Source organism: Peribacillus frigoritolerans (assembly GCF_001636405.1).
GTDB lineage: Bacteria > Bacillota > Bacilli > Bacillales > DSM-1321 > Peribacillus > Peribacillus frigoritolerans.
The window spans coordinates 4,753,251-4,810,921 of record NZ_KV440950.1 but is presented as its reverse complement, the minus strand read 5'-3'; the positions used below and the strand labels follow the sequence as shown (position 1 = coordinate 4,810,921).

The following is a 57,671-nucleotide window of genomic DNA, read 5'->3' as shown; positions in this document are numbered from 1 at the left end:
GCCGAGGTGCCACTTTCCACTAAGGAAGATGTGGATCGTGCGGTCCAAGTGGCGAATGAGGCATTTAAAAAATGGTCGCAGGTTGCTGTCCCGAAACGGGCTCGCATATTGTTCAAATATCAACAGCTTCTAGTGGAAAATTGGAAAGAACTTGCTAAACTGGTCACTATCGAAAATGGTAAAAGCTTAACGGAATCGATGGGTGAAGTACAGCGTGGCATTGAGTGCGTCGAGTTTGCGGCGGGTGCACCTACGCTGATGATGGGAAAACAGCTTCCGGATATCGCGACAAACATTGAATCGGGTATGTACCGTTACCCAATTGGTGTAATCGGCGGTATTACCCCTTTTAACTTTCCAATGATGGTTCCTTGCTGGATGTTCCCGCTTGCGATTGCATGTGGCAATACATTCGTGTTAAAGCCATCTGAACGTACACCTTTGCTTGCAGCACGCATTGTGGAACTGTTTGAGGAAGCAGGTCTTCCAAAAGGTGTACTGAACATCGTAAATGGAGCACATGACGTGGTTAATGGGCTTCTGGAGCATGAAGATGTGAAAGCTATCTCCTTCGTCGGTTCACAGCCAGTGGCAGAATATGTGTATAAAACTGGCACGGCTAACTTGAAGCGCGTCCAGGCTCTTGCGGGAGCGAAGAATCACTCGATTGTCTTGAAAGATGCCAATCTTGATATGACTGCCAAGGAAATAACAAGTGCGGCTTTTGGGTCGGCCGGTGAGCGTTGCATGGCCGCTGCGGTTGTTGTCGTAGAAGAAAGTGTAGCGGATGAGCTAGTTGAAAAATTGAAACAGGCAGCTGATGCCATTACGATCGGGAATGGTCTGGATGACGGCGTTTTTCTAGGACCTGTGATCCGGGAAGGAGCTAAGAAGAGGACTATTGATTACATCGAATCAGGTATAGCTCAGGGCGCGACCCTAGTAAGGGATGGCCGTAAAGACGAGGCAGCAAGCCGCAATGGATATTACCTCGGAGCTACGATTTTTGATCATGTGACACAGGAAATGAAAATCTGGCAAGATGAAATTTTTGCACCAGTGCTCTCCGTTGTCCGTGCTAAAGATTTAACGGAGGCCGTTGAGATTGCCAATGCTTCAGCACTGGCAAACGGGGCTTGCTTATATACGGACAGTGCTGCTGATGTACGCCAATTCCGTGAAACGATCCACGCCGGAATGCTGGGCATAAACGTGGGTGTTCCTGCACCGATGGCATTCTTCCCATTCTCTGGATATAAAGATTCATTTTATGGTGATCTTCATGCGAATGGAACCGACGGCGTTGAGTTCTATACACGTAAAAAAATGGTGACTGCACGCTACGTGAAATAAGTGAATGAAAAATACATTGCAAGATGGCCCGTTTGGATACGGGCCGGATTTTTTGAAAACTAAGGAGGTACATATGAGTAAACTGCTTCAAAAACCGGTAAAAAAAGAGGTCGCTGAAGGTGTTACAGTCGTTCAAGCAGTAACGAAAGGAAATTCTCCTTTAGAATTTGTTGAATTCAAAATAGTGGAGTTGGCTCCTTGTGCTGAGTATACGGAATTGTTGAATAAAACGGAATGCTGCATTGTCGCTCTTACGGGAAAAATCAATGTGGCTGTTGGCGAAAATGTATACCATGATTTAGGCACACGCGATAGTGTATTTGATAAAGTGCCGACTGATAGCATTTACGTGTCAAATGATAGAGGTTTCAAATTGGAAGCGATAACCAAGGCCAGAGTGGCGCTGTGTTATTCGCCTTCTGATAAGCAACTTCCGACTAAATGGATTAAAGCGGGGGATGTTGACGTGGAACATAGGGGCATTTTGAGCAATAAGCGGATGGTGCATAATATATTACCGGATTCAGCTCCGTATGCGAATAGCCTTCTGGTGGTTGAAGTATATACAGAAAGTGGAAACTGGTCGAGCTATCCTCCGCATAAACATGATCAGGATAACTTACCAAATGAGTCGTTATTGGAAGAGTCCTATTATCATGAAATGAACCCGCCTCAAGGATTCGTTTTTCAGCGAGTATATACAGATGACCGTTCGATTGATGAGACCATGTCGGTTGAAAACGGCGATGTCGTACTTGTACCGGCCGGTTATCATCCGGTAGGCGTACCTGACGGTTATGAATCCTATTATTTGAATGTTATGGCCGGTCCGACAAGGACATGGAAATTTTTCAATGATCCCGATCACGAGTGGATCCTGAATCGTTAAAGGAAAAGGAGCTGTTAACCGGATGAACTATACATTTAATATCGATAAGGAATTTGACTTGATTGCCATTGGCCGTGCCTGCATCGACTTGAATGCCAATGAATATAACCGTCCGATGGAAGAGACCATGACATTCACAAAATACGTGGGCGGTTCACCTGCCAATGTTGCCATCGGAAGTGCAAAATTAGGCTTGAAAGTCGGATTCATCGGTAAGCTTGCGGATGATCAGCACGGCCGTTTCATCGAGAGTTATATGCGTGGGGCAGGTGTTGATACATCGAATATGGTAATCGATCAAGAAGGGCATAAAACGGGACTGGCCTTCACGGAAATTAAAAGTCCTGAAGAATGCAGTATCCTGATGTATCGGGATGATGTAGCCGACCTTCATTTAGCACCTTCGGAAGTGCATGAAGAATATATCAAAAAATCAAAGATTCTATTGGTTTCAGGAACGGCTTTAGCAAAAAGTCCATCACGTGAGGCGGTTTTAAAAGCCGTCAGCCTTGCGAAAAGAAATGATGTAAAAGTCATATTTGAATTGGATTACCGTCCCTATACATGGAATTCCATTGAAGAAACCTCCGTTTACTATTCGTTAGTCGCAGAGCAATCAGACATTTTGATTGGCACACGTGATGAATATGATGTAATGGAAAATACGGAAAAAGGTACGAATGAAAGGACCGTCCGTTACTTGTTTGAACATTCCGCAGACCTGGTCGTCATCAAACACGGCGTCGAGGGTTCATATGCCTATGCCAAATCAGGAGATGTATTTAAAGCGAAGTCCTATAAGACGAAAGTATTGAAAACATTCGGCGCAGGGGATTCATATGCTTCCGCTTTCTTATATGCGTTAGTTCGCGGCAAAGGGATTGAAAGCGCTTTGAAGTTTGGCAGTGCTTCCGCTTCCATAGTTGTAAGCAAGCACAGTTCATCTGAGGCGATGCCTGTTGCAGAAGAAATAGAGGATTTGATTGCTGAACGCGTGTAAGGAATTTATCTACATAGAGGGGTGAACAGAAGATGGGAACAGTGAGGTTGACTACAGCCCAGGCTTTGATCAAGTTTTTAAATCAGCAGTACATTCATGTTGATGGTGAAGAGTCTCCGTTTGTAGAAGGGATATTTAATGTATTCGGCCATGGGAATGTAGTTGGTATCGGTCAGGCACTCGAACAGGACGCTGGCCACTTGAAAGTGATTCAAGGAAAGAATGAGCAAGGGATGGCACACGCTGCAATTGCCTACAGCCGGGAAATGCTAAGAAGGAAAATTTATGCCGTCACTACATCTGCCGGGCCAGGCTCGGCAAACTTGATAGCGGCAGCGGGGACGGCACTCGCCAACAATATTCCTGTCCTCTTACTTCCTGCTGATACATTTGCGACACGTCAGCCGGATCCGGTTCTTCAGCAACTTGAGCATGAGCATAGTACGGCGATCACAACTAATGACGCTTTTCTGGCAGTATCAAGATATTGGGATCGCGTCACTCGCCCTGAGCAGCTCATGTCCAGTCTGATCCGGGCCTTCGAGGTCATGACCGATCCCGGGAAAGCCGGGCCAGCGACGATATGCATCTCACAGGACGTAGAAGGGGAAGCATTCGATTTCGATGAACATTTTTTTGAAAAACGCGTCCATTATTTAGATCGGAAAGTTCCGGTAGAACGTGAACTGCAAGGAGCTGCCGAGAGAATTAGAGCAAGTAAGAAGCCGATCATCATCGTCGGTGGCGGAGCAAGATATTCCGGGGCTCGGGATATTTTGATGAAGCTGGCAGAAAAGCATAACATTCCTCTTGTGGAAACACAGGCAGGTAAATCGACGGTGGAATCATCTTTTCCTAAGAATTTGGGCGGTGTCGGCATTCTCGGTACGATGGCTGCCAATAAGGCTGCCCGCCAGGCAGATCTCGTAATTGGTGTCGGGACCCGCTATACGGACTTTACGACGTCTTCCAAAACTGCATTTGATTTTGAAAGGACAAAGTTCTTGAACATTAACGTCAGCCGCCTTCAAACCTATAAATTAGATGGATTTCAGGTCGTCGCTGATGCAAAAGTGGCGCTTGAGAACCTTGAAGCGTTACTAGTAGGCTATGAAACCGAATATGGGGAGATGCTTGGAGATTGGAAGGAGGAGTGGCTTTCCGAACGGACCCGTTTAAGTCAAGTCACTTTCAGCCGTGAAAATTTCATGCCTGAAATCAAAAGCCAGTTTTCACAGCAAGTCTTGAATGAATACTCGGATGCATTAAAAACTGAATTGGCACAATCCACTGCGATGATCGCAATAAACGATACGGTCGATCAGGAAAGTGTGGTGGTCGGTTCAGCCGGATCACTTCCGGGTGACTTGCAGCGCCTCTGGCATTCAAGCGTGCCAAACACGTACCATCTTGAATATGGATTCTCCTGCATGGGGTACGAAATTGCAGGAACTTTAGGAGCCAAGCTTGCCCATCCAGACCGGGAAGTCTATGCAATGGTAGGGGACGGCAGTTTTCTGATGCTCCATTCGGAATTGATTACAGCCATTCAATATAATCATAAAATCAACATTTTATTGTTTGATAATTCTGGATTTGGCTGCATCAATAATCTGCAAATGGAGAATGGCAGCGGAACATATTGCTGTGAGTTCAGAACACATGATAACCAAATCATGAATATTGATTACGCAAAAGTGGCCGAAGGGTATGGAGCCAAAACTTATCGGGCCAATACTGTCGATGAGCTGAAAGCTGCATTGGAGGATGCAAAGAAACAGTCGGCATCTACATTAATAGAAATGAAGGTTCTGCCGAAAACGATGACGGATGGGTATGACTCCTGGTGGAATGTTGGCGTGGCAGAGGTCTCTGAACGGAAAAGTATACAAAGGGCATATGAAGCGAGACAAGAAAAATTAAAAATGGCCAAACAATATTAAAAGGGGGAAGTCGGAAAATGCAGGAGATTTCGTGGGGGATTGCCCCAATTGGCTGGCGTAATGATGACATACCGGAAATCGGAGCTGAAAACACCTTATCCCACCTTTTAAGCGATATTGTCGTGGCGGGATTTCAGGGGACCGAAGTAGGAGGTTTCTTCCCGGAACCGGAGGTCCTGAATAAAGAGCTGAAGCTTCGGAACTTAAAAATAGCCGGTCAGTGGTTCAGCAGTTTCATCATCCGTGATGGCATCGACAAAGCAGAACAGGATTTCCATGAACACTGCAAATATTTACAGGCTGTCGATGGAGATGTAGCGGTAGTATCCGAACAGACTTACAGTATCCAAGGCGAAAGGTACGATGTATTTAAGGAAAAGCCCCGCTTTACTGATGAAGAATGGGGAATATTGTGTACGGGCCTGAATCGGTTAGGGGATATTGCAGGACTTTACAACTTAAAACTGGTGTATCACCACCACATGGGGACGGGCGTCCAGACACTGAGTGAAATTGACCGCCTTATGGAAAATACCGAAAAGAAAGTGCAACTGTTATATGATACTGGACATATTTATGTATCGGATAACGATTGCATGTCACTTCTGCAAAAGCATATCGACCGCATTGGGCACGTTCATTTCAAGGATGTGAGGCATAGCGTGCTGGAGCAGTGCAGAAAAGTTGGAAAATCATTTCAAGAATCTTTTTTAGCCGGCATGTTCACGGTGCCTGGTGACGGCTGCATTGACTTTGTAGAAGCTTACCATACATTACTGGAAAATCATTATAAAGGCTGGATTGTAGTAGAGGCGGAACAAGATCCTTCCGTTGCCCATCCATTGGAATACGCATTAATCGCTCGCAAGTATATAAATGAAAGGCTGCTCCTAGTTCAAGATTAAAAACGGGAAAGAAGTGATTAATTTGAATAATGATGGAAATCAAATGGCATTCTTACGCAAGATTATTATTATCTCGACGTTAGGCGGTCTTTTGTTCGGATATGATACAGGTGTCATTAATGGTGCCTTGCCGTTCATGTCCGAAGCGGATCAACTTAACCTCAATTCACTTACGCAAGGACTTGTTGCCAGTTCACTTCTTTTAGGCGCGGCACTTGGAGCGTTTCTGGGAGGAAGGCTTTCGGATTATGCGGGCCGCCGAAAAAACATTCTTTTTCTTTCGATACTTTTTTTCCTTTCCACCATTGGATGCACGTTTGCACCGAATGTTACGGTCATGATTATCTGCCGTTTTCTACTCGGGCTTGCGGTAGGCGGGGCATCAGTAACCGTTCCTACTTATTTGGCGGAAATGTCTCCTGCTGAACGACGAGGCCGGATCGTCACCCAAAATGAATTAATGATTGTTAGCGGACAGCTGCTTGCATTCATCTTCAACGCAATACTTGGGACAACGATGGGTGACAGTTCACATGTTTGGCGTTACATGCTGGCCATTGCATCACTTCCAGCCATACTTCTTTTCTTTGGCATGATCAGGTTGCCTGAAAGTCCAAGGTGGCTTGTGTCCAAGAACAAAAGTGAAGAGGCCCTGAAGGTTTTGAAAAGAATACGTAAAATGGATGAGGCTGAATCGGAATTTCAGGGAATCAAAGCGACATTCGATGAGGAGAACCATGTTAAAAAAGCGACATATAAAGATTTGACCGTCCCATGGATACGGAGAATCGTCTTTCTTGGAATCGGGATTGCCATCGTTCAGCAAATAACGGGCGTTAATTCTATCATGTACTATGGTACCCAAATTTTAAAAGATGCAGGGTTTGAGACAAAAGCTGCTTTGATCGGGAATATTGCAAACGGTATCATTTCCGTTTTGGCAACATTTTTAGGTATTTGGCTGCTTGGTAAAATCGGGCGCCGTCCAATGCTCTTAACCGGTTTGATAGGTACTACGACCACATTGCTATTGATTGGCGTCTTATCTTCCCTTCTTGAAGGGACGGCTGCCCTTCCCTATATCATTTTGTCCTTGACTGTCACTTTCCTTGCCTTTCAGCAGGGGGCCATTTCACCGGTTACCTGGTTGATGCTTTCAGAGATCTTCCCGCTTCAAGTACGTGGGCTCGGTATGGGTGTCACCGTATTTTTCCTTTGGATCGTGAACTTTCTTATCGGCTTAACATTCCCGATTTTACTAGATAAAGTCGGATTGTCTACCACATTCTATATCTTTTTCGCTCTAGGCATCATGGCTATCACCTTCGTGAAAAAATGTTTACCGGAAACGAGAGGACTTACACTTGAACAGCTTGAACAAAACTTCCGCAATCATGGAAAAGAACCTGCAAAGGAAATGACAAAAATAATTTAAGAGTTATAGAGTAATGAACCAGATATGCATAAAAGGAGGAAAATGATCATGACATTAAATTTTGGTGTAATAGGAACGGGTGCCATCGGCCGGGAGCATATTAAAAGAATTACAGACAAATTATCCGGAGGGAAAATTGTGGCTGTAACCGATGTGAATGAAGAGGCGGCAAAGCAGGTCGTGAAACAATATGGACTTGAGGCACTTGTATATCCGGATGACCAATCACTGGTAAACTCGGAAAATGTCGATGCTGTGCTTGTTACAAGTTGGGGCCCTGCACATGAGCAAAATGTATTGAATGCGATTGAAGCTGGCAAATATGTATTCTGTGAAAAGCCACTGGCAACAACGGCAGAAGGCTGCAGGAGAATTGCCGAGGCGGAAATGAAACACGGGAAGCGTTTGGTGCAAGTTGGCTTTATGCGACGTTATGATAGCGGTTACGTACAACTGAAACAAGCCATTGATAGAAATGAAATTGGCGAGCCGCTCATGGTCCGCTGTGTACACCGCAACCCAGAAGTGGATGGAACATATACGACGGAAATGGCGGTCGTTGATACATTGATTCATGAGATTGATGTATTGCATTGGTTAATCAGCGATGATTACAAATCAGTTCAAGTCATTTACCCGAAGAAAGCAAGCCGCGCGCATGCTAACTTAAAAGATCCCCAACTCATCATAATGGAAACGAAGAGTGGGATTGTCATTCAAGCTGAAGTATTCGTGAATTGTAAATATGGCTATGATATCCAATGTGAAGTCATTGGTGAGGATGGTGTTGCATATCTCCCTGAACCAGCGAGCATTGTGACAAGGAAAGGCGCTAAACGGAGCACGGATATCTTGGTAGATTGGAAAGACCGTTTTATGGATGCATATGACATAGAAATACAGGATTTCATAGATTCCATTATAAAGACAGGTCAGCCGAATGGTCCGACTTCATGGGATGGATACATTGCTGCTGTAACAGCTGATGCTTGTGTAAAAGCACAGGAGTCCGGACAGAAAGAATCCGTTGACCTTGAAGAGAAGCCCGTTTTTTATACCGGAAAAAGTACAGTGAACGTAATTATGCATTGAAACGAAAAAATAAATTATAGGGGGAAAGACCAATGAAACTAGCTTTGGATCCTACGATGTATGCCAATTTATCATTAAAAGAAATGGTCGATAAAACAGCTGAACTAGGCTATGAATATATCGAACTGTCACCGAGGGAAGATTTTTGTCCATTCTATAAATATCCTAAAGTGGATAAGGAACAGATTAAAAATTTGAAACGCTGGTGCAGCGACGCAGGTGTGAAGATATCCTCCTTGCTTCCGCTTTACTACTGGGCCGGTCCTGATGAGGAACGGCGCCAGGCCGCAGTCCGTAATTGGAAACGCGCCATTGAAGTGGCAGTGGAATTGGATGTTGACTTGATGAATAGTGAATTTAACGGATCTAAATTCAATGAAGTTATCTGTGAAGAAAAATTCATTAAATCAATGGATGAACTCCTTCCGGTATTTGAAAGGGAAGGCGTTAAACTTAATTTGCAGGCACACCCATTCGATTTCATCGAAACGCATGAGGGAGCTATGGATATGATCCGTGCCCTTGATCGCCCATGGATCAACCTTGTATATTCAACAGCACATACATTTTTCTATGATGATGGCAAAGGAGATATTGCCCCTATGTTCGATTCTGCCGGGGATCGCCTGCAACATGTCTTGTTTGCTGATACATTCAATCATAAAGCGTCCAACGGACTCCGTTATATCGTCAATCCTCCAGGTGTCGAGGCAACCGTCCATCAGCATTTGAACATCGGCGAAGCCGAAGTTGACTTTGATACGATCTTCAAAAAACTGAAAGAAATGAATTTTGACGGCATCGCGACAAATGCAGTATTTGCTTGGATCGACAAAGCAGACTGGTCAAGTAAGCTTATGCTTCAAAAAATGAGAGACGGATTGGGTTTAGCAGAAAGAATTGGAGGCTGACAGAATGAAACTTTGTTTCAACCAAGCGACCACACTTGAAAATTCCAACTTGGTCAAAGATCTCAAACACTGTGAAAAACACGGTTACGATTATATCGAAATCCGTACCATGGATAAATTGCCTGAGTATTTGGAAAAACACACAATTGAAGAACTGGCCGAATTTTTTAATGCAAATCATATTAAGCCACTGGCCTTCAACGCGCTCGTATTCTTTAATAATCGCGATGAAGACGGCCGTAAGGCGATAATAGCCGAATTTAAGAATATGATGAACATGGCGGAGAAATTGGGTGTGAAATATGTGGTGGCGGTTCCGCTTGTAACGGAAGCGAAAATATTGAAAGAAGATATTAAAAACAGCTGTGTGGAAGTATTGGCTGAACTTTCCGAGATCGCTGAACCGTTTGGCGTTAAAATTGCAGTGGAATTTGTCGGGCATCCGCAATGTACTGTGAATACATTCGGTCAGGCATACGATATCGTTGAAACAGTCAACCGTGATAATGTTGGTTTGGTACTGGACTGTTTTCACTTCCATGCCATGGGTTCCAGTTTGGAAGACTTGAAGAAAGCGGATGGGCAGAAAATCTTCATTTTACACATTGATGATACAGAGGATTTTCCGATTGGCTTTTTGACGGATGAAGACCGGGTATGGCCTGGACATGGTGCCATAGATTTAGATAGCATATTATCCATCTTGAAGGGAATTGGTTATTCTGACGTCGCCTCTGTGGAATTGTTCCGTCCAGAATATTATGAACTTGATGCTGAAGAAGCCATTAAGACTGCAAAAGAAACGACAATTCAAGTCATTTCGAAATACTTTGCACTACAGAATGTATGAGTGGATCTTAATAATCTCGGAAATAAGGGGGTGATGGAATAATGCCTTTAGTAGCAATGAGTGAGATGCTTTTAAAAGCAAAAGCAGAAAGGTATGCTGTGGGTCAATATAATATTAATGGTCTGGAATTCGTCCAGTCGTTTTTACAGGCTGCCACTGAGGAACGAGCGCCGATCATACTTGCGGCATCGGACAGGCTTGTTGATTATCTTGGCGGATTTAAAACGATTGTTGCTATGGTAAAAAGCCTTATGGAAGAAATGGACATTACGGTTCCGGTTGCCCTTCATCTTGATCATGGAATGGATGTGGAACGCTGCAAGAAAGCGATAGATGCGGGTTTTACATCAGTCATGATCGATGGCTCCCATCATCCAATAGATGTAAATATTGAAATTACCAAAATGGTTGTCGACTATGCCCAACACATTGGCGTTTCCGTTGAGGCGGAAGTGGGGACAGTCGGTGGGACGGAAGATGGCCTTGTCGGCGGTATTCAATATGCAGATCCCCATGATTGCGCGAGGATTGTAAAAGAAACGGGAATTGATGCACTAGCGGCTGCTTTGGGTTCCGTTCATGGGCCATATCAAGGAGAACCTAAACTCGGTTTTGAGGAAATGGAATTAATTTTGAACATGACGAATGTGCCTCTCGTCTTACATGGAGGCTCTGGTATACCGCTACACCAAATCAAAAAAGCAATTGAACTTGGACACGCTAAAATAAATGTCAATACCGAGAGCATACAAGTGTGGGCAAAAACCATTCGGGAAGTAATGGCCGTTGAAGGAAAATTATATGAGCCTCGCTCCATCATCACACCAGCGAGAGAAGCTATCATCACCGTCGTGAAGAGAAAAATGGCAGAGTTCAATACAAGTGGAAAGGCTTAAGAATGAAAAGGTGTTCCCAACTACGTTGCGGGCACCTTTTGTACATTCACTTTTTTTCATGAGATGCCATTGCTGAAAGATAGTTCGCTGGTTAGGGGAAGTGTTGAAATGACTTTTTTACATACCGCACGTAATAGATTTTTGTTTTTAGTGCTCTGCTTTATTTTTTGGTTTTCTAATTTCATTTATATTCCCATTTTGTCTCCTTACCTTGAGACGATTGGAGGGGATTATACATTTATCGGCATGGTATTAGGCAGTTATGGGCTAATGCAATTTCTCTTCAGGCTTCCGTTCGGAATCCTATCCGACCTAATAAAAGTAAGAAAACCTTTTATTATATTTGGAATGGTCGTAAGTACATTGAGCTGCGTGACATTTGCATGGGCCGATAGTTTAGGCTGTATCCTTTTGGCCCGCTCGTTAGCTGGAATTGCCGCCGCCACCTGGGTAGCCTTCACCATTTTATTTTCCGGCTATTTTTCAGAACGTGATCTTCACCGAGCGATGGGCAGTATCTCGTTAGCTGTGGTTCTGGCACAGCTGCTTGGAATGGTGGTCAGCGGATACATTGTCGATCTATGGGGATGGCACGCACCTTTTTGGATAGGCGGGATCATCGGTTTCGTTGGTATCGTCCTTTCGCTTTTTATTTACGAATCAAATGAGGATTTTCAAAAAGAGCCCATTCAATTGAAAGAACTGTTATCAGTCATGCTTGAACCGGCGCTTTTAAAAGTATCATTTCTATCCATTCTCGCACATGGCATCATCTTCTCGACAATGTTCGGCTTCACCCCGGCATTTGCCTTAAAACTTGGACTCCATACTGATGAGATCAGCATGGTCATCTTTTCATTCATGATTCCTCATGCTATTGCCACCATGCTTAGCGGGAAAATATTCGTACCATTATTCGGACAATGGAAGTTACTGAAACTAGCTTTTGCTCTAACGGCCATTTTTACAGCATGTACGCCATTAATAGAAACAAAAGGGCTGCTTTTTCTGATTCAAGGATTGAATGGATTCTCATTAGGCATTCTTTTTCCCTTGTTTTTAGGAATGGCGGTAGAGACGATTTGCATTGAAAAAAGGGCAACGGCCATGGGGGCGTATCAAGCAATCTACGCGATTGGTATGTTCGCTGGACCTTTCATTGCAGGAATATTGATTTCTCATTTAGGTATTTCTTCAGGATTTTTTTTCGCGGGGTCATTAGGTTTAACCGCTGTATTCTTTATGATTGTATGGAGTCACCTTGAAAGGAAAGCAATAAAACATAATTTGAAATTGAACTAAGCGATGTGAAAGGGATGCTAGTTTAATAGAGGAGGAGCACTTATGAAGGTTGGTTTAGTTACAGATATTTTAGGTTACATGCCATTTGAAGAGATGCTGGATACGTGTGTGAATCAGGGTATAGAGACTCTGGAGCTAGGATGCGGCAATTGGTCGAAGGCTCCACATCTCGATCTCGATGGACTTCTTGGCAATGCAGCAAAACGAAAGCAATTTTTAAATGAATTAAATGTAAGGGGGATTAGCATTGCAGCGTTGAATTGTTCTGGCAATCAGCTTGATCCATCAGATGAAGGAACCATGCATAAAGCCGTTGTTAATAAGACCTTTCAGCTAGCTGGGCTTTTAGGTGTTGAAACGGTTGTCATGATGTCGGGGTGTCCCGGCGGCGGACCAAGCGACAGGACGCCAAATTGGCTGACACATCCCATTTTGCCCTCACACTTTGAGATGCTTGATTGGCAGTGGAATGAAGTGGCATTCCCTTATTGGGAAAAAGCTGTGACAACGGCAAAACAAAATGGGGTTAGAAAGGTTGCCATCGAAAATCTAGGCTGCAATTTAGTTTACAATCCTGAAACACTCTTTAAATTGAGGCATGAAGTCGGTGATACGGTCGGAATGAATTTTGATCCGAGTCATTTATTTTGGATGGGCGGTGACCCCATCGCAGCATTAAGGAATTTAGGAAGCGCTGTTTATCATATTCATGCAAAAGATGTTCGCTTAGAAAGAGGGATATATGATGTCCAGGGATTGATTGATGTGAAACCGATGAACCAATATGCAGATAGATCATGGAATTATGTTGCACTCGGTTATGGACACGACAGTGGCTGGTGGAAGGAGTTTTTTACTATCGTTAAAATGATAGGTTATGAAGGGCCCATCGTTCTCGAAATGGAAGATTTGACAATGGAACCACTAACGGGCGTGAAAAAATCCATGAATGTTTTGAAAGAAACGTTGCCTAGAGAATTCGATGTTTTAACATGAAGTCTAAATTACTTTATAATGGACTTAATGAAAATAAAAAAAAGAAATTGGCAGGTGGAGATAATAGTATGAAAATGAGCGATGTGGCGAAATTGGCAAACGTATCTCCTGCAACCGTTTCAAGAGTGCTCAGACAGCCGGATTTAGTCAGCGAGGATACTAAACAAAAGGTGATGCAGGTGATTGAAGAGATGAATTACAAGCCTCACATGATTGCCAGTCAGTTCAGGACGAAAGAGACAAAGATCATTCTCGTCGTCGTTCCGGATATAACAAGGCCCTTTTTTTCCGAAGTGCTTCGGGGCATTGAGCATACAGCTGTAGAAAATGGCTATCAGGTTATATTGGGAGATACGGAGAACGATATTGAACGGGAAAAGGAATATATCGATTTGCTATACAAAAAGCAGGCAGATGGAGCGTTACTCCTTACTGCTCGAATGAATAGGGAAAGCCTGGAAAAACTATCAAATCAATTTCCGATTGTATTGGCATGTGAATACGTGGACGGACTGGACATTCCAACTGTTTCGATCGACAATGTAAGCAGTGCCAGAAAAGTAACGGAACATTTAATCAAGCTTGGTTATAGACGGATTGCCCATATAACAGCGCCTATGAACATCATTCTTAGCCGGGATCGCCTAGGGGGGTTCCAGCAGGCAATGAAGAAGCATCACTTGAAAGTAAACCCGGAATACATCCAGGAAGGGGATTATGGCATTGACTCAGGTTATGACCAGATGGTGAAATTATTATCGCTTGAAAACAAGCCTGAAGCAGTGTTCGTTTTTAATGATGAAATGGCGCTGGGAGCTGTAAAGGCAATCCAGGATCATGGGTTGAGCGTTCCCGAGGATATTGCTGTCGTAGGTTTTGATAATTTGAAAATAGCATCGATTTTTAATCCGCATATGACGACCATTGACCAGCCTAAGTACGAAATAGGGAAAAAGGCAACGAACTTATTGCTGACCTTAATGAAAGGCGGAACCATTGAAAAGAAAAAATTCGTTCTGGAAGATGAGTTGATCATCCGCGAATCTTGCGGTTCCAAATTGGAAAAAAGCTTTAAACCATAAAGTGTATGGCAAGATTGCTATGTTAGTAATAGATGGCTTCCTTTTATGGGAGCCTTTTTACATGCAGACTAAGATGTGAATAAACCACATTTGTGGGGAAAACATACTAGGAGGATTTTTCACAGTATGAAATATTGAGTCTTTAAAGCAGGGAAACAACCGGAGCAACAGGATCGATAGGAATAACAGGTGAAACCGGTCCAACAGGAATAGTGGAGGCAACCGGTTTCCGCTTATAAGTAACCAAAATTCAGGGTCATTTACAGTGAATGGAGCCAACACTGTGTTTAACGTTCCTGTGAATGGTCGCTAAGAGGTGTTGCAGGAGCTTCACGGAGATCATCCGTTTGAAATAATGTAAGCAGTAACATTAAAATATGGAAACGTGATATTGTGAATCCCATTCAACTTGACTGTGGATTTTTTTGATGGCCTTTATATTGGAATAATCTTTTAATCTTCATAGGTTTCACATCGAATTGCCGGCAAATATTAAAAAAAGCGCCCTTAGCTTGAACAGCATCTATGGCTAAAGGCTAAGGACCATTCATGGATTACGGGGGATTTCAGTCCAGATGAATTTACAAATACTTTTTGTATTTCTTTAATTTATAGATGACTGTTGGCTGGCTGATGCCCAGATGTTCTGCCATTTCGTATGTGGTTTTACATTTTTTCCATGCTTTTGCAATCAATTGCCTTTCAACTTTTTCCAGTGTCTTTTTTAAATCGAAATTCTCTTCACATTCCTGTTCGATTGCGAGGAAGGTGGAATCTTCCGGGGGGGCCACTTGCCCTGTGATGGATTGTGGAAGGTGTTCGGGAAATATAATTGGCTCTTCGATGGTCAGGATTAACCGTTCAATTAAGTTTTCTAATTCCCGTATATTTCCGGGCCAATGATAATGGGTCAAAACTTCATATGTCGATGGATGGATTTTTTTGTATTTCTGGTATTTATCATTGGTTTTTTCTAAGTAATGCTGAATTAGGAGAGGAATATCTTCTTTACGTTCATGCAATGCCGGAATTTGGATGGGAATCACATTCAAACGATAAAATAAGTCCAATCTAAACTTACCTTGACTTACCATCTCCTTCAAATCTTGATTAGTTGCTGCAACTAGGCGGAAGTTAATATGGTTTTCTTTTTTTCCACCGATGCGCTTTATCTTTTTCTCCTGTAGTACTTTCAGTAATTTAGCTTGCATGGCAAGTGGGAGTTCCCCAATTTCATCCAAGAAAAGAGTTCCGCTGTCAGCCTGCTCGATCAGGCCTTGCCTCCCTTGCTTATTTGCCCCTGTAAATGATCCCGCCTCATAGCCGAATATTTCTGATTCAAACAAACTTTCAGGTATCGTGCTGCAATTCACTTCGATAAATGGTTCTTTCTTTCGGTTGCTTTGGTCATGAACAGCACGGGCAAAAGTGCTTTTCCCTACGCCGGAAGGTCCTAATAAGAGAATCGTGGCATCGGTTTTTGAAACATTATGAATCGTTTTTAAAATATGCTTCGTTTCATTACTTCTGGCAATCAGATAATGGTAATCCAGTTCTTTTTCTCTTAAATCCTCGACTTCCGTTTGATAGCCTTTAACTTTTCGTTGTAATTGCTCAAATTGATCCTGCAATTGCAGGATCTCGGTTTGATCCTGACCATAGCTGATTACCCTAACGAGGTGACCTTCCTTATTAAAAATGGGATAGCCAGTCGACATGACAACATGACCCGTTTTTGTTTCTTGCATTATGCGTTTCGCTTTCTTTTCCTTTAAAACAATCGCATTGATGGAAGGTGCAAGAAGGCCCTCGCTTTCTAATTGATAGACGGAGGTACCGATATAAGAGTCACTTTTCATACCATAAATCTCCCAAAGCTTTGGGTTGGAATATAAAATGATTCCATCTTGATCGGTAATGAGAATGTTATTATTCGATGTTTCAATAATTTTATTTAGTTCTTCCTCCAGCATGTCATCGTACATACGTTACGCTCCTTTGGGTTTTGGGGTGCTGCTTAATTAAAATATAAATCAAAAAGTCTAAATAATCAAAAATTAAATCAAAAAACAAGAAAATGATTAAGTTTTTAATCATTTGATGAAACAAAATAATGAAAAGCCTTATATACCGCAGCGAAATAATTGGCCTGAATCTTGCTTATGTAAAAGGTAAGAAGAGAAATTCAGAACAAGGGTGTTATGAATATCCATTCTATTAGAAAAGATGGAAGTTTGTATGACATCTGCAATTGCAATGGAGTGACAAAAATAATAGTAGAATTAGAATTTAGGAGGATGTTACATGACGAAGTATCAACCGAAAGACTCATTCAAATCACCCCGTTTTTGTGGAGTGCGTACGTTTATGCGGCTCCCATTTGTTGAACAGTTAGATGAAAATATGGATTTTGTCATTACAGGAATTCCATTTGATTCCGGGCAATCATTTAGGACGGGTGCGAGATTCGGACCAGAAGCCATTCGCGATTTTTCAATCCTTTTACGTCCTTATAATCCAGAACAAGATATTAATATTTTTGACTATATATCAGGAATAGATTATGGGGATGTTCCGATCATCCCGGGGTATATTTCGGAAACATATAAAAAGATCGAAGAAGAGCTTACCCCCGTCATTGAAAAAGGGATCATTCCGATTTCATTGGGAGGCGATCATTCCATTACACTAGGGGAGTTACGTGCAATCGCAAAAAAACATGGACCCGTTGCCCTGCTTCAGTTCGATGCTCACTCTGATACTTGGGATAGTTATTTTGATCAAAAGTATAATCACGGAACCGTTTTTCGCCGCGCAATAGAAGAGGGGCTCATCGATGTATCGCGATCTCTTCAAATTGGTATGAGGGGAGGTCTGTACGGACCCGAAGATCTTCAGGATGCCCGGGATTTAGGTTTGGGAGTTTACACGACAAACGATTATAAGCGTATCGGGGTCGAAAAGATGTTAAGGGTCATTCATGAGCGTGTTGCGAATGGTCCGGTGTTTTTATCTTTTGACATTGATTTTTTAGATCCGGTTTATGCTCCGGGGACGGGGACTCCAGAAGTTTCCGGTGCCAGCATTGATGATGCTTTAGCATTTGTGAGAGGATTGACGAATATAGATTTTGTTGGATTCGATCTTGTTGAGGTTTTACCATCATACGATCACGGACAAATAACGGCTGCCGCAGCCGCTAATATTGTCTATGAATTCATCACACTCATCGCACTCGCAAAAAAAGGGAAAATGGAAAAGAAAGAGAGAGTCGGAGATTTGGAAACGCAATTTAATAACTAGTTTCTTCATTTAATTGTAAAGAAGGGGGGAAGCGGTAAAGTCCTTCTTCCCTCTTTACAAAGCGATAAGAACATTACAAGCCCAAAAGGAGATGTGGACATGCATATTTTGGATATATCGATCATGATTCTATATTTTTCTGTTTTAATCATTGTGGGAGTAATCGGATCTAAACGGGCAAAAACAGCAGATGATTTCATTGTGGCAGGACGCAATCTTGGTCATTTTATGTATTTATCCTGTTTGGCAGCTGTTATATTAGGGGGGGCTTCCACTCTAGGGACAGCAAAGTTAGGTTATCAGTTTGGGATATCCGGTATTTGGCTAGTGGTGATGATCGGGCTCGGCATTATCGCTATTGGGCTGTTTTTAACAAATAAGATATTTAATTTAAAAGTATTGACGATCAGTGAAATGCTTGAGAAGCGCTACAACTCTCAGACAAGATTGATCAGTGCACTTGTCTCTGTTATCTATACATTCATGCTGACTGTAACGCAAGTGATCGGGATGGGGACAATTTTACATGTTTTGGCTGGCTGGAATTTAACGGTTTCCATGATAGTCGGGGGCGGGATCGTTTTATTTTATACAATATTAGGAGGTATGTGGTCAGTCACAATGACTGATGTCGTGCAATTCGTCATCATGACGATCGGTATTTTCTTTATCATGCTTCCGATGAGCATCTCTAAGGCAGGAGGGTGGGGCTCGCTTAAAGAAAATCTCCCAGCATCACATTTCGAGTTAGGGAACATTGGCGGAGAGACGATTTTTCAATATTTCCTATTATTTACCCTCGGGGTAGTTGTTGGCCAAGATATTTGGCAGCGTCTATTCACTGCACGAACGAAAGCTGTTTCTCGTGGCGGAACGATTGGAGCGGGGTTATATAGTGTTTTTTATGCGATTGCAATCAGTATCATTGGAATGTGTGCTTTTATTATCCTTCCTGATTTAGGCGATCCCCAAAATGCATTTACCAGTATAGCGATGGTAACTTTACCTGCTGGTCTATTGGGGGTTGTCATTGCGAGTGTGGTATCAGCCCTAATGTCCACTGCTTCAGGTACTTTGCTTGCTTCGTCCACTTTAGTTGTTAATGACATCATTAAAAAATATATTGGTCCAAAAATGAGTGAACGACAATTTTTAAAAACATCCCGAATTACAACTTTAACGATTGGTGTATTGACCATAATCGTTTCGATTTGGATTCAAGATATTTTAGTTGCATTGGATGTAGCTTACGCAATTTTATCCGGAGCCGTGTTCTTTCCGATCATCCTTGGTTTCTTTTGGAAAAGGGTCACGGCTACAGCGGCATTTTACTCGATTCTCGCCAGCATGATCGTTATCATTGTCGGATTGGTGATTAATGGACCTTCCTCCACTCAACCAATTCTGCAAGGGCTCGCTACTAGTTTTGTCGTCATTACTATGATCACTCTCCTAAGTTCCAATAATGATCATAAAAATGAAAGTGAAGTAAAGCAAGATGCAAAGGGCAAAGCTGACATGGATACCATGGCTAATTGATGTTTCAGCAAAAAAAACGGAAAAAGATTCGAGGAGGAATGAAATATGACAAAGACAATTTCCCTGCAACCGGCAACATTCAATACAATGGAAGAAGAACGCATTCACAGGAAGGAACGGTTGGCAGCTTCATTCCGCCTTTTTTCAAAGTTTGGTTTCGATGAAGGGATAGCAGGCCATATTACGGTCCGTGATCCTAAATATACAGACCATTTCTGGGTCAATCCGTTTGGGATGCATTTTAGTCAAATTTCCGTTTCGGATCTTATATTGGTTAATCATAAAGGTGATATTGTAGAGGGTGAACATTCTATTAATGGTGCTGCCTTTGCCATTCATTCTGAAATTCATAAAGCACGGCCGGATGCGATTGCAGCGGCACATGCTCATTCGGTCTATGGAAAGACATGGTCTTCCTTAGGGAGACTGTTAGATCCGATTACGCAAGATGCCTGCCAATTTTACAATGATCATGCATTATTTAATGATTTTACTGGTGTCGTTTATGCGTCAGAAGAAGGTAGGCGCATTGCTAAGGCTTTAGGTCAATACAAAGCTGTCATCCTCCGCAATCATGGATTGTTAACGGTCGGCCAATCTGTAGATTCAGCTGCTTGGTGGTTCATAACGATGGAACGTTCATGCCAAGCACAGATAATGGCTGAATCTGTAGGTAAGCCGATTTTTATAGAAGAAGAGTATGCAAAATTGACTGCAGAACAAACGGGAACGGAATATGAGGGATGGCTGAGTTTCCAGCCTCTGTGGGAAAGGATCAGAAAAGAGCAACCAGATTTCTTGAAGTGACCATGAAGCACGGCATGGTATAATCCCAACGGATTGCCTTCCCGTAAAAGAGGGAAAAAGGAATCGTATGTTCTTGAGGAGGTTTTATAATGTCCGCTTCTAAGAAAGCAGCACCTTCACTTTATATCAGGGTCGATATACCGGAAAAATACATCAATCAGTTTAAGGAGATTTGTTCGGAAGTTGTTGTCGAGCCATGGGAATTCGGCGAACCCGAACCACAGCCAACGGTTGATTTAACAAAGTTTGATGTCCTATATACGCTGGGGCTTCATGATAATCTTAACATTATAAAAAAAGCTCCAAAGATTAAATGGGTCCATTCAGACAGTGCTGGAGTGGAGGCCATGCTGAATGAAGATATACAAAACAGCGATGTCATCATCACCAATGTCAAAGGCTGCACATCTGTCCCGATAGCCGAGCATACAATTGCGATGCTATCTTCGTTAGCAAGAGGCGTACCGACAATGATCAGAAATCAAATAAACAAAACGTGGGTTGAAATTCCAGTGAAAGATCTTGAAAATGCGACAGTGGGGATAATTGGGTATGGTGATATTGGCCATGAGATAGCCAAGAGATGTAAAGCGCTGGGCATGACCGTTATCGGGTGCCGCCGGAATCCTTCCAAGAGGAACACAGAATATGAACCTGCTGATTTGATAATGGGTATGGATCAAGTGGATGATGTCCTGTCCAGATCCGATTTTGTTGTCTTGGCACTCCCGTTTACAAAGGATACCTCAGCCTTCTTTAACAAAGAACGCTTAAATAAAATGAAAAAAGGCAGCTATATAATCAATGTCGGCCGTGGTAATACGATTGTCGATGAAGATTTAATTCATTCCTTGAGCAATGGGCACATAGCAGGAGCGGCACTGGATGTGTTTGAAGTAGAACCTTTACCTAAGGACCACCCTTTTTGGCAGCTGGAAAACGTCATGGTATCCCCACATAATGCTTACAACTCTTCCAAGCACCTAGATCGTGTGATGGAATTATTCCTGAGAAATTTAAAGCTTTTTTCTGACGGTAGACCCCTAATGAACGTTGTAGAAAAAAAACTTGGTTATTAACAGCGATCGGTCTTTTGAAAAGAAATTCGAATGGAGTACAAGGGCAGACCCTTATTGGGTTTGCTTATTTTTGTTTAAAAGCCGCTGCTTCATCTTTTTCTTGTATAGGACAATCTCTGATCAGGAAATGCTTGATATAAGGAGGCGATGTATGAATGGGTACTTTCGAAGTTATTTCCCTGATGCTAAGCTTTGGCATGTTTGTAATTGCTATTCTTGATTTCAAAAATCATGACAAGAATCCTTGAAGATATTGAGGCAGGCCGATGTGTTTGATTAATAATGGAAGCGTTTTAAAAAATTCCGGGTTGTTTAAAGAAGGTATTGATTTTCTCGATTTTTTAAACTTGCAGAGAACACCATTTATGAGGTGTTCTTTTTTGTTTCCAATGAGTTTCAATCGCATATCCATGCATACATAAGTATCATCTTTGACAAAACAATGATATACAAGTATAGTTCCTAATAGACCGGTTGATATAATTTTAAGGAGTGATCCAGCTATGGCAGAGAAACGAAACTCGAAAGACATTCTTATTGAAGCTGCTTCAAAACTTTTTCGTATACGTGGATATTACGGTGTGGGGCTTAAGGACATTATTGAGGAAAGTGGTATCCCAAAAGGTTCGCTGTATCATTATTTTCCGAAAGGCAAAGAAGAATTGGCGATCGAGGCGATTATTCATACAAAAGAATTCGTGATAGATGAAATTAAACGGGGATTTGATGAAATTGAAGACCCTATTAAAGCCATTCAGTCTCATATTTTTCATTTATCCGAGGTTTTTGGTCATAGTGAAAATCTATTAGGACTGCCAATCGGGACGATTGCAGCGGAAACATATACGACGAGCGAGCAAATAAGAATGGCCTGTCAAGAAGCGATGGAAGATTGGCAATCCATTTATGTGAAGAAATTACTCGAAGCGGACTTCAGTGAGAAACGGGCAAAAGAATTGAGTATCGTAATTAATGCTTTGATTGAAGGCGGTATCCTTTTATCCTTAACGGCGAAAAACGGGGAACCTCTCCAAACCATTGCGGAACAGATACCATTATTGCTGATAAATAAATAAGTCATGCGGAAAAATTATCTTAAGCTTAGGTCGAACAGTTAGTAATTGGAGGAATTATTTTATGTCAGCAGATGCAACACAGCAACAAAACCCAGTCATTAGGACGACCCCTATATTAATTGCATTTTTAATTGCAGGGTTCATCGGGTTATTCAGCGAGACGGCATTAAACATGGCGCTGGGGGATCTAATTCAAGAATTCAATGTCAGTCCTTCAACCGTGCAATGGCTGACAACGGGTTACCTATTGACATTGGGGATATTGGTTCCCGTTTCGGGACTCTTGATTCAGTGGTTCAATACTCGTCAATTATTCATTGCCTCAATGGTGTTCTCCATCATTGGTACGCTCATTGCAGCAATTGCACCCGGGTTCGGCATCTTGATGCTAGCCCGTGTTATCCAGGCAATCGGAACGGGTCTTTTATTGCCTCTCATGTTCAATACCATTTTATTGATTTTCCCTATTCATAAAAGGGGAGCGACGATGGGATTGATGGGGCTGGTGATCATGTTTGCCCCAGCCATCGGACCGACAGTTTCAGGCTTGATTATTGAAAATCTAAAATGGAATTACATTTTCTGGGTGTCTTTGCCGTTCTTTGTGATCGCTTTACTATTCGGTCTCAAGTATATGCAAAACGTTTCAATAATCACCAAACCTAAAATCGATGGACCTTCCATTATTTTATCGACCATTGGTTTTGGGGGAATTGTTTATGGCTTTAGTATTGTCGGAGAGCAAGGATGGAGCAATGCGATCGTTCTAACCTCGATCATTGTTGGACTTATAGCGTTATTCCTGTTTGCTGTGAGGCAATTCAATATGGATAAACCGATGATTGACTTGCGCGTTTTTAAATACCCAATGTTCACGTTAGGGTTAATAACCGTCTTCATTACCTTCATGATCATCATGTCATCCATGATTCTCTTACCGTTATATCTGCAAACCGGTCTTGCATTAGCTGCGTTTTCTGCTGGGCTGGTACTATTGCCGGGTGGAGTGCTTAATGGTATCATGTCTCCGGTTACGGGGCGCATTTTTGATAAGTTCGGTCCAAGAGGGTTAGTGGTTCCAGGCTTCATTATCATGATTGTCATGTTATGGACTTTGACGAACGTAACGACTGAAACAACGATCATAATGGTAATCGTCATGCACTCCCTCCTTATGATCGGTGTTTCGATGGTCATGATGCCGGCCCAGACAAATGGCCTGAATCAACTGCCAAAAAATCTTTATCCGGATGGAACGGCTCTAATGAATACATTGCAACAAGTATCGGGGGCCATCGGTACAACCGTTGCCATTACGATCATGTCAGCATCCCAAAAAAATTATATGGCAAATGCAGAAGATCCGTTCGATCCATCTGCCATTAGCGGTTCATTGACTGCAGGCGTTCAAGATGCCTTTATTTTCGGCGTTGTCCTTGCAATCATTGGTTTGATCGTATCGTTTTTTATCAGAACAGCACGAGATTAATAAGATAAATTAGCCAGCAGGGAATGAAAAATCTCTGTCTGGCTTTTTCACTGGTCTTTATTACCATATTTGATCTAAAGCGATAAAATCAGAGTGAATTATTTGAAAATTAACCACTTATCGGATAATCTTACACAATGAAAGTTACTGAAAATTCAGCCCAGGTAAAGCGGTTAACAGGAGGAACTCAAATGAAAACAATAAAAACCAAAATGTTTGAACCTGTAACAATAGGTGCATGGAACTTAAAAACAAGAACGGCAATGGCTCCTATGACTCGGTCGTTTGCCGATAACGAAACTGGTGTTGTGAATGACCTGACCGTAGAATATTACCGAAAGCGGGCTCAAGATGGAATCGGACTTATCATTACTGAAGGTGTAGTGATTTCACCAAGAGCAAAGGGCAATCCTGGGGTTCCCGGAATATATACTCAAGAGCAAATCGACGGGTGGAAAAAAGTAACGGAAGCAGTACACGCAGAAGGCGGAACGATTATTGCGCAAATCTGGCATGTGGGCCGTGCAAGTCACCATGAAATTATAGGAGGACTTCCTCCGCAGGCCCCGTCACCTATCGCTGCAGAAGGTAAGGTTTCACGATTCGGCAAACCTTTTGACATTCCTGAAGAAATGACAGAGACGGATATTGCTGAAGTTGTGAACCAATATAAACAAGCGGCAAAGAATGCAATGGTTGCTGGTTTTGACGGCGTTGAAATTCATGGTGCACATGGCTACTTAATAGACCAGTTCAATTCTGACACCTCCAATAAAAGGACCGATCGGTACGGTGGTGATTTAAAACAGCGTCTGACATTTATGAAGGAAGTGCTAAAAGCAGTTATTGATGCGGTAGGAGCGGAACGTACCCTTATTCGTTTCTCGGCTTTGAAAATTGACCAGCCTTCTTATATGTGGGAAGACCCTGAAAAAGCGATCCAAACATTTATTGAAGCGTTCAATGAAACAGGAGTCAAAATGATTCACCCATCCACGATGGAATTTACCAAACCGATTGCAAGAGGATTGACCATGCATGAATTGGTACGCAGCCATTGGGATGGAATCATAGTTGGTGTGGGGGGGCTAGATCCCGAAACAGCAGAAGCCGCACTGGAAAAAGGTATCATTGATATTGCGGCGATTGGCCGTCCGCTTATCGCCAACCCGGATTATCTGGCACGAATTAAGAAAGATGAAAAACTTGTTGATTACGAGGTAAAGAAACATTTAGGGCATTTGATTTAATAGAGATAAAATGTAAGGCTGGCTTGTTCTTTGACAGGACACCGCAGCAACCATACTTCATTTTCTAAAACTGATGCGATTCTTCTTCAAGAAGGGTCGCCTTTTCTTATGAACATAAAAGGGGAGAGTGGATAGTATATCGATGGAACGTATCATGGTTATCGGAGTGTCCGCGGGTGTCGGAAAATCTACTTTTGCAAGAAGACTTGGAGATAATTTGAATATTGAAGTGCATCATTTGGATACATTTTACTGGAGGCCTGGCTGGGTGGAGGCTCCTTTAGAGGCTTTTATTTCTGCCCAGAAGAAGGTATTGAGTCATGACAAGTGGATCATGGAAGGCAATTATAGTCATTCTTTTAACCTACGTTCGGAGCTAGCCGATACGATTATTTATTTAGAACTTCCCCTCGGTGTTTGCCTTTACCGTGTGATAAAACGCTGGTTGTCTAATCTAGGTAAAACAAGGCCTGATATGGCTAAAGGCTGCAATGAAAAACTAGACTGGCAGTTTATTAAATTTATCATATCCACTTACTTTCCTCGCAAGAAAGAAATGAAAGCCAGATTTGCCGATCTTCAAAAGAGTGACCCTGAAAAGGTGATAGTCATTTTAAAAAGCAAGCACGAAATTGAAGAATATCTGTTGAATGTGATGGGATAAGCTTTATACCATTAATCTTTATGAATCTTAGCGATTTTCGAAACTGGGTCTTTCCTGATCTTAACAGCGAGCTCATAAGCACAAATGGAAAAGGGATCTTCCAATCGAAGATCCCTGAGATTTTAGACAAGTTGGCCACAGTTTTGTTTATGGCTTGTACAATTTGGACGTTGATTTATAGGTGTCGAAATATTGAAATTGATCAGTTTGATCAATTTGTTGACGAGGTTAATATTCGTTAGCATTTGGAGCTTAAGATTAAACAAACATTACTTACATTTTGTGAAAAATTAGATGGATCCCTCATCGAAAATGGAAACGGACGCTATCAAATATTTAGTTCACGAAAGGCCATTGAACGGGAAATTGGCAGCTTGCGAAGTACTGTTCAACAACTGGCCCTTGAGTTGCAGTCGGCATTGGTTTTGGTGAAACGGCTGCATCAGCAGAAATCAATGCCCGCAAGGCGATCCGTCATTCAAAAAAGAAAGAAAGTTCTGGAATTGTTGTTATCCAGGAAGATGGTGTAATGATCGAGTCCGTAGGTCAAGAAGAACAATTGGCATACACCTTCCGTTCCAATGATAAAGAACTGCTGGATAAATTGAATCAGGCTAACATTAGTGTAAAAACGTATAAAAAGATAGAAGCATTGGTTGAGCGTATGGGCTGGGACGGTTTCACTTCCTCAGACTTAACTTCTCATTTATCCATGACCGTTAGAAATGCCCAGAGAATTATGAGTAGTTTGAGTGAAAGCGGTTTGGTGGAGTACAAAGGAGAAGAACTTCAATCGCCTCGGGGAAGACCCCGTAAAATTTATATGTTAAAGAAAGCCAACTCTTTAGAGAAAAATTAGAAGTAGTATGAAAGTGAATTTATCGGGTATTTATCTTTCTTTTTAGAGAGGAGTTAAATTTGGATAAACGCGTGTATTTATTGGCGATTGTCTCGTTTGTTGTCGGGATGGTGGAATTAATTATTGGCGGTTTACTAGATATTGTCGCGAATGATTTAGATGTGAGTCTTGGGCAAGCGGGTTTCCTTATGACTGTTTTTTCCCTTGCATTCGCGTTGGCAGCGCCCTATTGTTAACAGTAACACAAAGAGTGGAACGCAAACGGCTAACTTTAATTACTTTGTTTATTTTTTTATTAGGAAATGTCATTGCGATTTTAAGTCACAATTATAGTATTTTACTTGTTGGCCGTATCATTGCAGCTTCTAGTGGTTCATTGCTTATTGCTTTATGTTTAACGATGGTGCCAAATATTGTAACTGAACAATACCGTGCAAGGGCGATCGGAATTGTTTTTATGGGAGTCAGTGCCTCCCTTGTACTGGGGGTACCAATTGGATTGATGCTTGGAAATGCTTTTGGCTGGCGGGCCCCCTTTATCATGATCTCCATCCTAACCTTAGTTTCGATGGCGGGGGTGTTTTTCATTCTGGAAAGGATGGCACCAAAGCCCTCTATTCCAATTGGAAGACAATTACGTACATTGAAAAATCGAAAAATTTTATTTGCCCAGGCAACTTCCTTTGTCATGTTGACGGGTCATTTAACACTATATGGATACCTAACTCCATTTTTAAAAATGAAACTAGGCCTTGATGGAACATGGGTTAGTATAGTCTATTTAATTTTTGGAATTGCAGCTGTAGTTGGCGGGGGAATTGGAGGCTTTCTAGCTGACCGTTTCGGCTCAAAGCGTACTATAATCTCTGTCATTATCTTTTTTGCGGTTTCTATGTTTTCAATCCCTTATACAACTTTCTCTTTACCGGTTTTCCTAATCTTGATGGTAGTATGGAGTATGCTAAGCTGGGCGATCACACCAGCGATGCAAAGCTATCTGATTGAGCTGTCACCGGAAACCTCGGATATCCAGCAAACCTTAAATAATTCGGCAGTCCATGTGGGTATTGCTTTTGGTTCATTTATTGGTGGAATTGTCATTGAGCAAACCTCTGTCGAGTTCAACCCTACAGTTGGTGGTGTGCTTGTCTTTATATCCTTAGGTACAGCTGCTCTTTCTGTCATGAGTTATGGTAATCAAGAGTTCAAAAAAAGCTGATTTCCCTTTAGCATAGGAGAAAAAGCTTATTTCCATTAAAATTGTCTTAGCGTGTTTTTCCTTTTTGCTGGTGGTACCCTGGTAATACCAGCGTCGGTGCAACCAGAGGAAAGGTATATCCAATTTTGTTCAAATAATCATATAGGTTCCGGTACAAATACTTAGGATCCGGAAATAATGGATGTAGCTGTGCGAAAGGATTTGAATCCTTACATCGAACGAACCTGCTTTTTCATGAGATATTTCACTTGCCTTATTTGGATGCCTAATGGCATCTTTTTTTTCTCAATTCTTCAACTACAATAGGATAAGCTGGATATTTATCGACTGTCACGACTAGAAGCTCAGAAAATATGAAAAGACTGCAAAGAATTGCTTTGCAGCCTTGTGTTTTCTTGTTTTGCTTAGGTGAAAATCGATGGTATTTCCATTCGGATTGTACCGGTACACTTTGATTTATGTTTTTCTCAAGAGTCGTTGGTTTGCTTGAGATGACAACGGATTCGTTTGTCTAATTCAAGACCATACTGATGAGCCCAACGCTAATCGTTGTATGAGCAACGGATAAACCCCATTCTTTCATCATTTCTACCTAATCACGAAAGCATCTTACTGTTTGCAAAAAAATATAATGTCTCCACTAGAATAAATTTCGCTTTACCATTCTGACGAACCCTTATTAGAGTAATAGTATCGGTATTACCAAAATTCAGAGATTGATTGCAATTATCTTGAAGTTTTCGCACCAGAACTTTATTGGCTACAATGAAGCTGTCTCATCCGTAGACTAGCAGCTTTTCGGCCAGCCTCTTTGTATGCTATTTTTTCATACTAGCCAAATACATTAGCATGTGGAATTTTTCGTCTATTACATGATAATCAAAAAAAGGTCCTGGGTCTGTGCAGTAACCGATATTTTCACTTTGCGTGATTTGAAATCCGTTGCCTGATAAATTTTCTTCTAAGTATTTTGGATATAAAATATGCTCGTGGGAATTTGGATATAATGCTGAAATATTTTTCAAGGATTTACCCGAGCTATCATAATATGAATACCCGCCGACAATTGTTGAACTGCTATGGAAATAGTTTTTTAGAACATGAATTGGGAACTGCGGATTGAGCAGTGAAAAATCATTTGCTGTAAAACTATCCACAAAAACATCGATGCTAAGCGGCTTCAATGGTAAATTTAAATTGGAATTCAAAATATAAAGGACATTTGGCTTTGGATCCATACGCTCCATTCTTTTTCTAACCTTCTTGAGCATCGCAAGCGAATAGCCACTGAATACATAGGATGCGCTCGTTTCAAGAACATCGATATATTTGGGTAGTGACACAAAAGCGTCAACGTTTGTTTCCACGATTAATTTGTTTTTCAAATCTACATTTTGCAGAACTTTTTGAAACCAAAAATTACTTTTTTCAAATAAGTTAATCATTTTGGGATTGATCTCTTTAATCGTTTCTTTATCGTAAAAGTAAGATGGATAAGGAGACGTCTCGTACAAGTTCGCGGTAATGATGATACCTTCCTCGATAGCAGCCTCGTATCCACAGGTACAAGTTAAACTCCCCGTTTGAATGTAAACTTTTTTAATCGTTACATCTTTCATTTCAAGTGGAATGTGGCACATCGGACAATAGAGCAGATTTACGAAGGAAAGTGGGACCCCTGTAAAATTCTCCTCTTTGGATGAAGGTGAGCTGGTTTGAACCGCTTTTTCAATCAATTTGATAGTTTTTGATATGTCTTCTTTTTTCTTAATCAGATGATTCTTTTTATCAATGAGTAAGTTGTTGTAGTAGTTGATATCATCATGATCAGAGAAGTTTGTGACTCGCCGATACGATAAAATTTGTTGGATTTCTAGAAGTGAAAAGTGGAATTTTTTCAGCTCAGCAATAAAAGCCATGTCGTCGAGACACAATTGGTTCATTTGGTACTGGGTGTTTTTTTTGTCTGGTATTAATAATCCCAGTTCAATGTAATAACGAACGGTATCGGTGGTAACATGAAAAAGCTTTGCAAATGTACCAATTTTCATAGATGCCCCCCAATGAAAAAAAGTGGAGTTACTCCACTTTTTCACGAAAATGAATTCAAAAAACTCTCAAATGGCTATTGACTTGGAGGAAACACCAAGTCATATGATGGACTCAATAAGTGTGAATATTGTGAATAAAATTTGACTGTATTATAGCATACATGTCACATAAGGAGAATAACAAGCATGGATAAGATGGATCGAATGGATACTCTATCACTGTGGACAGCGACTGCAAACAGCTATGAAAAACGAAAGTTTCTTGAAGGAAATGAAGAGGCGGATGTTGTCATTATTGGAGCAGGTTTCACAGGTCTTTCTTCTGCGTATCATTTGCAAAAATTAGGGAAGAGTGTCATTGTCCTTGAGCAAGAAACGATCGGATATGGTGCCAGCGGCCGTAACGGCGGGATGGTATTGCCAGGCTATAAGCCAACGATGAAGGAGCTTGCCAAAAAGTATGGTGCCGACGAGGCAAGACAGCTTAACGATCTCTCCCTTTTTAGCGTTGAACTGGTTAAAAAAATCATTGACGAGCATCAAATCAACTGTGACTTTAGAAAGACAGGTCACATTGTGGCGGCTTACAAAGCCAAGCATTTTGAAGAATTGAAACATGAAAGCGAATTCTTAAACGAAAATTTCGGTTACGATTCAAGCGTGCTTGATCGAAGTCAGTTGCATCAAGAGATCGATTCCCCGCTTTATTATGGATGCTTAGTCGACAACTCGAGTTACTCGTTCCAACCACTTAATTATGCAATTGGTTTGGGAGAGGCAGCTAAATCGATCGGTGCAAAAATCTTTGAGCATTCGAAAGCACTATCTATTGAGTACGGTCAAAACAGGGTGAAAGTTGTAACAGAAAAAGGTGCTGTAACTGCGAAAGACATTATTGTCGCTACAGATGGTTACTCCGGAAAAATCATGAATGAACTGAACAAAGGCGTACTGCCAATTTCGGCACGTATCATTGCTACTGAACAGCTTCCAGAATCACTGGTGAATACCGTCATTCCTAAAGATCGTATGGTTTTTGATACAAGCAATTTCCTTTATTATTTCCGACGTACACCAGATAATCGGATCGTATTCGGCGGTGGCGATATTCGTCCAAACTTAGGCGATGCCGTTTATCAAAGTGTTTACGATGCCATGGTTAAAATAATGCCAAAACTAGCAGGAAGCAAGATAGATTTCAATTGGGGTGGATTTATCGGGGTTACAATTGATACGTTCCCTGTTATCGGCAAATCCAAAGAAGGCGCATATTTCGCAACGGGTTATACGGGCCACGGCGCTTCTCTCTCGACATTGTTTGGCAAGTTATTGGCACAATGGATCGTTACGGGGAGTGCAGGTGGATATCGATTTGAAAAGGAACGCCTCAAATCATTCCCATTCTATAATCAGAAAACCATGCTGGTAAATCTAGCACATATTGGTTTCAAACTGGTAGATATTATTGCTTAAAGGAGAGTTGTTTATGAAAATAAACATGTTCATTGACGGGAAATGGGTAGAAGCGTTATCCGGTGATAGACGAAACATTATCAATCCTGCAACCGGAGAGGTAATCGCAACGTCTGCTGATGGATCAGCAGACGATGCGAAGATAGCAATCAAGGCGGCTCGTAAAGCGTTTGACAGCGAGATCTGGTCGAATTTTTCAGCTGATGAAAGAGCTGACTATCTCTATAAGATTGCAGACCGTCTTGAGGAGAAGGCAGCTGAAATTGCACGTTTGGAAACTGCAAATAACGGTAAGGTCATTCGTGCAACCACCTATGTGGATATTCCGGTATCGATTCAATGCTTCCGTTATTATGCTGACTTGATCAAAGGCATGAAAAAGAAATCTTACACTCGTGCCGATTCTTCGGAAACATTTATCATTCATGAACCGATTGGTGTTTGTGGACTTATTGTACCTTGGAACTTCCCGCTTATGTTAGCTGTTTGGCAAATTGCTCCTGCACTCGCCGCAGGGAATACAATTGTTCTTAAGCCTGCTGAGGTTACTCCTGTAAGCGCATTCATGTTATTTGAAATTTTCGAAGAGATTGGACTTCCGGCCGGAGTGGCAAACTTGGTATTGGGACCTGGATCAAAAGTTGGGAATGAGCTTGCCGAGAGCCATGATGTTGATATGATTGCTTTTACCGGCGGAACAAAAACAGGCCGAAGCATTATGCGCGCAGCTGCGGGCAATATGAAAAAAATCACACTTGAACTGGGTGGTAAATCTCCACTTATTGTGTTCGACGATGTGGATTTTGAAAATGCAGTCGAGAATGCGATGTTTGGTATTTTCCACAATGCTGGACAAGTTTGTTCAGCTGCATCTCGTTTGCTTGTACATGAGACGATTTACGATAAGTTTGTTGAAAGATTAGCCGAGCGCGCAAGCAAAATTGTAGTTGGCAACGGGGAAAGCGAAAACATTGAAATGGGAGCCCTCACAAACGAGCCGCATATGAATGAAGTTTTACATTACATTAAGAGCGGAATCGAAGAAGGTGCAAAATTAGTTTGTGGTGGTAAGCGCTTAACAGAAAATGGGCTTGATCGAGGATTTTTTATTGCCCCAACGATCTTTGCTGATGTAAATGCGAATATGCGTATTGTTAAGGAAGAGATTTTTGGTCCGGTCCTTGTTGTACAGAAATTTAAAGATGAGGAAGATGCCATCCAAAAAGCGAATGATTCCATTTATGGATTAGCTGGTGCTGTATTTACTGAAGATATGGATCGAGCAAAACGTGTCATTAGTAAATTGCGTGCGGGAATTACTTGGATTAATAGTTATCATCTCGCTTATGTTGAAGGTCCTTGGGGAGGATATAAGCAAAGTGGAATCGGCAGAGCGTTAGGTACTGTTGGGCTGGAGCACTTTATGGAAACGAAGCAAATCAATATCCACCAGAATGCCAAGCCTGTAGGTTGGTATGCGAATTAATTGAGCTTAACTTACTACATCAATTATTTATAGGGGGACATGCTCGTGGAAATAGCAGACAACCGTCCGTCATCGAAGAAAGAGCAAGTAGAAGTAATGAATAAGCCAGCGCATGATTCAGTGCTGGGAACCAAAAGTATTCCGTTACTATATTTACGATTTGCTTTGGCAGGAATTATGGCTAACGCAATTCTAGGAGTTGCAGCGGTTGTCGATGGCTATTTCGTCAGTGGCTTTCAGGAGCTGGAAGTCGAAGGGATTGGAATTGGATTTACGGTCATGGTTATTACCCGTATGCTTGGCGTACTTTTGGGTGTGGGAGCCGGAGCGGTCATTTCACTTCGCCTTGGAAAAGGGAAAATCGAAGAAGCTAGAGGTATTATGGGACAAACCTTATGGTTTACTCTTTTCTTCTCCACTTTGCTAGCTGTAATTGGAGTGGTCTTTGAAAATCAAATCATGACCTTATTCGGAGCAAGTGATGAAGCGCTTCCATATGCGGTGCAATATAGCCGGCTGCTATGGATTTCATTGCCATTAACGATATTGGCCGTTGTATTAAGTGTTTTAACCAATATCGATGAAAAACCTGTATTATCAATGAACAGTTGGTTAGTCGCAGCAGTTGTTGGTGGGATTACAGAATGGATTATGGTAACGAAGTATGACATGGGGATGATGGGTTCCTCATGGGCCAATACGATTTCGCAATCGATCCCTGTTTTCCTGATCTTTTATTTCTGGTTTGGTAAAACAAAACTTAAGCCAAAAATGAAAGATATGATGATTAATCTCAAGACGATCGGTGAAGTGGCTTGGACGGGCTTTGCATCTTTCTCGAGTCTGTTCATGATGTTCATTGCCATTATTTTCTTCAACAACATGCTGCAAAGGTACGGTGGTGGGCTGCACGTCGCCGCTTTCACGATTCAAAACGGTTACATTACAAATATGCTCGCCTTAGCAGCGCTCGGTGGGATGACAGGGCTTCAACCGATCATTAGTTATAACTACGGTGCGGGCAACCTTGATCGTGTTAAACAAGCAATTAAGATGGGACTCATATTTACGGTTGCCTTCTTTGTGATTGTGACATCCATCCTAATCATTTTTGCAGATCCAATTGTGTCATTTTTTTCGGTTGGTAATCCTGAATTACAGAAACTGGGCATTTGGACGACAGTTGTATTCAATTCTTTGTTTACGCTTAATGCTGTCAGCTTGCTTATCTCCGGTTATTTCGAAGCACAAGAGAAAAACTGGTCCGCAACGTTTATTAGTGTTAGCAAAATGCTATTGTTCATGTTCCCGTTTCTATTTATTTTCCCGAAATTCTGGGGTGTAGAAGGTATATGGTATGCAGGTCCTGCCGCAGAAATTCCAGGTCTTCTCATTGCCATATACTTTATGAGAAAAGAGTTCAAACGTTTAAAAGATACAAATGTTAAGACAGTAAGTTTATAAAACCTATTCTATAAGAAAGAGAGAGGATCATCATGTTTTTTGCGAAAAAACTTACAGCAGAAGACGCACAACGACTAGGTGTTGACTCGTGGGAACCATGGGTGGGCGAACCGAATAAAGGAACGTGGCATCTAGAAGAACAGGAAGTTTTCTATGTGACAGACGGTGAAGTGTTTATTACTGTTGATGGAGAAAAGTATCATATTACAAAGGACTGGGTCGTTTCCTTGGCTAAGGACCTTGTCTGTGAGTGGGATTGTCCAGTATTTTTGAAAAAGAATTATAAACTGAACCATGAGATCAATCTGAAATAATGTGAAATGGGAAGTGGGTAAATTTTAAGCAGAATGAATGCTAAATACTGAATTAATCACTCTAAAAGTGTAATTTCGAAAGGAATGAGTGTATGGAAGCTGATGTTGTATTGATAAATGGAGAGGTTATTACAGTAGACCAAAAGAATACAGTAGTCGAAGCTGTAGCAATAAAAGATAATCGTATCGCAGTTGTTGGTTCAAATCAGGAGGTTAAGAGTTTTATAGGAGTAAAAACGGATGTAATTGACTTGAAGGGAAAAACGCTTCTTCCTGGATTCATTGATTCTCATATTCACCTCATTTTTTATGGGGCGAATCAGTTGGCGGTAAGTTGTAAAGCTGAACATATCGATTCTATCGAGGCTTTGTTAGATGACATGAAAAAGAAAGCCTTAGTAACTCCTAAAGGTGAATGGATACGTGCTTGGGGCTTTAATGAAACCGCAGTGAAGGAAAAGCGTTATCCAACAATCGCTGAGCTGGATGAAATTTCAGTTGATCACCCCATTATTGTATCCCGTACTTGCAGCCATATAAGCGTGGTGAACAGCAAAGCTTTAGAAATTGCGCAAATTAACGAGAGCACACCGGATCCTAATGGGGGAGTCATTGAAAAGAATCAGGCAGGAAGGCTTACAGGAAAGTTAATTGAAGCAGCAAATATGGGTATGAACGAGGTTGCAAGTTATACAGAAAGCGAACTGATGAAGGCTGTGAAAATTGCATCAGATCATTTCGTTGCAGTGGGCATAACAAGTATACATGAGGCAGGTGGAAATGGTCCTGAGAGTTACCGTTTACTGCAACAAGCTGTGAAGAGTAAGGATATTCGTGTCCGAATATATGCAATGATATGCCAGGTAAATAACTCCCATGAATTTGTTAATAAAATGGTCGAAGCTGGTGTGGTAACTGGTACCGGAGATGAGAGATTCAAAGTTGGACCGGTGAAATTGTTTACAGATGGAAGTAGCACCGGGCCTACAATTGCAACTCGTGATTCGTACTCCAGTGACTCTAACAATTATGGCATTCTTTATTATAGTGAGGAAGAAATCTATCAGGTTTTAGGTGAAGCACATAAAAAAGGCTATCAAATCACTGTACATGCACAAGGTGATAAAGCCATTGAAATGTATTTGAATTGTGTGGAAAAGGCGTTGGAGGAATCACCAAGAAAAAACCATCGTCATCGGATTGAGCACGCGGGAATTTCTTCACCGGATTTACAAGAGAGAATGAAAAAACTCGAGATGGTTCCTATTCCAAATCCTCCTTTTCCTTATGAATTCGGAGAGATATATGTCCAACACTATGGTGATCGTGTTAATCACATGTATGCTGTTCGTGATTATATTGATCGTGGCATCATGGCAGCAGGTGGATCAGATGCGCCAGTTACTGACTATAATCCTTTATTAGGAATTCATGTTGCTGTCAATAGAAAAAGCCAGTCTGGAATGGAGTTTGGTGCTAATCAATCCATAAACGTAATGGAAGCTATTAAACTATACACCTGGAATGGCGCTTATGCGAGTTTTGAAGAAGAGATAAAAGGAAGCATAGAGGTCGGAAAGTTGGCGGATTTAGTTATATTAAATGACAGCATTTTAAGTGTCAACCCAAACCAAATTAAAGATTTAAAAGTAGAAACAACTATTATTGATGGTGAAATTATCTATCAAGAAGAACTATCAGTGAAAATTTAATATATCATAGTTTGCAAACCACGTAATCCTTGTAATGTTACGTGGTTTTTTATCTAAATAGGTACCCCAAATTATATATGTGCTGAAAATCGAATGAGATGGAAAAGTAGTTATGAATCACTTGAATAACGTATACAACGTATTTTTACTTCATGTTGCATGATAAAATGATACATAAGAGAAAAAATTTGGCGTGGGTATGAATGCAACTATATATTAGAGCATTGGCTACCACATTATTCTTTTTGCTGCTGATATAATCAAGAGGTAACAAAAGAAATAAAAACAAGGGCTCATACAAATTGAAACAATAGTTAGACAGCAGAAGAATTAGGATTACATATCATGACTTGGATTAAACCAGGATATTCTACAAATAACAATGAATCTATTACAGATGGTAAAGGAAGTCGATTACTGGATGTATAAAATCGGACTTGTCGGTCTAAAAACTTCTATAGAACAAATTTTAGCCGCGGCAGAAGAATATAAACATGAGTTGGAATTCATCTCTTTGCCCTATGTAAGGACCGAAGAGGTAGAGAATATTGTAAAGGAACATGATTCACATGTACATGCATGGCTTTTTTCTGGTCCACTTCCCTATGAAATTGCGGGAAAAACACTACAAACAGATAAAATAATGGTCCATGTCCCAGCTACGGAATCTGGTTTTTATAAATCCTTTTTAGAGATGATCTATGAACAAGGGAAAATCATTGAGCATCTAAGTATCGATACTATGTCCTCAAATAATATTAGCGAAGAAGCTTTGTCACAGTTGAATATAAAAACCCAAAAGATTTATACGAAAGTGTTTGAGACAGATGTTGATACGGATGAATTGGTACATTTTCACTTGGATTTATGGAATATGGGAAAGACAGAAGGCGCTTTTTCTTGTTTTCCGTCCGTGTGTGAAGCTTTAAGGGAATTGGGCATTCCAGCCTACCGTATGTCGATGAGTAAGATGGAAGTGAGGCAAACTCTTCGAATTCTTTCTGAAAAAGTAAAGGCATCCTACTTTAAGGATACACAAATCGGAGTCGAAATCATTGAAGTCGAATATTTTAATAAAGTGGCAGAGGAAATGAAAACTCCATATCATTTACAGTACTTGGAGCTTCGGCTAAAAGAAATGTTGATTCAACTTGGTGAAAAAATAAATGGTTCTTTTTCAGAGAAAGGGAATGGAAGGTACATGATTTTTAGTTCTCGCGGCGCAATTGAACGAGAAATCATTACGCTCGAAGAAACGATTGAAAAATTGGCTTTTGAAGCAGATACAACCGTTGCAGTTGGAATTGGCTTCGGCGAGACTGCCTATTCGGCGGAAATCAATGCTTTTCGTGCTATTCAACATTCAAAAGAGATGAAAAAGCGAGAAATTGTGATTATTCAAGATGATGGCAAAATAATCGAATCACCAGGCAAAAAGAAAGAACTGCAATATGATACCCGTACCCATAATAAACCCCTTATAGAAAAGTTGAAAAACGGAAATATCAGTGTTAAAACGTATAAGAAGATATCGGCGCTTGTTCAAAGAATGGGCTGGAGTGATTTTACTACAAAGGACTTAGCGACACATCTAGAGATGACAGAGCGCAATGTACGGCGAATTGTTGCGGATATGTGCGAAGTTGATTTGGCACGATGCGTTGGTGAAGAGGCTAATGCCACCCGAGGAAGGCCGAGTAAGATTTATCAATTATTATGAATTACAGGCACCCATAATTTGGGTGCTTTTTTAGTGTGAAAAAAACGGTTTTGAATTTTCGAAAAATATTGTAATGAAGACTGTATGAGATTATACTCTATTTAAGGAATTTTTTCCTTAAACTAACCTAAATTAAAAGTTGCTGTTTAAAATCAAACGAAAAGGGGTTGTAGCGTATGTCTCAAACCATAATGATTCATGATTTGATCGAGGCCGTTAAAGATGAAGTGATTGCTTGGAGAAGATATTTACATAAGTATCCGGAGCTGTCTTTTCAGGAGGAAAAAACAGCACAGTTTGTTTATGAAAAGCTGCAAACTTTTGGTGAATTGGAAATTTCACGTCCGACAAAAACGAGTATAATGGCTCGTTTGATCGGTCAGCAGCCTGGGAAGGTCATTGCACTTCGGGCAGATATGGATGCGCTTCCAATTGAAGAAGAAAACGATTTTGACTTTGTATCACAGAATTCAGGAGTCATGCATGCTTGCGGACATGATGGGCATACGGCGATGCTGCTCGGAACAGCAAAAATCTTTGCACAGATAAAGGAACAAATTAAAGGGGAGGTGCGTTTTTTATTTCAACATGCTGAGGAACTGCCGCCAGGTGGAGCTCAAGAAATGGTGAGTGCTGGTGCGCTTGATGGGGTTGATATGATCATTGGCACCCATCTCTTGTCGACTCTTCCTTTAGGGAAAATTGGTTTGGGTTACGGTCCGATAATGGCTGGGGCCGATACTTTTAACATCACCTTGGTGGGGAAAGGGGGGCACGCCTCACAACCTGAACTTACCGTCGATCCAATTGCAATTGGAACACAGGTGGTATCGAATCTCCAGCACATTGTTTCGCGGTATCGTGATACCCAGGAAGCTCTGGTGATTTCAGTGACTCAGTTCCATGGGGGAAGTGCGATTAATGTTATTCCAAGTACGGTAAGCATTGGTGGATCAGTTCGAAGCTTTAATCCACAACTGCAGGTAGAAATCCCGAATTTTATCGAACGGATAGTAAAAGGGATTACTGAAGCACATGGAGCTACATATGATTTCGATTATCAATTTGGTTATGCTCCTACCATTAATGATGAAGAAGTTACCCGATTGATGGACGAAACGGTTTGTGAATTATTTGGTGAAGAAAGTCGAGAGATTTTAAAGCCAATTATGGGAAGTGAAGACTTCTCTGCTTTTCAAGAAGTAGTTCCAGGAACTTATATTGGAATAGGGGCTCGTAATGAAGAAAAAGGGATTATATATCCTCACCATCATCCTAAATTTACAGTCGATGAACAGGCTTTACAAAATGGGGTGAAGTTATATGTTCATGGGACTTTAAAAATGTTAAATCTAGCATATTAGGGGGCTAAGAGAATGAAAAAGATATATTGGCTCGGAATTATCCCGTTTCTTGGTTTTGTCGTTGGTGCCTTGTTTACAAATAAAGTGACTCCCTATGTTCTGGGTATGCCATTTTTTCATTTTTGGATTGTACTCTGGTCTGTTCTGACCACAGGTATAATGTGGGTTATTTATCTACTTGATCCTGCTAATGAGGAGGGGGATTCAAGATGAATATTGCCGTTCTTTTCATCCTGTTTTTTTTCGTCATTTCCGTTTTGATCGGTATCCAGGCTAAAAAAGGGAAAGAAATGAACTTGGAACAATGGTCGGTTGGAGGCCGCGGAATGGGAGCCCTTTTGATTTTCCTTTTATCTGCAGGTGAAATGTATACTACCTTTACCTTTTTAGGTGCAAGTGGCTCAGCTTATGGGGAAGGTGGTTCCATCTTTAGTATTGTCACATATGGCTGTCTGGCTACAGTCATCTCCTATTGGACATTTCCGGCAATCTGGAGGTATGCAAAGAAGCATCAATTAGTTTCCCAATCTGATTTTTTTGTAAATAAATATCAAAGTCCCTATCTTGGTGTACTTGTTGCGGTTATAGGTGTTATAGCTTGTACTTGCTACTTGGTCCTGCAATTGAAGGGATTAGGATATATCGTGTTTGCAACATCATATGGGGCAATCTCTTCTACAGCTGCCATTTGGGTTGGAGCAATAGGTGTTACCATTTTTGTAATGGTTTCCGGTATTCATGGCTCAGCCAGGACAGCTATTTTGAAGGATATTCTGATTCTGGGCATTATCGTATTTCTAGGGGTTTATTTCCCCATGCATTATTATGGCGGGCTTCAGCCTATGTATGAGGCCATTGAACAGGCAAAGCCGAACTTTACCATACTCCCAGATCAAGGAATGAGCTTATCGTGGTATATATCGACCGTTATATTAAGCTCTATTGGATTTTATATGTGGCCGCACGGGTTTTCTCCTATTTATGCTGCCTCTAGCGAGAAAGCCTTAAGAAAAAATGCAATCCTAATGCCATTGTACCAATTGATTTTATTGTTTGCCTTTTTTGTTGGATTCGCTGCTATCTTACAAACACCAGGATTAAAAGGAAGCGACGCCGATCTGATCTTGCTGCAGCTTTCTAAACAGGATTTTGATCCATGGTTTGTGGGCTTAATCGGTGGTACAGGCGTGTTAGCCGCTCTAGTTCCATGTTCCATGCTGTTGATGTCTATATCAACGTTGCTTTCGAAAAATGTATATAGCGTATTCACTCCATCAGCAACGGAAAAACAGATTGCAAAACTGGTAAAATACATGGTTCCGCTTATTTCTCTTTTAGGAATATACTTGACCTTTCAGGGTGGAAATACCCTCTTTAGTCTCGCGTTAATCGCCTATAATTTCATCACACAACTAGCTCCTGCCTTTTTCGCCAGTTTGATGAGAAATAATTTTGTAACCAAACATGGAGCATTTGCCGGGATTATAACAGGAGGAGTGCTAGTTTCCATCATGGAACTGGGGAATATAAAAATTGGTCAACTGTTTCCTTATCTTCCTCAGGCAATAAAAGACCTGAATGTGGGTATTATCGCTCTATTTGTTAACATTGTTGTTTTAGTGGTGGTCAGTTTGATGACAAAAAACTTTACTTATACGCATCAAGATACTGATGATTTGGAGACATCAACACTAGAGCAGAAGATCTAATGCAAAAAGAATCGAATAGCTAACTCAGCATGATTTTTCACATTCACATCCGGTTTAAATATGTAAAACGAATTCCTTCCAATTAAAACTTTCCTGGGGTCAGTTTTGCACCACTCCATTTACAGTTTGGAACGCTTTTAATGAATTGGGCTTTGTGGAATCAAAGCTGGTCCAGTCTACACAGGATAATTCAATGATCGCTAGAAGGGACCTTTGAGAATTGTTCTTTTTAACAATGAAGAGTGCCTGCAATTGAAACAAACCGGTCTGAATATGACCGGTTTGTTTCATTAGTTACTCTGATTTAGAGCTCTGATCTTTATTTCTTTTATTTCCTTTGCTGTTGTCCCCACTAACAGGGGTTTGTCCGTGTAATTGCGGCGAATTTTGGTTACGGCTGCCTTTATTGAATTTTTTTGTCATGTCTCACATCTCCTTTCTTTTTTCAAATACAGTTTGTCCTTTTTTGGAGAACTTATGTTTCTAATATTTTTCATTCACGGCTAGTAAGGTGGCTCAGTAGGGAGGATAGGTAGAATAATCATTACCTGTTGAAAAAAGCTCAGCCCTATGGAGTTACGGAGGACTGAGTTAATGTCTTAAAACGCTTGTCGGGCATCCAGGTTATCAATCTGGAACCAGTAAGGGGAATTGCCATTCGCCTTTGAGGGGTCTTGCGCAGACAAGGCGTACAAATTGGCTGTTATGACGGTTGAAAGTGCTAATAATGAAGATAAAATAATCGTAAGGGAATGTTCGTAGAATCATTTAACATAGTTCATTCAAGAGGTTTTAATTACATAATTCTTACTTTATTTTTAAAAAGCTTGCAGTAGTAGTTTGTAGCTCTGAAAAAAAGAACAGTATATACAGATAACTGATTTCAAGGATACATGTGGCATTCTTTTTTAAAGCATGCATGAGTGATCCTTCCTTTCTTATTGTAATTTCATCAATTATACTAATGAATTTATACAAAATCTTCCTCTTTGTTAGATTACCTGCCATTGTTTTTCTGGATGTGCGATTTTGTTGAAACAGGATCGTTCACCATGGCCAACTGATGCCATGTATATGAAGGAGGGCTACTTTACGTGGCTCAATAAACGCCTCGATAGAATATATCTAGGTGCTATTTTGGGAATGACAAAAAATGATTTTGGCTTGTACAAATTTGGACGTTGATTTCCACTTCAGGCACCGCTTTCCGCGGGCGGTCGGGGAGCCTCCTCGGTTTGCGCCTGCGGGGTCTCCCCTGAACGCGCTTTTCCCGCAGGAGTCTCGCACCTTCCGTTCCAATCAACTATGTTTTAAGTTTAAGATAGAACCCTTTTGTTTTTTTATATAGAATTTATTTAAAATGCTTTTAACTCATCCAATAAACTATTCAATTCAAATTTTTAGTGATCTTCATTTCTTTTAGTAATACAAAACACTTATGGGATACCCAGGGCTAAGATGAAACAACCTAAAAAGATTATTCACCCTAATATTGTAGGTACAAGAATCATTTGAGTGATCTTTGCAAACCCGGGGGAGACACAATTCTCAATTGGTATTTTTACTGGTGATGTCATTTTTGTTTAAAAATTCAATGATTCCACTCACCAATCCAGAGGATAATGGCAGTTCAGGATTTGTATAGGTTGCTAAATTTCCTGCTCGATCTTCAGGGGCTTCTTTCAATACATGATTCATCTTTTCGATTATAAGTAATTCTGAATCGCTTTTTTCCTCATGTAACGCTTTTGCATTAGTTGCCGGTACTTGAATGTCTCTATTGCCGTTTACGATTAGAACAGGGATATTCAGTTCCTTTACTGATTCTAGCGGGTTATATTGAATCCAAGAAATCATGTAAGGCTGAACAGAGGGGCGGAATACACTTTGCAGATCAGCACTGACGGTCTCGACTTGTTTTCCTTGTTTTAGCTTTGCCAGTATAACTTTGGATTCCGTTAATAACGCCGGTGTAAGCTGCTCTTCAAGCTGTTTGATGAGAACTTGGTCAATAGGTTCGCCTGCACCCGCCAATGAAATGAATATGTCTGTTTCTGTTTTCTTTGCGGCTGCCATTCCAATTAACGAGCCTTCGCTATGGCCGATGATGCCGACTTTTGAAAAACGGCCATCCTTTTTGGCAAATTGGACCCAGGCAGCTGCATCATCAATATACTGTTCAAATCTCAGGTCCTCTTCTTTTCCTGCCAATTGCATATTTTCACCAATTCCTCGCTTATCATACCTGATGCTTGCAATCCCTTTTTCAGCAAGACTTTCGGCTAACATTTTCAAACTATTATTTTTCCCGGGATTTGCAATGGTGTTACCATCTTTATCGGTCGGCCCGGAACCCGCAATTATAATCATCACAGGAAAAGGCCCTTCATGTTTTGGTGTTTCTAAAAGGCCTTTAATGGTTCCGTTCTTTAAGTCGGCCTGCACGATTTCACCTGATTCTTTTTCTTCAACTGCCTGATCGGATTTCTTGAGCAATTCAAAAGGGAAGGCTTGCCCTTTTTGAACAAATGTTCCTGAAATCTTATCCTGATTTACTTTCCCATCAAACGTAATTTGCTGATTTTGGATTTTCATATCAAAAAACAAGTCTGATTCACTTAACCTTACACTTGTTAAGGGGAATTCGTTCAACCCTTGAACAGGAATGCTTATCGTTCCATCTTTCTTCGTAAAATGAACAATGATTGGAAGCGGTTGATTGGGGATCTTAATATCTCCTTCCCATCTGCCTTCAATAGCATTCAATGAGCTCACTTCCTTCGATTTCTCTTCCACCTGTACCTCGTCCTTGGTTCTGCAACCTGCGATTAATAAAGCAGCACTTACGATAATACATATAATCGACAAAATTTTTTTCATTTGAGCCAGTTCCTTTCTTGAAATAATTAGACTCAGTCATTGGATATCCGTCTTCATTATAAGTAAGTTTCAATATATAATTCCAATATTTTCCCTTGTAGTTGCATGTATTTCTCCGTTGTATCCTTTTAAAAAGGGTGGCAATTGTGGCTGTTAAGAGGGAATTTTTTAAAAAATATCGAAGGGACATTCAATCAGACATAATAACCGGGAGAGCAAAAGTCGGTGTTTTTTTTCAGGTAACTTTTTGGGGGATGGATATCAGGTCAAAATTAGAATTATTTGAATTAACCATTGACATCTAAATGAAACTCTTTTAGAGTGGATGTGTAAATTAAATATCCTCGTTAGGTGAGGCTCCTGTGTAGGAGATACGCTACTGCCCAAAAATGTCGAAAGACGCCAATGGGTCAACAGAAACCATCGACATAAGGTGGTTTTTAATGTAGCTGGCTTTGTCCTATGCCACACAGTGCTAAAGCTCTACGAATGGAGGAACTGGATTTATGCTTGTATTTGTCATTCAGTCATATACGGCTGTTTGTATTTGTCATCCAGACAATGTACGCATATATACCGTATTTAACACCTTCATTTGTAATGGAGGTGTTTTTATTTTTTTCCTGGAGGTGAGGGATTTGGATAACGATTCACGAAGACATACTCGTGAATGGAAACAAGATTTTGGAAGGGGAATAATAATATTTTTTTTACTTTTAATATTTAAGGGAAATATTTTTTGGCTCCCCTAAAAAGGAGTGAGAGACAAGATGATAAAAGTCCTGACGGAAGATCAAATGACTTTACAGATCATAAAGGTATTAAAAGAAGGAAAAAGAAAGAATTTCAAGCGATATTGGATGAACTCCAACCATATGACATTGCGCGTATTTTTGAGGGGCTCCCAGAAAAACATCATACACGCTTCTTGTTGTTACTCGATTCAGAACAAATCGCTGAACTGATTCAAGAAGTTGAGAAAGTCCATCAATTAAAAATTCTTAGTAAATTGGGAATAGAAAAATCCGGACATGTAATGGATTTAATGGATAATGATGATCTAGCTTCATTGTTAGAGGACCTATCCCCTGGAAAAATCGAAGAACTTCTTTCTGGCATGAAACAAGAAGAATCAAAAATCGTTCAAAATATCATGAATTATCCCCCTGAAACGGCAGGGAGAATCATGACAAACCGTTTTGTATGGATCCCCCAACATTATTCGGTGCGTGAATCAGTTGAAAAACTGAAAATCTTTGCGGAGTTTTCGGAAACGATCAACTATCTTTATGTAATAGATAATGGTAAAAAATTAGTAGGTGTTGTCTCGTATCGGGATTTAATAATAAATGATGAATCTGAAAAAATTCAAGATATTATGTACAGCCGGGTTATCTCCGTATCTGCAGATGAAGACCAAGAAGAGGTGGCTCGCGTTATCGAGCGATATGATTTTTTAGCAATTCCAGTAGTTGAAAAAAATAATGAGTTATTAGGAATTGTAACCGTCGATGATATTATTGATGTTGTCATTAAGGAAGCGAATGAAGATATTGAAAAATTATCGGCATCCGGTAAAGCTATAGACTTTGACACGAAGGCGCATGTGGCCGCATATCGTCGGCTGCCCTGGCTTATTTTACTTTTATTCATCGGATTAGTGTCCGGAACCATTATAAGCGGTTTTGAAGAAACCTTGTCCAAAGTTGTTGCACTTGCCTTCTTTATGCCGATGATCGCAGGGATGACTGGAAATACAGGCACTCAATCTTTAGCTGTTGTTGTAAGAGGCCTAATCACTAGTGATACGGATAAAGGAGTCGTGACCAGGCTCATTATACGGGAACTGAAAGTTGGCTTGATAATAGGCATCACCTGCGGAATATTAATTTCCATCATAGCTTATGTTTGGCAGGGAAATCCCGTTTTGGGATTAGTGGTGGGAAGTTCATTGGTGATGACCTTGATTATCGGGACTTTAGCTGGGACCATTATTCCTTTGATATTATATAAATTCAACATCGATCCCGCAGTTGCGTCTGGTCCGCTAATTACAACACTGAATGATATACTCTCGTTACTAATTTACTTTGGAATTGCAACGATGTTCATTTCAAAATTGATGTAGACTATCCATGAATTAGTTCATAAGAAGAATGGGCAGTAGCCCTGTAACGGAAAATAAAAAAAGAGTATTTCAAGCTGCGGCCTTTTTCCGGTATCCAATCGGGGAAAGGCCGTTAAATTTTTCTGGTGAGCGAAACGTTTATTAAAATGAAAAACATGGGACATAATAGGCTGTAGCAAGTTTGAGGTTTTCAGGAAAGGATACATAAATAGTGTTATGGAAGCAATAGCCAATCATTTTCTTTGACCTAAGAACTTCATCAGTGATACGCTTCTTTTCGAAATTACGTATTCAAACCAAGGAGGAACAATGATGACACAAACCAAACAACAAATAATCACCCTGGCAAATCGTCCGAAAGGTATGCCTTCGAAAGGGGATTTTAACTTTGTTGAGAGTGCAGTTCCCACACCGAAGGATAATGAGATTTTAGTACGTACACTATATTTATCTGTCGATCCATACATGCGTGGCAGAATGCAAGATACCAAATCATATATAGCTCCATTTGAATTGAATAAGGTCATCACGGGGGGCGTTGTTGCTGAAGTTGTTGAGTCGAAATCGAGTTCCTTCAAACAAGGGGATGTCGTTGTTGGGAATATCGACTGGGCAGAATACACAGTTGTCACTGAAAAGGAAATCCGTGTGATTGATCCCAAGGTGGCACCGGTCACAACTCATTTAGGGATTCTTGGAATGACAGGTTTAACTGCTTATTTTGGTTTGCTTGATATTGGTAAACCTCAAGAAGGTGAAACGGTAGTCGTTTCAGGAGCGGCTGGAGCAGTTGGTTCAGTAGTCGGACAAATTGCTAAGATTAAAGGTGCGAAGGTTGTTGGCATCGCTGGTTCGGATGAAAAACTTGAGTACTTAACGAAAGAGCTCGGGTTTGATGGAGCGGTAAATTATAAAAGTGATAGTTTTGCGACAGATTTAGCCAATGCTGTTCCTGATGGAGTCGATGTTTATTTCGATAATGTTGGCGGCGAGGTGTCCGATGCTGTTTTTACACTTTTGAATGCGAATGCCCGAATTCCATTATGCGGGGCGATTTCCTCATATAACGCGGAAGGAAAGGATCTAGGACCGCGTCTGCAATCGGCAATGATCAAAACCAGTGCACTAATGAAAGGTTTCACAGTTGGAAATTATGCTGCTAGATTCCAGGAGGGTGCTACGGAATTAGGTAAGTGGCTTCAAGAAGGAAAGCTTAAGTATGAAGAAACGATTATTGAAGGGTTCGAAAACACACCGGATGCATTTTTAGGTCTGTTTAAAGGAACGAACCTCGGAAAACAGCTTGTAAAAGTTGCGGAACCCGAATTCGCTCAACTATAAGTTTTATGGAAATAAAGCTGAGGAAGGTTCTTCGTTGTGATTTTTAAGCAGCTATAACAAAAGCGGCCTTTTTCGATATTCAATCGGGAAAAGGCCGTTTTCCTTTCAAGTAAATATATATTAGTGGTATCTCTTAAACCATTTGAAGGATAAACCATGACGATAGCGGCAGATAAAGGTCCACCACTTACGAATAAAGAAGTTCCTGAAATGGAACGATACTCAAAAATCCGCCAGAGAATTTTGGACCTGCAAGTAGCGCTTCAGTTTTGCGGAGAAGCAACTGGATAATCAATCCAGGAAGGGAGTTCATATATGAAACCCTTCCTTTTAAGGTCGCCCCTGTTAATAGGGGGAAATTGGCAGGATAATAGAAAAGTCTGTAAAAATGCTTGTTTTCATTATAAAATGGACTTATGAACAGAAAGGTGATGAACCATGTCAAACGTTGCTAAATTTCGTGATTTTTTAACTAGTGAGAAAATCTATATGAATGAGTTGAATGAAGATGGCACCACCTTTTTTAGAGCCGAGCAAAAGTTAAAGGACGGGTGGAAGGTCCTTTTAGTATTTGCTTTCAATCAAGATGAAAATGTGGCGGACTTATTTTGCTTTAATGTCGCCGAGTTGAAGAACCCTGAAAAGAAGCAGGATGTACATACACTGTTAAATGAATTTAATGCTAATTTCAGGTATTCCAAGCTTTATGAAGAAAATGGGACCATTTCGATTCGTTATTCATTCTCCATCGAGGGGGATATCGTACCGGATCTGGCGTTCAGGAAGTTAATCATGCTGCTTGAAACGGCACAACAGGTTTATCCGCGTTTAATGGAAGTCATTTGGTCTTAAATCATCATATAGGATGAAAAAAGTTCTCTGAATCAGAGGACTTTTTAACATACTTACTAGAGTGAATGAATATATTAACGTTACAATACGCTAATTATTAATTTTTTTTAAAAAAACTATTGCATTTTTTCACATTAAACTATATAATTAATTTTGTTGATTGGTAATTCGACAAACTTCTACAAGGATATGCGGGTGTAGTTTAGTGGTAAAACCTCAGCCTTCCAAGCTGATGATGAGGGTTCGATTCCCTTCACCCGCTCCAATACATACTCATAACGTAGGGTTTCGTTACCTGGAGAACGAAGCTTTGCGTTTAAATATTATTACAAGAATTCTACTGTTTACAGTGGGATTTTTTTATTGTCCAAATTGCCTGCATTTCATCGAAGCGGTAATACAGTATGTCATACCCAAAAAATTTTTGATTAATCCTTCATCCGGGAGTGTGGGGATTTCGATGCAGCACAAACTTAGTCAATATGATTAACTATTTTAGTAGAATCAGTTTGAATAAGTTTGTGCTTTTTTTGCTAATGGGGAAGAGAAAGGCGTGCCAGGCTTATGTAGCATCGTTGATTATCAATCGAAAGGCAGAAGGTAACCATTGCAAATCGGCTAGCCGGGACCTCGGAGACGTTTGCTTTGATGAGGCTTCGCAGACAGTCGGAGGGAAGGGAATGAATTTCTGGGGTAAAACGGAAAGTGTTTTTGAGGGTTAGCAAATCTGATCGTTGATTCCACTACAGGCACTCGCTTTCCGCGGGCGGTCCGCCCTTGGCTCTCGCCTTCGGTGTCTCCCTTGGCCACGCTTTCCCCGCAGGAGTCTCGTACCGTACGTTCCAATTTACTTTGTTTTATTTTGATAGAACCCTTTTGTCTACAAACTAGATAATAGTTGTTTGCCGACAGTCTTTTTTCTGTGGGTTTGTAAAATGGGAAGGTTGATTTCCACTTCAGGCACTCGCTTTCCGCGGGCGGGCGGGAGCCTCCTCGGCGCGCCTGCGGGGTCTCACATGCCACGCTTTTCCCGCAGGAGTCTCGTACCTTACGTTCCAATCAACTTTGTGTTTTAAAAGAAAAAACTGCAGGCCGGTTTCATCACGAACCATGTTTAAGACTAATTTATCTTTCATATTTTTTCCAATACTCCTTAATTGGATGGAAGAAAGTTGCGACACTCCTGCCGAAAACTGGCTAGCCGAGGCTCCGGAGACGTTTACGTCGAGGAGGCTTGGCAGACAGTCGGCGGAAAGGGAGCGGATTTCTGGAATCGACTGAAATGTAATTTAAGAATACCTGTAGGCTGGACTTTTCCCGAACCAAGTTTAAGACGGGGTGATCCTTGAGGTTTTTTACATTAATCCTTAAAAGATGGAAGAAATATGCGACACTCCTGCCGAGTAACTGGCTAGCCGAGGCCCCGGAGACGTTTACGTCGAGGAGGCTTGGCAGACAGTCGGCGGAAAGGGAGCGGATTTCTGGAATCGACTGAAATGTAATTTAAGAATACCTATAGGCTGGACTTTTCCCGAACCAAGTTTAAGACGAGGTGATCCTTGAGGTTTTTTACATTAATCCTTAAAGGATGGAAGAAATATGGGACATTCCAATAACTGGCTAGCCGAGACCCCGGAGACGTTTACGTCGAGGAGGCTTGGCAGACAGTCGGCGGAAAGGGAGCGGATTTCTGGAATCGACTGAAAAGAAAATTTTAAGAACCTTTTTCACTGGTTTTATTAAGTGGAACAATAATGAAAAAACCCCTTCCGATTGTGGAAAGGGTTTATTTCCGTAATTATCCTTCCATAACCGAGTAAGTCCCTTCACCACCGTGGATTTCAAGGAACATGTCCATCAAGGATTTCGTTAGCTGATTTGCTTCCGTGGTTGAAGTATTGGGTTGTAAATAAATGATTTGGATGGCTTTTTTCGTTTCCTCAGTGACTTTCGTGCGTTCTGAATCAACGTAGGGACTTCCGAATGCGCCAGCATGATCGGCTGAGGTAATCATATTTTCCATGGAATTGAAGCGACCGTTCAAACCGTCATACCCATCTGCCCCCTCGCCAATCTTAATCGAGATGTCTCCCGTTAATTTTTCAGCATCATAAATGCCGATCGGAACTTCATATAACAGTGAGAAGAAGTTATTCAAATCGATGGCCGAATGGATTGGTGTCAAGTAATTCTGTTTTTTCACGCGGCGGTATAGGGCTTCCACGGAGGGACGATACCGTGACGGGTTTGTTCCTGTAGCCTTGAAAATTTCCCGCCACACTTTAATGCCGGAAAAGTCGGTCAATTCCTTTTCTTCAAGGTCGAAGAATAGAGCTTCCTGAAATAGTTGAAGTCTTCCTTTCACCATTTGCGGGGAGGGACCGACTTCGATGTTTTCATATGTAATGACCCCGGCTTTGAATTCAGGGATTTTACTGCTAAGATTAGCTGATACGGTAATTTCCAACCGTTTCACCTCCAAAAATGATTGCAATTAGTTTATCATAGATAGCAATGGTTTGAAATGGATTCAAGCTTCAATGGGAATACTGAATGAACGTAGGTGATTAATATGGATATGAACGCATTCAAGCAAGAAGTGATTTTATATAGTAAGGAAATCGGCATCGATAAAATCGGCTTTACTTCGGCTACGGCTTTCACCGAACTGAAAGGTCGGCTGATACGTCAACAGGAACTGGATTACCAGTCAGGGTTTGAAGAAGCCGATATAGAAAAAAGGGTAAGGCCTGAATTGATATTCGATAAACCGCAATCCATCATTTCGATTGCGCTTGCTTATCCTTCGAAATTGAAGGATGCTCCGCAAAGTACAAAAAGTGAACGCCGCGGGATCTTTTGCCGGGCGTCTTGGGGAACGGATTATCATACCGTTCTCCGTAATAAATTGCAGTTACTTGAGAATTTCATTAAAGATAAAGTGCCAGGGGCAATGATGAAGTCCATGGTTGATACGGGTGAGTTATCAGATAGGGCAGTGGCTGAGCGTGCAGGTATTGGCTGGAGTGCAAAAAACAGTATGATCATCACACCTGAGTTCGGGTCTTATGTATACTTGGGAGATATGATCACCAACCTGCCGTTTGAACCGGATCAACCGATGGAAGATCAATGCGGGACATGCAATAAATGTGTCGATGTTTGCCCGACTGGAGCGCTCGTTCAGGGCGGGCAGCTAAATTCCAAGCGTTGCATTGCGTTCTTGACACAGACAAAAGGTTTCCTTCCGGATGAGTTCAGGACGAAAATAGGCAATCGTTTGTATGGATGTGATACATGCCAGACCGTTTGTCCGAAAAACAAAGGAATGGATTTTCATTTTCATGAAGAGATGGAACCCGATCCCGAGCTGGCGAAACCGCTGTTAAAACCCCTGCTTACGATTTCAAATCGGGACTTCAAAGAGACATACGGCCATGTATCTGGCTCTTGGCGCGGTAAAAAACCAATCCAACGAAATGCCATTTTAGCATTGGCCCATTTCAAAGATGAAACGGCATTGCCTCTATTGATACAGGTCATGAAGAATGATCCGCGACCCGTCATCAGGGGGACGGCGGCCTGGGCAGTTGGGAAAATTGGCCGGGAGCAGGCTGTTTCCGCATTGGAAGAAGCACGAATGAAGGAAAAGGATGAAGAGGTATTGGCGGAAATTGAGAAAGGACTGCAGTTTACCTTGGAAACAAAATAATATTTAAAATGCAGCCGCCTCGTAAATATAACGGGGCGGCTTTTTTGCTTAAGATATTTCGGGTGCTTCAAGGAAAATCTTTATAAAAAGTTTCATTATGGAGGATTGAAACTCCCACATTTATGAAGTTGTGTTTTTGTCCATGCCCTCGTACATACACATTAGCATAGATGGTAAGAAGGAGGGCATGAACTTGAGGGAACAATTGCAACGCCTTTTACAAGAAAGAGTGGAGTTTTATACTACAGATGATCTGGAACGGGGTGAAAGGAAGTTACATTTGAAGAAGAAAATGTTGAGGAACCGCGCCGCCGAAATTGTTCGGGTGAATGCGGCAGGCAAGGTACATTCGAAGAGAAAGGAAGACAGGGATACAGTCCTGACCTATCATGTCCATCTGCAATATCTATTGAAACAGGAAGATTCATTTTATATAGAAGAAGAACTGGAAGAAAGGGAGGCACGGTTTAGAAATGGGTATATAGTGGATGAAAATGAGTTGATTCCCAGCTTTGAAACCGAAGAGGCACCGCCAAAATGTGATCCAGGCGCAGATCGTCTCGCATATAGGTATGATCGAATGAAGGCCGTTCAATATGCCGAGCGTTGGTGGAATGAATTCAATCCGGCTTATTATAAATTCACCGATGATTGTACGAATTACATTTCACAATGTTTACATGCAGGGGGAATACCGATGTGGGGGGCGCCAAATAAAAGTAAGGGCTGGTGGATAAGGGGGAAAAGCTGGAGTTATACATGGACGACAGCCCATTCTTTATATCATCTGCTTAAAGCCGGGAATGCCATCAGGACAAAGCAGGTGGAGTCGGCCAAGGAATTGAATTTGGGCGATATCCTCTGCATAGATTTCGAAGGGGACGGACGGTTTGACCATAACTTGATTGTAACGGCGAAGGATCAGGACGGGATGCCGCTTGTGAATGCACATACGATGAACAGCCGTCACCGATATTGGACGTATGAGGATTCAACCAGATATACACCGAACATCGTTTATAAATTCTTTGTGATTTTGGATGGAGGGTGATAGGTTTTTAGTCTTTTTTGTTTAATGCTATAATTAAGGTGAAGTTCAAACTAGAGGTGAAAATGAAGTGTCAATACATGTAGTTTTATATCAACCACAGATTCCAGCAAATACAGGAAATATCGCAAGAACATGTGCAGGGACGGATACGTCTTTACATCTCATTCGCCCGCTCGGTTTCTCGACGGATGACAAACAGCTCAAACGGGCCGGGCTCGATTACTGGGAGAATGTAAAGATCCATTATTATGATTCGTTAGAAGAGTTTTTTGAAAGAAACGCCGGCGGTGAATTTTATTACTTGACGAAATTTGGGGAGCAGCCGCATTCCAGCTTCGATTACAGTGATCAAGAAAGTGAGATATTCTTCATTTTTGGCCGTGAAACGACGGGTCTCCCGAAAGATCTGATCCAAGAAAATATGGATCGGTGCCTGAGGATTCCAATGACGGATAAAGTACGTTCCCTTAATCTGTCGAACACGGCAGCCATCTTGGTTTATGAAGCACTTAGACAACAAAATTACCGTGAATTGGATTTGAAAACAAAAGGTTGAGTTTCATCAATACTGTCATCGGGGGCATTTCAGCCCCGATGATGGATACTTTACATATTCTTTAGGGGTGGGAGCATTGAATAACATTATTGAGAGGATTTTAGATCACCGTTCCATTCGTTCTTTTGAGGACAAGTTATTGTCTGGGGAGCAAATCAATACGATTGTGGAATGTGCCCAAGCTGCATCGACTTCAAGTTATATTCAAGCGTATTCAATCATAGGGGTAACCGACCCGGAAAAGAAAGCCAAGCTTGCCGAACTTGCTGGACCACAGTCATATGTAGAGAAGAATGGACATCTATTCGTCTTTTGCGCCGATTTATATCGTCAGGATATGGTTTCCGAAATGGAAAACACGGACCTGTCCGAATCGATTGAAAGTACCGAGAAATTCATGGTTGCCTGTATTGACGCGGCTCTAGCGGCCCAAAATGCAGCATTGGCGGCAGAATCGATGGATCTAGGCATTTGCTATATAGGCGGGATCCGCAATAATCTCCCGGAAGTGTCAGCGATTTTGAATATACCGCATCGTGTTATACCATTATTCGCTCTAGCGGTCGGATATCCGAAAAACCGTTCGGATAAAAAGCCGCGTTTGCCGTTGGCCAATATTTATCATGAAAATGGATATCAGGGGGATAAGCAAGAGTTCATCGGACAACTTGAAGAGTATAATGAAACGATTTCCAGTTATTATGAGCTTCGGAGTAAAGGTAAACGAAAAGACACCTGGACCGGGCAAATGGCAGGAATGCTTGGAAAGAAAAGCAGGCTGTACATGAAAGATTATGTTGAGAAGCAAGGATTTAAGAAACATTGATTAATGAAAATGGCCTATTAGGAAGGTTTTTGACAAAGTGCTGAGTATGAGCCAAACAGTAAAGATCCCGGGAACGTCTCCGGGATCTTTGTTTTCATTGTCAGTCGGTAATACGGACCGGCCCCAAGAATCCTGTCAGAAATTCTTCTTATATGACCATGAAATTACCATTGACAATATATTTAGATAGAATTATAGTAATTAAGTAGTGGATAATGATAATCATTTTCATTTGAGTTTTTACTTATCTATTTTTTTCAGTAAATGGAGGTTAAAAAATGGTTCGCCTATATACAGAGAATTTGAATATTGGTTATGGTGAACGTTTAATTGTAAAAGATCTCAGTGTGGAAATTCCAGATAAAAAAATCACAACGATCATCGGTTCAAATGGATGTGGGAAATCGACACTATTGAAAGCGATCACCAGAATCATTCCAAATCAATCAGGTACGGTTGTTTTAGATGGGGTTAATATCTCAAAAGAAAGCACTAAGATCCTTGCAAGAAAAATGGCCATACTTCCGCAGACACCCGAGAGTGCAAGCGGATTGACGGTTGGGGAGCTCGTATCATATGGGCGCTTTCCCTATCAAAAAGGTTTTGGGCGCCTGACCCAGAAAGACTATGATGTGATTGATTGGGCACTTGAAGTGACCGGCACGAAAGACTTCAAGTTCCGTCCCGTGGATGCTCTGTCAGGAGGTCAGCGCCAGCGTGTTTGGATTGCGATGGCCCTTGCCCAGGAAACGGAAATCATCTTCCTTGATGAGCCGACCACCTATTTGGATATGGCCCATCAGCTGGAGGTTCTGGAATTATTACAGAGGCTGAATGTAGAACAGGGACGTACAATTGTCATGGTTCTTCATGATTTAAACCAAGCTGCTCGCTTTGCCGACTATATCATTGCCTTAAAGGACGGGGAAATAGTCAAAGCAGGAGATTGTGAAGAAGTCATCACTCATGATGTTCTTAAGGAAGTATTCCATATTGATGCGGTAATCGGACGAGATCAACGAACGAACAAACCAATGTGCAGCACATACAACTTACTAAAAGGAGATTTGACAACAAATGAAAAAGATAATGTTTCCGTTTATACTGCTCTTAGTGTTAATTATTAGCGCTTGTGGTAACGAGTCAGCCGAAAAAGAAAAAAGCTCCTCTTCCAAAAAAGAAAAATCAGGTACCATCACGTATCAATCTGAAAATGGTCCTGTTGAAGTTCCCGCAGATCCTCAGCGTGTTTTAGTACTATCATCTTTCGCAGGTAACGTAATGGCTTTGGATGTTAACCTTGTAGGGGTTGATTCCTGGTCTAAAATGAACCCGAATTTTAAAGAGTTAAAAGATGTGGAAGAAGTGACGGACGAAAACCTGGAAAAGATCATCGAGTTGAATCCGGATTTAATCATTGGTTTATCGACGATTAAAAATGTCGATAAATTAAAGGAAATTGCTCCAACCGTAACTTATACATACGGAAAAGTTGACTATTTAACACAACATGTAGAAATCGGTAAACTTTTGAATAAAGAAAAAGAAGCTCAAGCATGGGTGGATGATTTCAAAAAACGGGCAAAAACAACCGGTGATGAAATTAAAGCCAAAATTGGAGAAGATGCTACCGTTTCCGTTTTCGAAAAGTTTGACAAACAGTTCTATGTATACGGTGATAATTGGGGACGTGGAACGGAAATCCTTTATCAAGAAATGAAATTGGGTATGCCTGAAAAGGTAAAAGAAGTGGCGCTGAAAGATGGTTACTTTGCCTTATCATTAGAAGTCCTTAAAGACTATGCAGGTGATTATGTGATTTTGAGCAATAACAAAGATCAGGACAATTCATTCCAACAAACTGACACGTTTAAAAGCATACCTGCCGTTAAAAACAATAAACTGTATGAAGCTGATGCAAAAAAATTCTACTTCAATGATCCAATCACATTAGATTACCAATTAGACTTCTTTTCCAAAAGTTTTCTTGGAAAATAATACAGCGAGGGAGAGGGATTCCAATTCCTCTCCTTTTATTCTATAAAAAAAGAAATGAGAGAGACAGATGACTAATGAAAATCAACGTTTCATCCCATTTATAAGTAAACTGATCATAGCGATCGTCGCCTTTATAGGCATGTTCATTATTTCAATGGCATTTGGTGCGGCTGATGTTACCGTTAAAGACGTCTGGCAAGCACTGACATCAAATGCTGTCGGTGAAAAGATTTCAATCATTCGGGAAATCCGCTTCCCTCGTGAAGTGGGGGCAATCTTTGTGGGTGCAGCCCTTGCCGTTTCTGGGGCCATCATGCAGGGAATGACAAGAAATCCACTTGCCGATCCCGGATTGCTTGGATTGACGGCTGGAGCCAATGCAGGTCTCGCCATCACTTTGGCATTCATTCCAAATGCTAATAATTTAGGGATCATGATTGCGTGTTTTATAGGTTCCGCTGTCGGGGCAACCATGGTTTTCGGAATCGGTACGATGAAAAAGGGAGGATTTTCACCTTTGCGGATCGTTTTGGCTGGTGCTGCAGTCTCTGCATTCCTATTTGCCGTTTCGCAAGGGGTCGGCATATATTTCAAGGTATCAAAAGATGTATCGATGTGGACGGCTGGCGGGAATATCGGAACTTCATGGGAGCAGCTTCGTGTAATCGTTCCGTTCATTTTGATGGGCATCCTCATCTCCCTTATCTTTTCCAGACAGCTCACCATACTTAGTTTAAGTGAAGAAGTGGCCGTAGGCTTAGGGCAAAAGACAACACAGATAAAGGCGGTTCTCTTCGTGGTCATCATTCTCCTGGCAGGGGCTGCCGTTGCGCTTGTCGGAAATATGGTGTTCATCGGGTTAATGGTCCCACATATCGTTCGGGCTATCGTGGGTACGGATTATCGCTTCATCCTCCCTATGTCTGCGATTTTGGGAGCCACTTTCATGCTGCTTGCCGATACGATCGGCCGTACGATCAATTCTCCATATGAAACACCTGTGGTAGCGGTTGTTGCGATGATAGGTTTACCTTTCTTCCTCCTAATCGTGCGTAAAGGAGGTAAAGCATTTTCATGATACAGTCAGCTTTAGTC

47 protein-coding genes, 1 tRNA gene, 4 pseudogenes and 1 riboswitch (2 of these 53 cut by a window edge) are annotated in these 57,671 nt (G+C 41.3%); of the genes and pseudogenes, 46 read left to right on the top strand and 6 right to left on the bottom strand.

The features are described 5' to 3' along the window. The 13 genes from A6755_RS22645 to A6755_RS22585 all read left to right on the top strand — a co-directional run. Nucleotides 1–1,353, top strand: the 3' portion of a protein-coding gene (locus tag A6755_RS22645; protein WP_063592038.1) for a CoA-acylating methylmalonate-semialdehyde dehydrogenase. The gene continues 117 nt to the left of window position 1, outside the view; only the last 1,353 of its 1,470 coding nucleotides appear in the window; its start codon lies off the left edge, out of view; its stop codon occupies nt 1,351–1,353. 73 nt (nt 1,354–1,426) lie between these two features. After that, the gene (iolB, locus tag A6755_RS22640) at nt 1,427–2,242 is read left to right on the top strand and encodes a 5-deoxy-glucuronate isomerase (protein WP_063577287.1); all 816 of its coding nucleotides are present in this window, start codon (nt 1,427–1,429) and stop codon (nt 2,240–2,242) included. A 22-nt stretch (nt 2,243–2,264) separates the two neighbouring features. After that, nucleotides 2,265–3,242: a 5-dehydro-2-deoxygluconokinase gene (gene iolC / locus A6755_RS22635; RefSeq protein ID WP_063592037.1), complete on the top strand. Its 978-nt coding sequence runs from the start codon at nt 2,265–2,267 to the stop codon at nt 3,240–3,242. A gap of 32 nt (nt 3,243–3,274) precedes the next feature. Further along, entirely contained in the window at nt 3,275–5,185 is a 1,911-nt protein-coding gene (gene iolD / locus A6755_RS22630) for a 3D-(3,5/4)-trihydroxycyclohexane-1,2-dione acylhydrolase (decyclizing) (RefSeq protein ID WP_063577285.1), read from the top strand. Between the two features lie 17 nt (nt 5,186–5,202). Next, nucleotides 5,203–6,090 carry a myo-inosose-2 dehydratase gene (gene iolE / locus A6755_RS22625; RefSeq protein WP_063592036.1) on the top strand — a complete coding sequence of 296 codons (888 nt, stop codon included), beginning with the start codon at nt 5,203–5,205 and terminating at the stop codon, nt 6,088–6,090. 22 nt (nt 6,091–6,112) lie between these two features. Continuing rightward, nucleotides 6,113–7,525, top strand: a complete 1,413-nt coding sequence (locus A6755_RS22620) for a sugar porter family MFS transporter (RefSeq protein WP_063592035.1) — start codon at nt 6,113–6,115, stop codon at nt 7,523–7,525. Nucleotides 7,526–7,573: 48 nt separating this feature from the next. After that, the gene (gene iolG / locus A6755_RS22615; RefSeq protein WP_063592034.1) at nt 7,574–8,617 is read left to right on the top strand and encodes a bifunctional inositol 2-dehydrogenase/D-chiro-inositol 1-dehydrogenase; all 1,044 of its coding nucleotides are present in this window, start codon (nt 7,574–7,576) and stop codon (nt 8,615–8,617) included. A gap of 32 nt (nt 8,618–8,649) precedes the next feature. Then, a complete protein-coding gene (locus A6755_RS22610; protein ID WP_053533868.1) occupies nt 8,650–9,528 on the top strand; it encodes a sugar phosphate isomerase/epimerase family protein in 879 nt (292 codons plus the stop codon). Between the two features lie 4 nt (nt 9,529–9,532). Then, entirely contained in the window at nt 9,533–10,378 is an 846-nt protein-coding gene (gene iolI, locus A6755_RS22605) for a 2-keto-myo-inositol isomerase (protein ID WP_063577281.1), read from the top strand. A gap of 41 nt (nt 10,379–10,419) precedes the next feature. Continuing rightward, complete coding sequence (fba, locus tag A6755_RS22600; protein ID WP_063592033.1) at nt 10,420–11,274, top strand: class II fructose-1,6-bisphosphate aldolase; 855 nt, start codon at nt 10,420–10,422, stop codon at nt 11,272–11,274. Nucleotides 11,275–11,382: 108 nt separating this feature from the next. Continuing rightward, complete coding sequence (locus A6755_RS22595; RefSeq protein ID WP_063592032.1) at nt 11,383–12,576, top strand: MFS transporter; 1,194 nt, start codon at nt 11,383–11,385, stop codon at nt 12,574–12,576. Nucleotides 12,577–12,618: 42 nt separating this feature from the next. Further along, the gene (locus tag A6755_RS22590) at nt 12,619–13,572 is read left to right on the top strand and encodes a sugar phosphate isomerase/epimerase family protein (RefSeq protein ID WP_063592031.1); all 954 of its coding nucleotides are present in this window, start codon (nt 12,619–12,621) and stop codon (nt 13,570–13,572) included. A 68-nt stretch (nt 13,573–13,640) separates the two neighbouring features. Next, on the top strand, nt 13,641–14,654 hold the full coding sequence (locus A6755_RS22585) for a LacI family DNA-binding transcriptional regulator (protein WP_063592667.1): 1,014 nt from the start codon (nt 13,641–13,643) through the stop codon (nt 14,652–14,654). Nucleotides 14,655–15,235: 581 nt separating this feature from the next. Here the strand turns inward: A6755_RS22585 and A6755_RS22580 are convergent. Further along, nucleotides 15,236–16,639, bottom strand: a complete 1,404-nt coding sequence (locus A6755_RS22580) for a sigma-54 interaction domain-containing protein (RefSeq protein WP_244889710.1) — start codon at nt 16,637–16,639, stop codon at nt 15,236–15,238. Nucleotides 16,640–16,958: 319 nt separating this feature from the next. Between A6755_RS22580 and speB the strand changes: the two genes are divergently transcribed. From speB to A6755_RS22525, 11 genes and pseudogenes are all read left to right on the top strand, one after another. After that, nucleotides 16,959–17,957: an agmatinase gene (speB, locus tag A6755_RS22575; RefSeq protein ID WP_063592030.1), complete on the top strand. Its 999-nt coding sequence runs from the start codon at nt 16,959–16,961 to the stop codon at nt 17,955–17,957. A gap of 99 nt (nt 17,958–18,056) precedes the next feature. After that, complete coding sequence (locus A6755_RS22570; protein WP_063592029.1) at nt 18,057–19,496, top strand: sodium:solute symporter family protein; 1,440 nt, start codon at nt 18,057–18,059, stop codon at nt 19,494–19,496. A 45-nt stretch (nt 19,497–19,541) separates the two neighbouring features. Next, nucleotides 19,542–20,303, top strand: a complete 762-nt coding sequence (locus A6755_RS22565) for a class II aldolase/adducin family protein (RefSeq protein WP_063592028.1) — start codon at nt 19,542–19,544, stop codon at nt 20,301–20,303. Nucleotides 20,304–20,392: 89 nt separating this feature from the next. Next, complete coding sequence (locus tag A6755_RS22560; protein ID WP_063592027.1) at nt 20,393–21,382, top strand: D-2-hydroxyacid dehydrogenase; 990 nt, start codon at nt 20,393–20,395, stop codon at nt 21,380–21,382. Nucleotides 21,383–21,537: 155 nt separating this feature from the next. Continuing rightward, on the top strand, nt 21,538–21,630 hold the full coding sequence (locus A6755_RS28380; RefSeq protein WP_220126990.1) for a putative holin-like toxin: 93 nt from the start codon (nt 21,538–21,540) through the stop codon (nt 21,628–21,630). Between the two features lie 255 nt (nt 21,631–21,885). Continuing rightward, the gene (locus tag A6755_RS22555) at nt 21,886–22,458 is read left to right on the top strand and encodes a TetR/AcrR family transcriptional regulator (protein WP_063592026.1); all 573 of its coding nucleotides are present in this window, start codon (nt 21,886–21,888) and stop codon (nt 22,456–22,458) included. 61 nt (nt 22,459–22,519) lie between these two features. Further along, a complete protein-coding gene (locus A6755_RS22550; RefSeq protein WP_063592025.1) occupies nt 22,520–23,947 on the top strand; it encodes an MDR family MFS transporter in 1,428 nt (475 codons plus the stop codon). Between the two features lie 191 nt (nt 23,948–24,138). Beyond that, a complete protein-coding gene (locus A6755_RS22545) occupies nt 24,139–25,197 on the top strand; it encodes an alkene reductase (protein WP_063592024.1) in 1,059 nt (352 codons plus the stop codon). 142 nt (nt 25,198–25,339) lie between these two features. Next, nucleotides 25,340–25,861, top strand: a complete 522-nt coding sequence (locus A6755_RS22540; protein WP_063592023.1) for a P-loop NTPase family protein — start codon at nt 25,340–25,342, stop codon at nt 25,859–25,861. Between the two features lie 242 nt (nt 25,862–26,103). Beyond that, nucleotides 26,104–26,720, top strand: a pseudogene (locus A6755_RS27795) (hypothetical protein); the annotation flags it as partial. Between the two features lie 59 nt (nt 26,721–26,779). After that, nucleotides 26,780–27,939: pseudogene (locus A6755_RS22525) on the top strand (MFS transporter). A gap of 212 nt (nt 27,940–28,151) precedes the next feature. Here the strand turns inward: A6755_RS22525 and A6755_RS27790 are convergent. Next, a pseudogene (locus A6755_RS27790) lies at nt 28,152–28,567 on the bottom strand (DDE-type integrase/transposase/recombinase); the annotation flags it as partial. Nucleotides 28,568–28,757: 190 nt separating this feature from the next. After that, on the bottom strand, nt 28,758–29,990 hold the full coding sequence (locus A6755_RS22520; RefSeq protein WP_063592020.1) for a MerR family transcriptional regulator: 1,233 nt from the start codon (nt 29,988–29,990) through the stop codon (nt 28,758–28,760). Nucleotides 29,991–30,176: 186 nt separating this feature from the next. On the opposite strand from A6755_RS22520, the gene A6755_RS22515 reads away from it, so the two are divergent. From A6755_RS22515 to A6755_RS22475, 9 genes are all read left to right on the top strand, one after another. Further along, nucleotides 30,177–31,463: an NAD(P)/FAD-dependent oxidoreductase gene (locus A6755_RS22515; protein WP_063592019.1), complete on the top strand. Its 1,287-nt coding sequence runs from the start codon at nt 30,177–30,179 to the stop codon at nt 31,461–31,463. Between the two features lie 13 nt (nt 31,464–31,476). Then, nucleotides 31,477–32,949: an aldehyde dehydrogenase family protein gene (locus tag A6755_RS22510; RefSeq protein WP_063592018.1), complete on the top strand. Its 1,473-nt coding sequence runs from the start codon at nt 31,477–31,479 to the stop codon at nt 32,947–32,949. 45 nt (nt 32,950–32,994) lie between these two features. Further along, nucleotides 32,995–34,413, top strand: a complete 1,419-nt coding sequence (locus A6755_RS22505) for an MATE family efflux transporter (RefSeq protein ID WP_063592017.1) — start codon at nt 32,995–32,997, stop codon at nt 34,411–34,413. Between the two features lie 32 nt (nt 34,414–34,445). Then, entirely contained in the window at nt 34,446–34,727 is a 282-nt protein-coding gene (locus A6755_RS22500) for a cupin domain-containing protein (RefSeq protein WP_063592016.1), read from the top strand. Between the two features lie 92 nt (nt 34,728–34,819). Continuing rightward, nucleotides 34,820–36,439: an amidohydrolase gene (locus tag A6755_RS22495; protein ID WP_063592015.1), complete on the top strand. Its 1,620-nt coding sequence runs from the start codon at nt 34,820–34,822 to the stop codon at nt 36,437–36,439. Between the two features lie 421 nt (nt 36,440–36,860). Continuing rightward, nucleotides 36,861–38,159 carry a hypothetical protein gene (locus tag A6755_RS22490; RefSeq protein ID WP_063592014.1) on the top strand — a complete coding sequence of 433 codons (1,299 nt, stop codon included), beginning with the start codon at nt 36,861–36,863 and terminating at the stop codon, nt 38,157–38,159. Nucleotides 38,160–38,335: 176 nt separating this feature from the next. After that, nucleotides 38,336–39,523: a M20 family metallopeptidase gene (locus A6755_RS22485; protein WP_063592013.1), complete on the top strand. Its 1,188-nt coding sequence runs from the start codon at nt 38,336–38,338 to the stop codon at nt 39,521–39,523. A gap of 12 nt (nt 39,524–39,535) precedes the next feature. Then, entirely contained in the window at nt 39,536–39,736 is a 201-nt protein-coding gene (locus tag A6755_RS22480) for a DUF3311 domain-containing protein (RefSeq protein ID WP_063592012.1), read from the top strand. Next, on the top strand, nt 39,733–41,232 hold the full coding sequence (locus A6755_RS22475; protein WP_063592011.1) for a sodium:solute symporter family protein: 1,500 nt from the start codon (nt 39,733–39,735) through the stop codon (nt 41,230–41,232). Before A6755_RS22480 ends, A6755_RS22475 begins: the two co-directional genes overlap by 4 nt. Nucleotides 41,233–41,526: 294 nt before the next feature. Here A6755_RS22475 and A6755_RS28035 read toward each other — a convergent pair whose 3' ends face one another. Together A6755_RS28035 and A6755_RS22470 are read right to left on the bottom strand one after the other, a co-directional pair. Further along, nucleotides 41,527–41,655: a hypothetical protein gene (locus A6755_RS28035; RefSeq protein WP_258832991.1), complete on the bottom strand. Its 129-nt coding sequence runs from the start codon at nt 41,653–41,655 to the stop codon at nt 41,527–41,529. Between the two features lie 1,125 nt (nt 41,656–42,780). Further along, a complete protein-coding gene (locus A6755_RS22470) occupies nt 42,781–44,112 on the bottom strand; it encodes an alpha/beta hydrolase family protein (RefSeq protein ID WP_063592010.1) in 1,332 nt (443 codons plus the stop codon). A gap of 336 nt (nt 44,113–44,448) precedes the next feature. Continuing rightward, nucleotides 44,449–44,614: riboswitch (M-box (ykoK) riboswitch) on the top strand. A 268-nt stretch (nt 44,615–44,882) separates the two neighbouring features. Between A6755_RS22470 and mgtE the strand changes: the two are divergent. From mgtE to A6755_RS22445, 5 genes and pseudogenes are all read left to right on the top strand, one after another. Then, a pseudogene (gene mgtE, locus A6755_RS22460) lies at nt 44,883–46,240 on the top strand (magnesium transporter). A 312-nt stretch (nt 46,241–46,552) separates the two neighbouring features. Further along, nucleotides 46,553–47,581, top strand: coding sequence for an NADP-dependent oxidoreductase (locus tag A6755_RS22455; RefSeq protein WP_034315195.1), 1,029 nt, complete (start codon nt 46,553–46,555; stop codon nt 47,579–47,581). Between the two features lie 156 nt (nt 47,582–47,737). Then, complete coding sequence (locus tag A6755_RS28030; RefSeq protein ID WP_283867164.1) at nt 47,738–47,872, top strand: hypothetical protein; 135 nt, start codon at nt 47,738–47,740, stop codon at nt 47,870–47,872. A 147-nt stretch (nt 47,873–48,019) separates the two neighbouring features. Continuing rightward, entirely contained in the window at nt 48,020–48,433 is a 414-nt protein-coding gene (locus A6755_RS22450) for a YbjN domain-containing protein (protein WP_034315193.1), read from the top strand. Nucleotides 48,434–48,624: 191 nt separating this feature from the next. Then, a tRNA-Gly gene (locus A6755_RS22445) sits at nt 48,625–48,698 on the top strand. Between the two features lie 1,533 nt (nt 48,699–50,231). Here the strand turns inward: A6755_RS22445 and A6755_RS22430 are convergent. Then, on the bottom strand, nt 50,232–50,900 hold the full coding sequence (locus A6755_RS22430) for a B3/B4 domain-containing protein (RefSeq protein WP_063592008.1): 669 nt from the start codon (nt 50,898–50,900) through the stop codon (nt 50,232–50,234). 105 nt (nt 50,901–51,005) lie between these two features. Between A6755_RS22430 and queG the strand changes: the two genes are divergently transcribed. From queG to A6755_RS22390, 8 genes are all read left to right on the top strand, one after another. Further along, on the top strand, nt 51,006–52,145 hold the full coding sequence (gene queG / locus A6755_RS22425) for a tRNA epoxyqueuosine(34) reductase QueG (RefSeq protein ID WP_063592007.1): 1,140 nt from the start codon (nt 51,006–51,008) through the stop codon (nt 52,143–52,145). Nucleotides 52,146–52,338: 193 nt separating this feature from the next. Continuing rightward, nucleotides 52,339–53,196 carry an amidase domain-containing protein gene (locus A6755_RS22420; RefSeq protein ID WP_063592006.1) on the top strand — a complete coding sequence of 286 codons (858 nt, stop codon included), beginning with the start codon at nt 52,339–52,341 and terminating at the stop codon, nt 53,194–53,196. A gap of 67 nt (nt 53,197–53,263) precedes the next feature. Next, nucleotides 53,264–53,752 carry a tRNA (uridine(34)/cytosine(34)/5-carboxymethylaminomethyluridine(34)-2'-O)-methyltransferase TrmL gene (gene trmL / locus A6755_RS22415; protein ID WP_034315177.1) on the top strand — a complete coding sequence of 163 codons (489 nt, stop codon included), beginning with the start codon at nt 53,264–53,266 and terminating at the stop codon, nt 53,750–53,752. Between the two features lie 76 nt (nt 53,753–53,828). Continuing rightward, on the top strand, nt 53,829–54,578 hold the full coding sequence (gene nfsA, locus A6755_RS22410) for an oxygen-insensitive NADPH nitroreductase (protein ID WP_063592005.1): 750 nt from the start codon (nt 53,829–53,831) through the stop codon (nt 54,576–54,578). 278 nt (nt 54,579–54,856) lie between these two features. Continuing rightward, nucleotides 54,857–55,705, top strand: a complete 849-nt coding sequence (locus A6755_RS22405) for an ABC transporter ATP-binding protein (protein ID WP_063592004.1) — start codon at nt 54,857–54,859, stop codon at nt 55,703–55,705. Then, the gene (locus A6755_RS22400; protein ID WP_063592003.1) at nt 55,656–56,576 is read left to right on the top strand and encodes an iron-hydroxamate ABC transporter substrate-binding protein; all 921 of its coding nucleotides are present in this window, start codon (nt 55,656–55,658) and stop codon (nt 56,574–56,576) included. Before A6755_RS22405 ends, A6755_RS22400 begins: the two co-directional genes overlap by 50 nt. Before the next feature lie 67 nt (nt 56,577–56,643). Further along, entirely contained in the window at nt 56,644–57,654 is a 1,011-nt protein-coding gene (locus tag A6755_RS22395; protein WP_034315169.1) for a FecCD family ABC transporter permease, read from the top strand. Further along, nucleotides 57,651–57,671 carry the start of a FecCD family ABC transporter permease gene (locus A6755_RS22390; RefSeq protein ID WP_057275625.1) on the top strand. Its footprint extends 987 nt past the window's final position, so 21 of the gene's 1,008 nt are visible here — the first part of the coding sequence; it begins with the start codon at nt 57,651–57,653; its stop codon lies beyond the right edge, outside the window. The genes A6755_RS22395 and A6755_RS22390 overlap by 4 nt, the downstream gene beginning before the upstream one ends.

Coding starts and splice junctions, on each gene's coding strand:
- iolG (WP_063592034.1), top strand. CDS start 7,574: ATGACATTAAATTTTGGTGTAATAGGAACGGGTGCCATCGGCCGGGAG.
- A6755_RS22595 (WP_063592032.1), top strand. CDS start 11,383: ATGACTTTTTTACATACCGCACGTAATAGATTTTTGTTTTTAGTGCTC.
- A6755_RS22585 (WP_063592667.1), top strand. CDS start 13,641: ATGAAAATGAGCGATGTGGCGAAATTGGCAAACGTATCTCCTGCAACC.
- A6755_RS22580 (WP_244889710.1), bottom strand. CDS start 16,639: ATGTACGATGACATGCTGGAGGAAGAACTAAATAAAATTATTGAAACA.
- A6755_RS28035 (WP_258832991.1), bottom strand. CDS start 41,655: ATGACAAAAAAATTCAATAAAGGCAGCCGTAACCAAAATTCGCCGCAA.
- A6755_RS28380 (WP_220126990.1), top strand. CDS start 21,538: ATGGGTACTTTCGAAGTTATTTCCCTGATGCTAAGCTTTGGCATGTTT.
- iolC (WP_063592037.1), top strand. CDS start 2,265: ATGAACTATACATTTAATATCGATAAGGAATTTGACTTGATTGCCATT.
- A6755_RS22545 (WP_063592024.1), top strand. CDS start 24,139: ATGAAAACAATAAAAACCAAAATGTTTGAACCTGTAACAATAGGTGCA.
- iolI (WP_063577281.1), top strand. CDS start 9,533: ATGAAACTTTGTTTCAACCAAGCGACCACACTTGAAAATTCCAACTTG.
- A6755_RS22550 (WP_063592025.1), top strand. CDS start 22,520: ATGTCAGCAGATGCAACACAGCAACAAAACCCAGTCATTAGGACGACC.
- A6755_RS22455 (WP_034315195.1), top strand. CDS start 46,553: ATGACACAAACCAAACAACAAATAATCACCCTGGCAAATCGTCCGAAA.
- A6755_RS28030 (WP_283867164.1), top strand. CDS start 47,738: ATGACGATAGCGGCAGATAAAGGTCCACCACTTACGAATAAAGAAGTT.
- A6755_RS22610 (WP_053533868.1), top strand. CDS start 8,650: ATGAAACTAGCTTTGGATCCTACGATGTATGCCAATTTATCATTAAAA.
- A6755_RS22510 (WP_063592018.1), top strand. CDS start 31,477: ATGAAAATAAACATGTTCATTGACGGGAAATGGGTAGAAGCGTTATCC.
- A6755_RS22400 (WP_063592003.1), top strand. CDS start 55,656: ATGAAAAAGATAATGTTTCCGTTTATACTGCTCTTAGTGTTAATTATT.
- A6755_RS22480 (WP_063592012.1), top strand. CDS start 39,536: ATGAAAAAGATATATTGGCTCGGAATTATCCCGTTTCTTGGTTTTGTC.
- A6755_RS22590 (WP_063592031.1), top strand. CDS start 12,619: ATGAAGGTTGGTTTAGTTACAGATATTTTAGGTTACATGCCATTTGAA.
- A6755_RS22540 (WP_063592023.1), top strand. CDS start 25,340: ATGGAACGTATCATGGTTATCGGAGTGTCCGCGGGTGTCGGAAAATCT.
- A6755_RS22565 (WP_063592028.1), top strand. CDS start 19,542: ATGACAAAGACAATTTCCCTGCAACCGGCAACATTCAATACAATGGAA.
- A6755_RS22475 (WP_063592011.1), top strand. CDS start 39,733: ATGAATATTGCCGTTCTTTTCATCCTGTTTTTTTTCGTCATTTCCGTT.
- speB (WP_063592030.1), top strand. CDS start 16,959: ATGACGAAGTATCAACCGAAAGACTCATTCAAATCACCCCGTTTTTGT.
- A6755_RS22395 (WP_034315169.1), top strand. CDS start 56,644: ATGACTAATGAAAATCAACGTTTCATCCCATTTATAAGTAAACTGATC.
- A6755_RS22495 (WP_063592015.1), top strand. CDS start 34,820: ATGGAAGCTGATGTTGTATTGATAAATGGAGAGGTTATTACAGTAGAC.
- A6755_RS22555 (WP_063592026.1), top strand. CDS start 21,886: ATGGCAGAGAAACGAAACTCGAAAGACATTCTTATTGAAGCTGCTTCA.
- A6755_RS22515 (WP_063592019.1), top strand. CDS start 30,177: ATGGATAAGATGGATCGAATGGATACTCTATCACTGTGGACAGCGACT.
- A6755_RS22405 (WP_063592004.1), top strand. CDS start 54,857: ATGGTTCGCCTATATACAGAGAATTTGAATATTGGTTATGGTGAACGT.
- iolD (WP_063577285.1), top strand. CDS start 3,275: ATGGGAACAGTGAGGTTGACTACAGCCCAGGCTTTGATCAAGTTTTTA.
- queG (WP_063592007.1), top strand. CDS start 51,006: ATGGATATGAACGCATTCAAGCAAGAAGTGATTTTATATAGTAAGGAA.
- A6755_RS22470 (WP_063592010.1), bottom strand. CDS start 44,112: ATGAAAAAAATTTTGTCGATTATATGTATTATCGTAAGTGCTGCTTTA.
- A6755_RS22490 (WP_063592014.1), top strand. CDS start 36,861: ATGTATAAAATCGGACTTGTCGGTCTAAAAACTTCTATAGAACAAATT.
- A6755_RS22450 (WP_034315193.1), top strand. CDS start 48,020: ATGTCAAACGTTGCTAAATTTCGTGATTTTTTAACTAGTGAGAAAATC.
- A6755_RS22500 (WP_063592016.1), top strand. CDS start 34,446: ATGTTTTTTGCGAAAAAACTTACAGCAGAAGACGCACAACGACTAGGT.
- A6755_RS22570 (WP_063592029.1), top strand. CDS start 18,057: ATGCATATTTTGGATATATCGATCATGATTCTATATTTTTCTGTTTTA.
- A6755_RS22520 (WP_063592020.1), bottom strand. CDS start 29,990: ATGAAAATTGGTACATTTGCAAAGCTTTTTCATGTTACCACCGATACC.
- iolB (WP_063577287.1), top strand. CDS start 1,427: ATGAGTAAACTGCTTCAAAAACCGGTAAAAAAAGAGGTCGCTGAAGGT.
- A6755_RS22560 (WP_063592027.1), top strand. CDS start 20,393: ATGTCCGCTTCTAAGAAAGCAGCACCTTCACTTTATATCAGGGTCGAT.
- iolE (WP_063592036.1), top strand. CDS start 5,203: ATGCAGGAGATTTCGTGGGGGATTGCCCCAATTGGCTGGCGTAATGAT.
- fba (WP_063592033.1), top strand. CDS start 10,420: ATGCCTTTAGTAGCAATGAGTGAGATGCTTTTAAAAGCAAAAGCAGAA.
- A6755_RS22485 (WP_063592013.1), top strand. CDS start 38,336: ATGTCTCAAACCATAATGATTCATGATTTGATCGAGGCCGTTAAAGAT.